At 63.3% G+C, this 56,483-nt stretch carries 57 protein-coding genes and 2 pseudogenes; 24 read left to right on the top strand and 35 right to left on the bottom strand.

The window, feature by feature from the left end:
* Positions 1-140 precede the first annotated feature (140 nt).
* Positions 141-683: a GNAT family N-acetyltransferase gene (locus AB0I14_RS30955; RefSeq protein WP_358030429.1), complete on the top strand. Its 543-nt coding sequence runs from the start codon at positions 141-143 to the stop codon at positions 681-683.
* 21 nt (positions 684-704) lie between these two features.
* Here AB0I14_RS30955 and AB0I14_RS30950 read toward each other — a convergent pair whose 3' ends face one another.
* Positions 705-1,382: a cutinase family protein gene (locus AB0I14_RS30950; RefSeq protein ID WP_358030609.1), complete on the bottom strand. Its 678-nt coding sequence runs from the start codon at positions 1,380-1,382 to the stop codon at positions 705-707.
* A 352-nt stretch (positions 1,383-1,734) separates the two neighbouring features.
* Here AB0I14_RS30950 and AB0I14_RS30945 point away from each other — a divergent pair, with 352 nt between their 5' ends.
* Both AB0I14_RS30945 and AB0I14_RS30940 read left to right on the top strand, forming a co-directional pair.
* Positions 1,735-2,505 carry an alpha/beta hydrolase gene (locus AB0I14_RS30945; RefSeq protein ID WP_358030427.1) on the top strand — a complete coding sequence of 257 codons (771 nt, stop codon included), beginning with the start codon at positions 1,735-1,737 and terminating at the stop codon, positions 2,503-2,505.
* A 95-nt stretch (positions 2,506-2,600) separates the two neighbouring features.
* Positions 2,601-3,053: an N-acetyltransferase gene (locus tag AB0I14_RS30940; protein WP_358030424.1), complete on the top strand. Its 453-nt coding sequence runs from the start codon at positions 2,601-2,603 to the stop codon at positions 3,051-3,053.
* 16 nt (positions 3,054-3,069) lie between these two features.
* Here the strand turns inward: AB0I14_RS30940 and AB0I14_RS30935 are convergent, their stop codons facing one another.
* The 3 genes from AB0I14_RS30935 to AB0I14_RS30925 all read right to left on the bottom strand — a co-directional run bounded on the left by AB0I14_RS30935 (position 3,070) and on the right by AB0I14_RS30925 (position 5,152).
* Entirely contained in the window at positions 3,070-3,936 is an 867-nt protein-coding gene (locus tag AB0I14_RS30935; protein WP_358030422.1) for a hypothetical protein, read from the bottom strand.
* 37 nt (positions 3,937-3,973) lie between these two features.
* Complete coding sequence (locus AB0I14_RS30930; protein WP_358030420.1) at positions 3,974-4,624, bottom strand: maleylpyruvate isomerase family mycothiol-dependent enzyme; 651 nt, start codon at positions 4,622-4,624, stop codon at positions 3,974-3,976.
* A gap of 72 nt (positions 4,625-4,696) precedes the next feature.
* A complete protein-coding gene (locus AB0I14_RS30925) occupies positions 4,697-5,152 on the bottom strand; it encodes a DUF1942 domain-containing protein (RefSeq protein ID WP_358030417.1) in 456 nt (151 codons plus the stop codon).
* Positions 5,153-5,288: 136 nt separating this feature from the next.
* Between AB0I14_RS30925 and AB0I14_RS30920 the strand changes: the two genes are divergently transcribed.
* Positions 5,289-5,690 carry a type II toxin-antitoxin system VapC family toxin gene (locus tag AB0I14_RS30920; protein WP_358030415.1) on the top strand — a complete coding sequence of 134 codons (402 nt, stop codon included), beginning with the start codon at positions 5,289-5,291 and terminating at the stop codon, positions 5,688-5,690.
* Between the two features lie 166 nt (positions 5,691-5,856).
* Here the strand turns inward: AB0I14_RS30920 and AB0I14_RS30915 are convergent, their stop codons facing one another.
* Positions 5,857-6,318 (bottom strand): DUF805 domain-containing protein, encoded by a 462-nt coding sequence (locus tag AB0I14_RS30915; RefSeq protein ID WP_358030413.1) that lies wholly within the window; start codon positions 6,316-6,318, stop codon positions 5,857-5,859.
* A gap of 36 nt (positions 6,319-6,354) precedes the next feature.
* Positions 6,355-7,758, bottom strand: coding sequence for a hypothetical protein (locus tag AB0I14_RS30910; protein ID WP_358030411.1), 1,404 nt, complete (start codon positions 7,756-7,758; stop codon positions 6,355-6,357).
* Between the two features lie 373 nt (positions 7,759-8,131).
* On the opposite strand from AB0I14_RS30910, the gene AB0I14_RS30905 reads away from it, so the two are divergent.
* Positions 8,132-8,560 (top strand): cellulose-binding domain-containing protein, encoded by a 429-nt coding sequence (locus AB0I14_RS30905; protein WP_358030408.1) that lies wholly within the window; start codon positions 8,132-8,134, stop codon positions 8,558-8,560.
* Between the two features lie 509 nt (positions 8,561-9,069).
* Positions 9,070-9,750, top strand: coding sequence for a hypothetical protein (locus tag AB0I14_RS30900; protein ID WP_358030405.1), 681 nt, complete (start codon positions 9,070-9,072; stop codon positions 9,748-9,750).
* 18 nt (positions 9,751-9,768) lie between these two features.
* Here AB0I14_RS30900 and AB0I14_RS30895 read toward each other — a convergent pair whose 3' ends face one another.
* The gene (locus tag AB0I14_RS30895; RefSeq protein ID WP_358030402.1) at positions 9,769-10,458 is read right to left on the bottom strand and encodes an MspA family porin; all 690 of its coding nucleotides are present in this window, start codon (positions 10,456-10,458) and stop codon (positions 9,769-9,771) included.
* Positions 10,459-10,752: 294 nt separating this feature from the next.
* On the opposite strand from AB0I14_RS30895, the gene AB0I14_RS30890 reads away from it, so the two are divergent.
* Entirely contained in the window at positions 10,753-11,361 is a 609-nt protein-coding gene (locus AB0I14_RS30890) for a hypothetical protein (protein WP_358030400.1), read from the top strand.
* 72 nt (positions 11,362-11,433) lie between these two features.
* Here the strand turns inward: AB0I14_RS30890 and AB0I14_RS30885 are convergent, their stop codons facing one another.
* Positions 11,434-12,693, bottom strand: a complete 1,260-nt coding sequence (locus AB0I14_RS30885; protein ID WP_358030398.1) for a DUF222 domain-containing protein — start codon at positions 12,691-12,693, stop codon at positions 11,434-11,436.
* A 384-nt stretch (positions 12,694-13,077) separates the two neighbouring features.
* Between AB0I14_RS30885 and AB0I14_RS30880 the strand changes: the two are divergent.
* Positions 13,078-13,596: pseudogene (locus tag AB0I14_RS30880) on the top strand (peroxiredoxin); the annotation flags it as partial.
* A 12-nt stretch (positions 13,597-13,608) separates the two neighbouring features.
* On the top strand, positions 13,609-14,064 hold the full coding sequence (locus tag AB0I14_RS30875) for a DUF742 domain-containing protein (protein WP_358030606.1): 456 nt from the start codon (positions 13,609-13,611) through the stop codon (positions 14,062-14,064).
* A 103-nt stretch (positions 14,065-14,167) separates the two neighbouring features.
* On the opposite strand, the gene AB0I14_RS30870 is transcribed toward AB0I14_RS30875, so the two are convergent.
* Together AB0I14_RS30870 and AB0I14_RS30865 are read right to left on the bottom strand one after the other, a co-directional pair.
* On the bottom strand, positions 14,168-14,545 hold the full coding sequence (locus AB0I14_RS30870) for a VOC family protein (RefSeq protein ID WP_358030396.1): 378 nt from the start codon (positions 14,543-14,545) through the stop codon (positions 14,168-14,170).
* A 138-nt stretch (positions 14,546-14,683) separates the two neighbouring features.
* Positions 14,684-15,253, bottom strand: coding sequence for an AAA family ATPase (locus tag AB0I14_RS30865; protein WP_358030393.1), 570 nt, complete (start codon positions 15,251-15,253; stop codon positions 14,684-14,686).
* A gap of 89 nt (positions 15,254-15,342) precedes the next feature.
* On the opposite strand from AB0I14_RS30865, the gene AB0I14_RS30860 reads away from it, so the two are divergent.
* Complete coding sequence (locus AB0I14_RS30860) at positions 15,343-15,978, top strand: HAD family hydrolase (protein WP_358030391.1); 636 nt, start codon at positions 15,343-15,345, stop codon at positions 15,976-15,978.
* A gap of 209 nt (positions 15,979-16,187) precedes the next feature.
* Positions 16,188-16,724: an AAA family ATPase gene (locus tag AB0I14_RS30855; protein ID WP_358030388.1), complete on the top strand. Its 537-nt coding sequence runs from the start codon at positions 16,188-16,190 to the stop codon at positions 16,722-16,724.
* Positions 16,725-16,885: 161 nt separating this feature from the next.
* On the opposite strand, the pseudogene AB0I14_RS30850 reads toward AB0I14_RS30855, so the two are convergent.
* From AB0I14_RS30850 to AB0I14_RS30820, 7 genes and pseudogenes are all read right to left on the bottom strand, one after another.
* Positions 16,886-18,570, bottom strand: a pseudogene (locus AB0I14_RS30850) (GMC oxidoreductase).
* A 123-nt stretch (positions 18,571-18,693) separates the two neighbouring features.
* Positions 18,694-19,305 (bottom strand): TetR family transcriptional regulator, encoded by a 612-nt coding sequence (locus AB0I14_RS30845; RefSeq protein ID WP_358030386.1) that lies wholly within the window; start codon positions 19,303-19,305, stop codon positions 18,694-18,696.
* A gap of 167 nt (positions 19,306-19,472) precedes the next feature.
* Positions 19,473-19,757 (bottom strand): GNAT family N-acetyltransferase, encoded by a 285-nt coding sequence (locus tag AB0I14_RS30840; RefSeq protein WP_358030383.1) that lies wholly within the window; start codon positions 19,755-19,757, stop codon positions 19,473-19,475.
* A 169-nt stretch (positions 19,758-19,926) separates the two neighbouring features.
* On the bottom strand, positions 19,927-20,736 hold the full coding sequence (locus AB0I14_RS30835) for an LLM class F420-dependent oxidoreductase (RefSeq protein WP_358030380.1): 810 nt from the start codon (positions 20,734-20,736) through the stop codon (positions 19,927-19,929).
* Positions 20,737-20,818: 82 nt separating this feature from the next.
* A complete protein-coding gene (locus AB0I14_RS30830) occupies positions 20,819-21,427 on the bottom strand; it encodes an AmiS/UreI family transporter (RefSeq protein WP_358030377.1) in 609 nt (202 codons plus the stop codon).
* Positions 21,428-21,506: 79 nt separating this feature from the next.
* A complete protein-coding gene (locus tag AB0I14_RS30825; protein ID WP_358030374.1) occupies positions 21,507-22,709 on the bottom strand; it encodes an acetamidase/formamidase family protein in 1,203 nt (400 codons plus the stop codon).
* 165 nt (positions 22,710-22,874) lie between these two features.
* The gene (locus AB0I14_RS30820; RefSeq protein WP_358030371.1) at positions 22,875-23,288 is read right to left on the bottom strand and encodes a MarR family transcriptional regulator; all 414 of its coding nucleotides are present in this window, start codon (positions 23,286-23,288) and stop codon (positions 22,875-22,877) included.
* Positions 23,289-23,422: 134 nt separating this feature from the next.
* On the opposite strand from AB0I14_RS30820, the gene AB0I14_RS30815 reads away from it, so the two are divergent.
* Positions 23,423-24,508: a substrate-binding domain-containing protein gene (locus AB0I14_RS30815; RefSeq protein ID WP_358030368.1), complete on the top strand. Its 1,086-nt coding sequence runs from the start codon at positions 23,423-23,425 to the stop codon at positions 24,506-24,508.
* Between the two features lie 53 nt (positions 24,509-24,561).
* Here AB0I14_RS30815 and AB0I14_RS30810 read toward each other — a convergent pair whose 3' ends face one another.
* The gene (locus AB0I14_RS30810) at positions 24,562-25,674 is read right to left on the bottom strand and encodes a serine hydrolase domain-containing protein (protein ID WP_358030364.1); all 1,113 of its coding nucleotides are present in this window, start codon (positions 25,672-25,674) and stop codon (positions 24,562-24,564) included.
* A 111-nt stretch (positions 25,675-25,785) separates the two neighbouring features.
* Positions 25,786-26,547 carry an IclR family transcriptional regulator gene (locus AB0I14_RS30805; RefSeq protein ID WP_358030361.1) on the bottom strand — a complete coding sequence of 254 codons (762 nt, stop codon included), beginning with the start codon at positions 26,545-26,547 and terminating at the stop codon, positions 25,786-25,788.
* A 177-nt stretch (positions 26,548-26,724) separates the two neighbouring features.
* Between AB0I14_RS30805 and AB0I14_RS30800 the strand changes: the two genes are divergently transcribed.
* On the top strand, positions 26,725-28,002 hold the full coding sequence (locus AB0I14_RS30800) for an aldolase (protein ID WP_358030358.1): 1,278 nt from the start codon (positions 26,725-26,727) through the stop codon (positions 28,000-28,002).
* Positions 27,999-28,814, top strand: coding sequence for a bifunctional allantoicase/(S)-ureidoglycine aminohydrolase (locus AB0I14_RS30795; protein ID WP_358030356.1), 816 nt, complete (start codon positions 27,999-28,001; stop codon positions 28,812-28,814). The genes AB0I14_RS30800 and AB0I14_RS30795 overlap by 4 nt, the downstream gene beginning before the upstream one ends.
* A gap of 84 nt (positions 28,815-28,898) precedes the next feature.
* Here the strand turns inward: AB0I14_RS30795 and AB0I14_RS30790 are convergent, their stop codons facing one another.
* Positions 28,899-29,621, bottom strand: coding sequence for an aspartate/glutamate racemase family protein (locus AB0I14_RS30790; protein WP_358030354.1), 723 nt, complete (start codon positions 29,619-29,621; stop codon positions 28,899-28,901).
* 12 nt (positions 29,622-29,633) lie between these two features.
* Complete coding sequence (locus tag AB0I14_RS30785) at positions 29,634-31,139, bottom strand: NCS1 family nucleobase:cation symporter-1 (protein WP_358030351.1); 1,506 nt, start codon at positions 31,137-31,139, stop codon at positions 29,634-29,636.
* Positions 31,140-31,363: 224 nt separating this feature from the next.
* Here AB0I14_RS30785 and allB point away from each other — a divergent pair, with 224 nt between their 5' ends.
* The 3 genes from allB to AB0I14_RS30770 all read left to right on the top strand — a co-directional run bounded on the left by allB (position 31,364) and on the right by AB0I14_RS30770 (position 35,057).
* Positions 31,364-32,731, top strand: coding sequence for an allantoinase AllB (gene allB, locus AB0I14_RS30780; protein ID WP_358030349.1), 1,368 nt, complete (start codon positions 31,364-31,366; stop codon positions 32,729-32,731).
* Positions 32,732-32,907: 176 nt separating this feature from the next.
* Positions 32,908-34,056, top strand: a complete 1,149-nt coding sequence (locus AB0I14_RS30775; protein WP_358030603.1) for an SGNH/GDSL hydrolase family protein — start codon at positions 32,908-32,910, stop codon at positions 34,054-34,056.
* A 197-nt stretch (positions 34,057-34,253) separates the two neighbouring features.
* On the top strand, positions 34,254-35,057 hold the full coding sequence (locus AB0I14_RS30770) for a ParA family protein (RefSeq protein WP_358030346.1): 804 nt from the start codon (positions 34,254-34,256) through the stop codon (positions 35,055-35,057).
* A gap of 169 nt (positions 35,058-35,226) precedes the next feature.
* Here AB0I14_RS30770 and AB0I14_RS30765 read toward each other — a convergent pair whose 3' ends face one another.
* Together AB0I14_RS30765 and AB0I14_RS30760 are read right to left on the bottom strand one after the other, a co-directional pair.
* The gene (locus AB0I14_RS30765) at positions 35,227-36,141 is read right to left on the bottom strand and encodes a decaprenyl-phosphate phosphoribosyltransferase (protein WP_358030343.1); all 915 of its coding nucleotides are present in this window, start codon (positions 36,139-36,141) and stop codon (positions 35,227-35,229) included.
* A 170-nt stretch (positions 36,142-36,311) separates the two neighbouring features.
* Positions 36,312-37,259 carry a WYL domain-containing protein gene (locus tag AB0I14_RS30760; RefSeq protein ID WP_358030341.1) on the bottom strand — a complete coding sequence of 316 codons (948 nt, stop codon included), beginning with the start codon at positions 37,257-37,259 and terminating at the stop codon, positions 36,312-36,314.
* 63 nt (positions 37,260-37,322) lie between these two features.
* On the opposite strand from AB0I14_RS30760, the gene AB0I14_RS30755 reads away from it, so the two are divergent.
* Entirely contained in the window at positions 37,323-37,964 is a 642-nt protein-coding gene (locus AB0I14_RS30755) for a TIGR03086 family metal-binding protein (protein ID WP_358030338.1), read from the top strand.
* 51 nt (positions 37,965-38,015) lie between these two features.
* Here AB0I14_RS30755 and AB0I14_RS30750 read toward each other — a convergent pair whose 3' ends face one another.
* Positions 38,016-38,567, bottom strand: a complete 552-nt coding sequence (locus AB0I14_RS30750) for a YaeQ family protein (protein ID WP_358030335.1) — start codon at positions 38,565-38,567, stop codon at positions 38,016-38,018.
* A gap of 741 nt (positions 38,568-39,308) precedes the next feature.
* On the opposite strand from AB0I14_RS30750, the gene AB0I14_RS30745 reads away from it, so the two are divergent.
* A complete protein-coding gene (locus AB0I14_RS30745) occupies positions 39,309-40,448 on the top strand; it encodes an LLM class flavin-dependent oxidoreductase (protein WP_358030332.1) in 1,140 nt (379 codons plus the stop codon).
* Positions 40,449-40,607: 159 nt separating this feature from the next.
* Here the strand turns inward: AB0I14_RS30745 and AB0I14_RS30740 are convergent, their stop codons facing one another.
* The 4 genes from AB0I14_RS30740 to AB0I14_RS30725 all read right to left on the bottom strand — a co-directional run bounded on the left by AB0I14_RS30740 (position 40,608) and on the right by AB0I14_RS30725 (position 43,520).
* Positions 40,608-41,177 (bottom strand): DapH/DapD/GlmU-related protein, encoded by a 570-nt coding sequence (locus AB0I14_RS30740; RefSeq protein ID WP_358030329.1) that lies wholly within the window; start codon positions 41,175-41,177, stop codon positions 40,608-40,610.
* A gap of 151 nt (positions 41,178-41,328) precedes the next feature.
* Positions 41,329-41,880, bottom strand: coding sequence for a YaeQ family protein (locus AB0I14_RS30735; protein WP_358030327.1), 552 nt, complete (start codon positions 41,878-41,880; stop codon positions 41,329-41,331).
* A gap of 254 nt (positions 41,881-42,134) precedes the next feature.
* Positions 42,135-42,707: a helix-turn-helix domain-containing protein gene (locus AB0I14_RS30730; RefSeq protein ID WP_358030325.1), complete on the bottom strand. Its 573-nt coding sequence runs from the start codon at positions 42,705-42,707 to the stop codon at positions 42,135-42,137.
* Positions 42,708-42,788: 81 nt separating this feature from the next.
* Positions 42,789-43,520: a hypothetical protein gene (locus tag AB0I14_RS30725; RefSeq protein ID WP_358030323.1), complete on the bottom strand. Its 732-nt coding sequence runs from the start codon at positions 43,518-43,520 to the stop codon at positions 42,789-42,791.
* A gap of 180 nt (positions 43,521-43,700) precedes the next feature.
* Here AB0I14_RS30725 and AB0I14_RS30720 point away from each other — a divergent pair, with 180 nt between their 5' ends.
* A complete protein-coding gene (locus AB0I14_RS30720) occupies positions 43,701-44,105 on the top strand; it encodes a DUF1761 domain-containing protein (protein WP_358030321.1) in 405 nt (134 codons plus the stop codon).
* A 304-nt stretch (positions 44,106-44,409) separates the two neighbouring features.
* Here the strand turns inward: AB0I14_RS30720 and AB0I14_RS30715 are convergent, their stop codons facing one another.
* Positions 44,410-44,625, bottom strand: a complete 216-nt coding sequence (locus AB0I14_RS30715) for a hypothetical protein (RefSeq protein ID WP_358030318.1) — start codon at positions 44,623-44,625, stop codon at positions 44,410-44,412.
* A gap of 731 nt (positions 44,626-45,356) precedes the next feature.
* Positions 45,357-46,058 (bottom strand): hypothetical protein, encoded by a 702-nt coding sequence (locus AB0I14_RS30710; protein ID WP_358030315.1) that lies wholly within the window; start codon positions 46,056-46,058, stop codon positions 45,357-45,359.
* A 428-nt stretch (positions 46,059-46,486) separates the two neighbouring features.
* Here AB0I14_RS30710 and ppk2 point away from each other — a divergent pair, with 428 nt between their 5' ends.
* Complete coding sequence (ppk2, locus tag AB0I14_RS30705; RefSeq protein WP_358030312.1) at positions 46,487-47,350, top strand: polyphosphate kinase 2; 864 nt, start codon at positions 46,487-46,489, stop codon at positions 47,348-47,350.
* A gap of 16 nt (positions 47,351-47,366) precedes the next feature.
* Here ppk2 and AB0I14_RS30700 read toward each other — a convergent pair whose 3' ends face one another.
* Positions 47,367-48,098: a GAF and ANTAR domain-containing protein gene (locus AB0I14_RS30700; RefSeq protein ID WP_358030310.1), complete on the bottom strand. Its 732-nt coding sequence runs from the start codon at positions 48,096-48,098 to the stop codon at positions 47,367-47,369.
* Between the two features lie 386 nt (positions 48,099-48,484).
* Between AB0I14_RS30700 and AB0I14_RS30695 the strand changes: the two genes are divergently transcribed.
* Positions 48,485-48,898, top strand: a complete 414-nt coding sequence (locus AB0I14_RS30695; protein WP_358030306.1) for a CBS domain-containing protein — start codon at positions 48,485-48,487, stop codon at positions 48,896-48,898.
* Positions 48,899-48,969: 71 nt separating this feature from the next.
* Here the strand turns inward: AB0I14_RS30695 and AB0I14_RS30690 are convergent, their stop codons facing one another.
* Complete coding sequence (locus AB0I14_RS30690) at positions 48,970-49,677, bottom strand: DUF5642 family protein (RefSeq protein ID WP_358030304.1); 708 nt, start codon at positions 49,675-49,677, stop codon at positions 48,970-48,972.
* A 424-nt stretch (positions 49,678-50,101) separates the two neighbouring features.
* Here AB0I14_RS30690 and AB0I14_RS30685 point away from each other — a divergent pair, with 424 nt between their 5' ends.
* The gene (locus tag AB0I14_RS30685; RefSeq protein WP_358030301.1) at positions 50,102-51,070 is read left to right on the top strand and encodes an acyl-ACP desaturase; all 969 of its coding nucleotides are present in this window, start codon (positions 50,102-50,104) and stop codon (positions 51,068-51,070) included.
* A 119-nt stretch (positions 51,071-51,189) separates the two neighbouring features.
* Here AB0I14_RS30685 and AB0I14_RS30680 read toward each other — a convergent pair whose 3' ends face one another.
* From AB0I14_RS30680 to AB0I14_RS30670, 3 genes are all read right to left on the bottom strand, one after another.
* Positions 51,190-52,860: an FAD-binding dehydrogenase gene (locus tag AB0I14_RS30680; RefSeq protein WP_358030298.1), complete on the bottom strand. Its 1,671-nt coding sequence runs from the start codon at positions 52,858-52,860 to the stop codon at positions 51,190-51,192.
* A 186-nt stretch (positions 52,861-53,046) separates the two neighbouring features.
* Positions 53,047-53,835 (bottom strand): universal stress protein, encoded by a 789-nt coding sequence (locus tag AB0I14_RS30675; RefSeq protein ID WP_358030295.1) that lies wholly within the window; start codon positions 53,833-53,835, stop codon positions 53,047-53,049.
* 129 nt (positions 53,836-53,964) lie between these two features.
* Positions 53,965-54,543 (bottom strand): hypothetical protein, encoded by a 579-nt coding sequence (locus AB0I14_RS30670; protein ID WP_358030292.1) that lies wholly within the window; start codon positions 54,541-54,543, stop codon positions 53,965-53,967.
* Positions 54,544-55,008: 465 nt separating this feature from the next.
* Between AB0I14_RS30670 and AB0I14_RS30665 the strand changes: the two genes are divergently transcribed.
* On the top strand, positions 55,009-56,483 hold a 1,475-nt coding region (locus AB0I14_RS30665; protein ID WP_358030289.1), incomplete at its 3' end, for a cbb3-type cytochrome c oxidase subunit I.

The following is a 56,483-nucleotide window of genomic DNA, read 5'->3' as shown; positions in this document are numbered from 1 at the left end:
GAAGACTTGGTTTGACCCGACCGCCCCGGCCGGGGCGTACGGGACAGGCCCGAAATCGGGAGAGGTGAGCGAGGCGTCCGATTCCGCGGGACGCGCGCGTCGTCCCCGAAGTAGCGCGCCCAGGGTGGCATTCTGGACTGGTGGTAGATGTCTTGATCGCTGAGCCGGGGGAACTGAGTCAGCACGACTTGTATACCGCCGAGACATTGGTCCGGTCGGCATTCGGGGACAGCTTTCGCGCATATGACTGGCTCCACGGCGCTGATGGGGTGCATGTGTTGGTCACCGATGATGGTCTGCTGGTGGCTCACGCGGCGGTGGTGACACGCACTCTGCGACATGATGATCGTGCCTTCGCCACCGGTTACGTCGAAGGGGTTGCGGTGCGTGGCGACCAGCGGGGCCGCGGGCTGGGACGACTCGTGATGGATCACGCGGAGTCCATCGTCCGCACGCGGCACGCCATCGGTGCGCTCAACGCCGTGGAGAGCGCGGCGCAGTTCTATGCGAGTCGCGGGTGGATGCCTTGGGATGGCCCCACTCACGCCGACACACCCGACGGAGTGGTCGATACCTATGACGCTGCCGACCGCATTTTTCTTCTTACGCCGTCGAGCACACTGTCCGACTTCGCGAAATCGACACCGTTGGTCTGTGATTGGCGCGTCGGCGATCTCTGGTAGCAGTGACGGCGGTGACCGGCGCTACAGCCGGCTGACCGCAAACTGCGCGGCCTGGTCGACCATGCCGTTGGTGATGTAGGAGTTGTGCGCGCCGCCGGGCGGCGCGGGCGCGGCACCGTTACACACACTGTCACCGGTGGCACACAGATCGATGGTCTTGGGCACATACAACGGCCCGATGGTGATCTGAGGCGCCCCAGCATCGCTGAGGAACTGGTTGGACGGTTTCCCGAACAACGCCACGGCAGCCACGTGAGAAGCGATCTCCGGAGGCATCGGAGGTGGTACGAACGCCGCCGGGACACCTGCAGGGATATCGGCCGAAGTAGTGAACGCTGCCACGGCAGCACCCTGGGAGAACCCGCCCAGCACCATCTTGGTGGCGGGGCAGTCGGCGGCCACTGCCTGGATGTGGTTGGTTGCGTCCCTGATGCCGTCGATAACTGTGAGGGCGAACTGGATGCCGTCGGTGAAGTCGGCGCTGGCCTGGTAATTCACCGGGTGCTCACCGACAGATTTCGGGCCGGCCTTGGCGCGCAGGGCATCGACGAACGCCTGTCCGATACCGCCGGCGCCTGGCGGCTCTCCGGTCCCGCGGGCGAACACCACTTCTGAGTCGGGACATGGGGCCGCGTTGGCGATGGGTGCCGGGGCGCTCACCAGTGCCGACGCGGTGAACGAGGCCGCGAGCAGGCCCATGAGCCCGTAGATTCTCCGGCGGTTGGGCGCCGCGGGAGTTTGGCTGCAATCGATTGTGTGCATAGGAGAACCTTCGCGTCGGGGTCGGACGGCCGATTGCCCGAACTCGATGATACGTAACGCCCGCAAGAGCACGTGGCGCGCTCGGTGGCACCAGGGCACGGGCGCGGAAAACCGTTGGACGGGGTCGCGGTCGACTTGATAGCGTCGCCGCGACCGTGGAAAGACGCGAGGAGGTGAGACCCATGGACGCTGTAACCCTGTGGGTGCTCCCACTCGTGTGCACGGTTGGGCGATCGCGGTAGGTGTCGCCAGGAGCGCCTGAACAATGGCACTTCCGAAAGGCACCACTATGCATTTCACCTCTGAGACGTCGTCGAACGGCGTCATCGAACGCACCTTCACCCTGGACGACATCACCGGTGTGCTCTGGTCACCGGAAACCGGTCCCGACGGCGGGCCCGTCATCCTGGCCGGACACCCCGGCGGACTGGACAAGAAGGCCCCGGGGCATGTCGGGCGGGCACATTCCTCGGTGCTCACGGACGGTTTTCACGTCGTCTCCATCGACGCGCCAGGACATGGCGAGCGGCCACGCAGTGCAGCCGATGTTCGCCTGGTCACCGCCTTCCAACAGGCTCGGGCAGACGGCAGCCCGTCGTTCGGCCGGTTCCTCGCTGACTACTGCCACGCAGTGGCCCAACGCGCTGTCCCGGAATGGCAGGCGACTATCGACGCCGTGCAGGCCCTGCCCGAGATCGGTACGTGCGCGCCGATCGGCTACTCCGGTATGACGCTGGCGAGCGCGGTCGGAATACCGCTGGCCGCGGTCGAGCCTCGGATCACCGCTGCGCTCTTCGGTGGGGTTGTCGCACACGATGCGCTGCTCGAGGCGGCGAGACAGGTAACCATCCCGATCGAGTTCCTGCTCCCGTGGGACGACAAGGAGATCCCGCGGCAATTCGGTCTCGAGTTGTTCGATGCCTTCGCCTCGGAAGACAAAGTGCTACATGCCTTCCCGGGTCGGCATCACCCGGTGCCCACAGACCGGGTCGACACTCGGTTCTTTCCCCGGCATCTCGGGCGGAGTGAGGGCGCCGCGGCGTCGGGGGAGCGGAAGTAGTTCACGTCTCACGTGAACTGCAGGGAGCGAGTAGAAGATTGGATATGTGGAGTACCCGAGTTGAGCAGCCGCAGGATGTCAGTCGCATCCACGCCGTGAACGCGGCTGCGTTTCCCACGGAGCTCGAAGCGAACCTCGTCGACGCGCTCCGAGAAGACCCGGCCGCCTGGATCGACGGATTGTCCATCGTCAGCTGCGACGTCACCGGTGAGATTGTCGGATATGCGTTGCTCACGCGATGCACAGTCGACAGTCATCCCGCCCTCGCACTCGGACCCTGCGCGGTCGTGCCCGATCTCCAGCGCAGTGGAGCTGGTTCGGCAGCTATTCGAGCAGGGCTCGAGCGAGCGCGACATCTGGGGGAAAACCTGGTTGTCGTTCTGGGGCATGCTGATTACTACCCGCGCTTCGGGTTCGGTCCGGCATCGCGTCTCGGTATCACTGCGCCATTTGCGGCACCGGATGACAACTTCTTGGCCCTCACTCTCAATCCTGATGCGGCGGTACCCAGCGGTGAGGTTGCGTATGCGAAACCCTTCGGCGTCTGACGCTTGAATCGCACCGTCACTCGCCCGTGAGTCGGGTCAGCTGCGATTCTGCCTGCGCCAGCGCCACTTCGGCAGTTCGCAACCTGCTCTGCAACTCATCGGCGGCCTGCTGCGCCAGGTCGAGCTGTGCGTCGGCCGCCTCGAGGTCGTGCTGCGCGGCCGCGAGGGTCTCGAGTACTTTCTCGTAGCGCCGGCGTGCGGTCGTGACTTTGTGCCGGCGCTCCGTCACCGTTGCGAGCGCGCCGTCGTGTGCGGCGCCCGCCTCGCTCAGTTCGGATGCGGTGGCGTCACGGTGGCGTCGGGCCTCCTCGACCGCGGCAGCGTCCGCGTGCGACTGCTCCGTCGTCGTCGACGGTGGGGTGGTCCTCGGCGCGGACCCCGTGTCGGACCGGGCCCGCGTGATCACGGCGGACGACGCGCCGAAGTCACCGAACCCCGACCACTCTTCCGCTCTGGACAGCCGGCCCAAACGTGCGGTGACCTCGGGATCGGCGATCGCCGCCTGGAGTGTGCCGGTGACGTCGTCGCGCAATGCCGCTGTCGGATCAGGCACTTCGGCGGCCGCGAATCCAGCGCGGGCCAGGTCCTGCACAAGTAACCGCTGCGCCGTGGACAGCTCGCGGATACGTTGTCCATCCATGGCCGCATGCGCGGCGCGCAGCGCTTCGTGCAAGCTGGTCAATTTCGGGAGGACTGTCGCGTCGGTCAGTGCGAGCAGGTTCACCACCCACGCAGCCGTTGTCGGCCGTCGAGCCGCAGCGATCACCTTGGCCGCCTTCATATCACCACGCTTCTTTGCCGCTGAGACGAGCTCATTGCGCCGTGTGGTGAACTCCTCGGGCCGCTGCACGTAGAGCGAGTTGAGGTCGTCGTCGACGGTCACGGCAACCTCACAGCGAGGCGACTCCGGTTTCCGGCAGTCACACGTGACCCCCGAATGCGCGTAATTCCTGCACCGTTGTGCCGGGCCCGGCCATGGCGATTTCGCCTGCTGCTCGACGTCCCGACAGCCATCGGACCAGATCTGGGGGAGAGCCACCGAGAATCACCTCTGGCCCCGACTTCGGTCCGACCGACCAGCGGTGGTGGCCGTCGCTGGTGCCGACCGTCACCCGAACGCCGGCGGGCAGCTTCTTTAGCTGATAGCGCAGCACGAGCGGAATGACCTCCACCAGTGTGGCCGGGACCGCGTGGGCTCGTGTGTCGAAACCGACGAGATCCTCGTAATGGGTCCAGTATTCGAACAGAGCCAGCGGAGCCACCGATGGCTGCAGCAATAGCCTGGGTACGGGCCGGCGCAAGCGATCGATCACCGCCGCAAAACCGTGACGTCGCTCCCGACCAAGCGTGGTGTCCACCATCTTCGGCGTGCCCGCCACCGAAACGCCACGTATTACCAGGGATCGAGCGACGAACGTAGTCACCCCGGCGTAGCGTTCTTCACCCACCAAGTGGGCCGCAAGGTCCAGTGCGGTCCACCCCCCGCACGCGGTAGGGGCCGACGGACCCAACTCGATCAACGACTCCGTCAATGCTGCTCGTTCGGCCTTGACGTCCTCTGCGATCGTCATGTCCAAAGTGTTACTGGATAACCGGCGCCGGCGCCGGTTATCTGACGACCTGCAACGGGAACGTACCTAAGATCAGCCCTTCCAGACCACCTTGTCGGTGCCTCCGGAGTCCCGATATACGACGCTGTCGGGCGCTGTGCCCCCTCGTACGTCGAAATAGACCCGGCCAGTCGTTTGGGCACCGGGCGCGAGCGGTTGGTTGGCCAGGCCGTCCGTCTGGTTTCCCTTCATATCCGCGTAGGTGGAGCTGTTGACAGCCCGCGCGTTGAAATCGGAGATGTTCGGAGTTGGGGAGCCACTCAGGGCTTGGGCCGTTACGTCGGAATACCAGATCCCGTCGTTGTGACCACTGGGTTGCAAGTTGCTCACGGTGTACTCGATGGCTCCGCCTGTACTGGGAACCTCTGCCGATTGGCCAAACTGCAGCGTTTCCGGATCCGCGAATGCCGGAGTCGCTGCCACAATTCCGGCTGCCGTGATCCCGGCAGCAACTGCCAGCGTTTTCGTTGCGATCTGTGAGAATGCCACGGTGAGCTCCCTCCGCCGTATTCCTGTTGTCTCCAGGAGTAATTGCCTTCTGTTTCACTAGTGGTGTATCCAAACGTGGGGCCCTCAAACGTGCTACCGGCTGCCCAGTGGCCGCTGCCCGTGCGAAGGTACTGACATGACAGCATTTGTCGTCGATGCTCCGGTAGCCATCAAGCTCGCCGCCGATGGAGCGACGATTCCACCGGAGCACAACCTGGTGGCGCCGACGCTGCTGCGCTCGCAGGCGCTCGCCCTGGTGTACGAATCGGTGCGGCGCGGCGAGATCGATGAACGAAGCGGCCGAAAGGTTCTCGACGGTATCCGTGGGCTGCGGATCCGACTCTTGGGTGACCGGGCGCTGCAGGACCGCGCGTGGCGAATAGCCGCCCAGCTGGACTGGCCGGACACGTACCAGGCCGAGTACATCGCACTGACCCAACTGCAGGCGGATGCGCTGGCCACTGCGGACCGGAAACTCGCTGATGCGGCGCGTGCGTTCGTCGAAACCGTTTCCCCGGCAGAGATTTTGCGGCTATAGCGGTGCGGTTCGACTTCGTCGGGCGCGATGCACTTCGTCTGCCGGTGCGTCGGCGCCTGCACGCTCAGTGGTGGGTTCAGCGCAGCCCTTCGGCCGCGTAGGTCAGCTGGTCATGCCGCGCTTGTGGCCCAAGGGCAACCGTCGCGGTCGGGATGGCGGGCGGTTCTCAACGGCGGTCGAAGCGTTCCCCAAAGTGTTTGGACGGCAGAACGCCGAAGACGACCGGCAACACGAATCCGATATAGGGCACAACAGTTAGCAGGGACAGCCAGCCGGATAGGTCGGCGTCGTGGAGCCTGCGGACCAACAGTGCCCAGCTTGGAACCACGCATACCAGCACGAATACCACCACGGGTACCAGGGACAAGCGCCCGAGTGCACTGGCATCTCCGGCTACGGCGACGAATGCCACGCAGAGAACGGCGACCACTGTGACTGCCAGCTGGACCCACCAGTACTCACTGCGCGACGCACGGCCCGAGAAGCGGGCGTAGCTGCGAAAGAACCGCGACAATGCCTGGCCGAATGTCGCTCCGTACAACGGCAGCGTGAGGTCGGCTGGATCGGTCGCACCGACCGGTTCGTACTCGGGGTGCGTATCGAAAGGGGTTCCCTCGCTGTGGATCATCGGTGCCTCTCCTCGATCAGTTGGTGGTGCACGCGGCTATTTCAAGATGATGACCACGGCGTAGCCATCATGGTCGCCGGTTGTCGTGGTGACGGTGTTGTACGAGTTGTCCATCGGGACCATGCCGCCATAGGTCGCCTGGCCGCTGGCGATGAGTCGCATCGCCAGCGCATTGCGGGCGAGGTTGGACGAGACGTACGCATGTCTGGGCAGCAGGTCGTAGATCACGAACTGTTCGGTGCTGAACGAGCCACTCCAGACATACCCGGTGCTGGTCTCCACCGGGTCAGGCCCGAAGATCCGGCCGTGATTGTTGGGGAACAGGAAGAAATTGTCCGAGAAGCCCAGCAACGGGCCAGTGGGCTGCTGCGCGTAGGTCACGTCGTCGATCGTGCCTTGGAACCCGGTGCTGTGAATGGGCTGGGCGGGATAACCGGACCAGAACATCACCGTGTTGAGCTTGCAGGCGGCCTCAGCGGCTGAGGTTGACGTTGGATCGACGATGATGACGTTGACCGGCTCCAACACCGTCCTGCCGCCATACGGCAGCCCACCGTAATCGGAGATCTGACCGTTGGACTGCAGCATCCATTTGCCGATGTCGCCGTAGACCGTGGGGACCTGATCAGCGGGGGTCGGGACCCCAGGTGCAATGGCCGGAACAGCGTTGACGCCGATCGGGGTGGAACCGGCCGCCGGCCCGAAGTGGTTGGCGCCGAGGGCGGTGCGTTCGATTTCCCGGTGTACCAACTGCAGCATTGCCTGCACCATCGGCATCGGCATCGGCACTGCCGGTGCGCCACCGGTATTCGCCGCCGACGGCGTGGCGGCAAGGGCGGACAAGACGCCCGAGACCACGGTCGCGACTGAAGTGGCGATAGCCGGTTCGTCCCGCGCTGCCGTGGCGAACGTCGCCGTGGTGATCGGGGCCGCATCGGTCGCCGAAGGCGAGTCGACGGACGGGTCCGTGGCGGGAGAGCCGGTGGGAGTCGGGTCGGCGGTCGGTGTGGCAGCCAGGCGTGGGCGGATCCGAGTGGCGTTGGGACGCACGCTCGGGGGCGAGGCCGAGGTGCCGGTCGCTCTGATCGGTGCGCCGGAGCCCAGGGGAGCAGGGTTCTTCTGCGGAATGCGCACGGACACCCCCGGTATCGACACCAGACCACCGTCGGCGCCCTGATGATCGCCGATCGGCGCCCGGCGACTGTTGGCCGGCTTGATCCGTGGAACTGGTGACAACCCGAGCTTGCGCGTCTTGGCGCCGGACGATCCGATGGAGGGCGGTCCCTTGACCGTGCCGGAACCGGTCGGTGAATCCGACGATTGTGCCGCGGGACCACCCGCGTTATTGCCCACGGGGCCTTCGGCATTGGCGATTCCGGCGCTTCCTGCCACCACCGCACCGAGGCCCAAGGTCAGCGCCAACAGACCGACGCGACCCACGTGCTTTGCTGCTCCCGGCGCGATCGGCCCGGTGGAAAGTCGATGTTGCGCTGCGATATACGAGGCACTGTGCCGACCCATGGCTGTCCCGATCGTTTCCTGGCGGATGACCACAACTTTCCGCATGTTCCCAGCCATCGTCGGCTGACGAAGTTTATACATACGGCTGCCGGCGGCGGCGAACGTTTCGAACGCGATTTTCCCGGCTGACTGGCCCCGCCCGTCGTGCCTTCTGCGGCTTGGAGGAGGGCTGGGCCGCTACAAGATCGAGGGGGCTGGAGATTTCATGACGGTTTCAGTTGAGCAAAGGTATTGCAGCTAACCCGCGATGCGAGGCGCCGACATCGCCTATTTGGCTTTACCTTTGGCCACCATGGCGGCATTGGACAAATTCGTGAAGCGCTGGCGCACAGCGCTTCACGTCACCGTGTCGGCGTTGATCGTGGCCATCCCCGGACTCGCCCTGGCCCCCGTAGCTCATGCGGCTGCGCCCGCGGCGAGGTTGTCGGTGTCATCGACATGGCAGACCGGTTTCATCGGCCACTTCACCATCACCAACCCGAGCACGGTGCCGCTATCCGATTGGAAGCTTGAATTCGACTTGCCGATGGGCGAATCCGTCTCGCACACGTGGAGTAGCAACCTCACGCGATATGGCACGCACTATGTGCTCACGCCGGCGAATTGGAATCGCATCATTGCACCCGGCGGTACCGCCACAGGCGGCCTCAGAGGCGTGTTGTCCGGCTCGTATGTACCACCGTCGAATTGCGTGCTCAACGGGCAATATTTGTGTAGCTAGCGGCGACCGCGGACGGAAGCTCGATGGCTACGACCGCCGCCCTCCGATCTATCGGCTCCGCATCCAGGCCAGTGGATTTCATCGTCTGCGCCACGACCTGCTTGTTGGCAAACGAAAGACCCATCACCAATCAGGCGTGCACCAGCCGCTGGCGACCGAGCCTGTACTTGGGTTTTGCAAGATTCCGGGTGTTCCAATACAGTTCTCGGCTAATTACTACACCTCTGTAGTGCCAGGTAAAGTGACACCAATCACACTGTGGCAATAAGGGTGGTAGTTGCCACAAATCTGACGTGTCGGCGGCGGCCAGACTCTTGCATCGCCTCGGCTGTAACGCACGCAGCAAACTCTTAGTCGCGCGCATCTGGTCGGATCCGGCGTTTGGTCGCCGCAAATCGACCGGTGCACGGTCCATCCCTGCCTTCTTGGCGCCGAGAGGCGCGGTTGGAGGGTGCGCTCGTGATTGACACGGCTCCACAAGTTCAAACCCCACAGAAGAGAGCAAGACCATGCCGAAGTTCGGCGGACCAATCGAGACGTTCGGAAAACAGAGACAAGTGAAGAGAATCATTACCAGCGTTCTCGTCGTTACGGGCCTCGGTGGTGCCACTTTGCTTTCCGGTCCCGTCCACCGGCACACAGTGGTCGCGGCTGAGCAACCGCCGGCGGGGGAGACAGTCACCAAACAGGCCGCGGTCATCCCCCCGAGACCGGTGGTCGTGACCAAAGACTCCAGCGCACCGGACATCGTCAAGGCCATCGTGAGCCAGGGCCACGCCGCCAGGCTGAGCGAAGACCAGATCAAGACCGTCATCGCCACCGCGAAAATCGAGTCCACCTTCCGCCCGACCGCGTCCGGCGGCGTGCAGGCCTATGGCGGCCCGGGGGGAGCGGCTGATGAGGTCATCGGCCTGTTCCAGGAGAAGGCCAGTTTCGGCACCGTCGCCGAGCGTCAAGACCCCAACAAGGCGATCGCCCGGTTCATCGCCCGTTTCACTGAGGCGTCCAAGAAGTACGGCATCAACGGCGACAGTGTGCTGGCGGCCACGCTCGCGCAGAACCCGCAGCTGCTCAAGTTCCGCGGCGGCGGCGTCGGAACTCACTACTACAACACGATCAAGGCTGCGATGAGCGCTGCCGCAGACTTGTACAGCCAGGCCGCCGGCTCTGTGCTGCAACCAGTCACCTAACCCTTCGCGCCCAGCCCGTCACACCGACTTGGTGATGCCGTAGTAAGCGACCACATCGTCGGTGTCGGTGGTGGAGCTGGTCAGGGTCGCGTACGAGCGCAGGAAGGACTGGCCGAGGCAGCCGTCCACCTTGATGTGGACGTCCTTCACCGTAACGCGTACGGGCGCCGCCTTGAACGACTTCTTGTTCACCGAGACGTTCGTGACGGTGCCGGGCTTGGGGTGGACCTCCACGCTGCCCGACATCGGCATGCTCACACCGGTGGGGATGATGCCGGCCAGCGTCGAGCCCGACGTGCTCAGGCCGATCGACCCGACCAACCGGACCTGACCCAGCTCGATGCCGCATCCGATCTGGTAGCCGGTGTCCAGCGTGCCGCCGGTCAGCGAGGTCGAGCCGCCGCCGGTGACCGTGCCGGTGAACGTAGCGGCCACCAGGTACTCACGCGACGACACAGCGGTGGTCAGCGGCGCGACCGGCAACTGGCTCTCGTCTTTCGCCGCGACCGTGAGCTTCCAACCGTCCGGGGTGGTGGCGACACCCGGCTCGGCGGACGCGACGAGCCCGTTGTCCGGCGGGGGCCCGGCATCAACGGCCGCCACGGCGGGGTCCGGCGGCGGTGGAGGCGGGTCGGCCGACGCGAGGGGCGCCAACGCTACCGGGGCCAACATGCAGACAGCAGCCAGCGTGGCGAAACGATTCAACATGCGTGCTAATGCGCCTCTCGTGGTCGAAATGCGGGGATCGACAGCAGCCGTGGGCGTCCACGGCCCGAGGCCGCGGACGGTCGACCGTGTCCGGTTACGGTAAGGGGAGCGAGGCGCAGCTCAGTGAGTTCTATTCGCGCAGAAGTTATCTAAGGGGCGGTTCCGCTACGCCGTCCAACGGCGGTGGCAGACCGTGATCGCCTGCGCCACTCAAGTGGTTCGGTTATAGTCCCGGCCGGACGAGGGTTCAGCTGTAACTTGACCCACACCGCAGAAAGAGGCGAGAGGAAACCCATGAGGACGAGCGCATACCGCCACACGGCCGTTGTCGGCCTGACCGCCGTCGCGCTGATCACCGCGGGCTGCAGCAATAGCAAGGGCGTCGACGCGTCGGCGCCGCCTCAGGTCGAATTGATCGTCACCTCCGCGACTGAAGCCCCTCCGCAGCCCAAGGAAGTGAAGCTGGACGGGGAGAGAGACGTCGAGGTGACGCTGACCGGCCCGATCGCTGCCAAGTACTCGTCGGCAACGGAGGAGCAGAAGGAGACTCTCGGCAAGCCGCTGACGGGTGACCGCAACGCGGGTACACGGGAGAGCGGCGTGGTGTTCCAGCAGTTCCAGGGCGGCGTGATCGTCGCCAAGAACGACAAGGTGGGCACGCCTGCCTATATCACCGGGGGCAAGATCCGGGAGGCCTGGAATGTCCCGCGCGACCCGGACGGCAAGCCCGCGATCACGGGCGATAACGGCTCGGCAGGTCCGCTGGGCGTCCCCACCAGCGACGAGAACACCGACGGCGATCTAGTCGTGTCGACGTTCGAGCACGGCAAGGTCGAGTACAACGCGAAGACCGGCGCCGTTGAGGTGACAGTCAACGACAAGGTCGTGCCGTCCGGGCTGTAGATGGTGGTGCCGAAGCAGAGCGTGAAAGATGCTGCTACACAGCACGATACGGGTGCGGTGTAGGTCGGCAGCCTAGTTGGTCGTTGGTGGTGCCTGGTGTTGGAATGGTTGGTACCACCACCAGTCGGCGCGTTCGCCGGTCGGTCCGGGGCAGGGTGCGACTGCGGGCGGAGGGTTTTTCGGTGGACGGGCCAGCGATCCGCCATGCAAGTGTTTGCCGGCAGGGTCGGTTACGACAGGGCGGCCGGCGGGTCCGCTGATGGTGATGCCGCCGCGGTGGTGCAGCCGGTGGTGATACGGGCACAGCAGCACGAGGTTGTCCAGTTCGGTGAGACCGCCGTCTTCCCAGTGTTGGAGGTGGTGGGCGTGCAGGCCGCGGGTAGCCCCGCAACCGGGCACCACACAGCAGCGGTCGCGGTGCTCGAGGGCGCGACGGAGCCGGCGGCTGATCTGTCGGGTGGTACGGCCCGCACCGATCATCTGGCCGTGCCGTTCGAACCAGGCTTCGTAGGTGCCGTCGCAGAGCAGATAGCGACGCTCGTCGTCGGTCAGCACCGGACCCAGGTGCAGTGAGGCGACCGGCTTGTCGACGTCGACGTGTACCACCACGGTGGTGTGCTGGCCGTGCGGGCGACGCGCCACCTCAGTGTCCCAGCCGGTCTCGACCACACTCATGAACGCATCGACATTGTTCGGAAACGGCGGGGTTTGATCCGAGGTCGGCGCACCTGTGTCGTCGGTGGTGTGGTCGCGTTGCCAGTCGGCGATCAGCGCATCGCGGTGCGATGCGTGGGCGGCATCGAGTTTCGCCGCCTCCACGCGGGGTAACCGGATGGTGTAGGTGGTGTACCCGTCGCGCTCGCTTCGGATGAACGACCGCTGCGGTTCCGGTTTCGGTTCAGGTTCAGGTCGCGGTTCCAATTTCACCGCGGTGCGCAATTGCGTGACGGTGGCGCTGGCCGCCAACTCCGCGTAGTGCGCATCGGATCCATCGGCGGCGTGTTCGGCGATGACCCCGACCTGATCCAGCGACAGTCGGCCCTCGCGCATGCCTTCGGCGCAGTGGGGAAATTCGTCGAGCCGACGTGCCACCGCCACCACAGTTTCGGCGTTGCGTGGTGTTGCGCCGGTCCTCCAGGCCACCAGGGCTGCGATCGAGCGGGCACCGGTGGCACCGCACAACTCGTCACGCTCCAACTCGGCGACAATCTCCACGATCCGACCATCAATGGCATTGCGTTGACCGGTCAACTCTGACAACTCTTCGAACAGCACCTCCACCCTCTGAGTTGGGCTGGCCTCTGCGGCGAAAGAGGCTGCGGTCGAAGGCATAGCGCCATCATCGCAGAGGGGTATGACATCGATGGAGGGAACTTTTCTGTTGCGGGAATTGGGATTTTGTGGCTTCGATCGTGGGCCTTTAGCGCCGGATTCATGGAGTGGAATTTTCAGTCGGCCCACGAGTTGGCGGTCGTATTGCGCGCCGGTGAAGTGTCCTCGGTGGAATTGACTGACGCGGCGATCGCTGGGATTGAGCGGGACGACAAGGCGATCAACGCCAGCCGGACGATTCGGCATCGACACGTTTGGAGTCGGTCTATACACCGGCGCACCGGTCAGTAAGGACTACCCTCCGCCCGTCGCCTATCAGGGCGCGATCGATCCGAACTCTCCGAGTCGTGTGTCGCGCAGAGCTCCCCGCGTTAGTCTTTGCCGATGATTGCGGGCGAGAGGGCGCCTGATTTCACTCTGTGTGACCACACCGGTCGGCCTCGGTCACTCTCCGCGCTCCTCTCCGAGGGGCCGGTTGTGCTGTTCTTCTTCCCACTGGCGTCCTCACCGATCTGTACTGCCCAGGCCTGTCATTTTCGGGACCTGAGCAACAAGTTCACCGAGGTGGGCGCCCAGCGGGTGGGCATCAGCACCGACACCGTCGACAAACAGGCCCATTTCGCCCAACAGCGCTCATTCGACTATCCGCTGCTCTCGGATCCGGACAGCATTGTGTGCGAGCTGTTCGGGATGCGCCGAGGCAGGCTCGCCAAGTGGCGTAGATCGGTCGTGGCGGGTGGCGAAGCCCGGCGTGGCCGGCACGCTCGGCGCCGTGGCTTGCTGGCCCGGCTGATGCCGGTCCGACGGGCCACTTTTGTCATTGATACCGACCGCACCATACTCAAAGTCATCTCCAGCGAACTGCGCGCATCGGTACACGCCGACCAGGCCTTGTCGTTCTTGGCGAACCACAAGGTGCCGTCTAGTTCAGCAGATGCTCGAGAGAAGCACACCGACACGAATCAGCCGTCGGAGGGGAAGGGTGAACCGACCGACGACTGGTTCAATGGATCGGAAGACGCTGACAGATCGACCTTGATCGGGCGAAAGACACTGACGGCAGGCCGGATCGACTCTGGTGTCGAACTGGCACTCGAGGCGCCGGTGGAAGCGCTGAATGCCACAGCGAAGCCGCCGCAGTGGCCGAAAAACGATGTGCGGGAACAGATCATGACGGGGTGTGCGCGCGGCACCACGGTCGCAGAGATCGCCGCTCATCTGTCCTTGCCGCTCGGTGCGACGCGGTTCCTGGTCGACGACTTGGTGACACAGGGTTACTTGCGGGTTCACGCCTCCCTTGGTGACCCGATGACACTCGACGAACGACGCGAACTGATAGCAAGGACCCTGCGGGGCCTACGAGCCCTCTGACGGGGAGTCCGGTGGGCGCGCCTACGTAAATCGCCGGGGGCAAATCCAAGTGCCCCGCCTGCCACCCTGCTACACAACAGAATTCGCCGCCATGATCGGTTGGTCAGCGGGACTCACTCTGGTCGGTGTCCTCGAGGTAGACCAAGCCGTTGCCGTCGGGGTCGGTGAAAGAGAACATCGCCGGTATTCCCTCCATCCGGACCAACTCCTTGTTGTGCAGGGTCACCCCGGTCGCGCGGATCTTGTCGTGGGCCTGTTGGGCATCTGGGGTGCCCATCCGGATCGCGATCGGAATCTGGCTGTCGTGCGGCAGCAGCACCAGGGCGACACTCGAGCCCGGCGGTACGACCTCAATCAGGCGCGCACCAGGCCAGACCTCCACGTCGGTGCGGAGTTCGAATCCCAGCACCTCGGTGTAGAACTTCAGCGCGGCATCCTGATCAGACACCGGAACCGACACACTCAGCACTCTCGTTGTCATCGTCATACTCAGTTGGACTCCGCCGCTCAACGAGACTCATCGCCTTGCCGGCCAGCTTGTGAGGCAGGTTGATTCGCTGTCATCAGCGATCGGCGTAGTCGGCGGTGTGAGCCTGATCTGATGAGAACGGAATCCGGCTCAGCGTGGCCGTGACGGGCGGGTAGCGGCACGGCTGACCCAGTATTCGCTGTCGCGCCGGGAGGAGAGGCGCACGACGTGCAGATGCGGGTGTAGTGCGTCGACAGCTGGCACCCGGTCACGGCACTTGTTGCGGGTTCGGATTCCCCAGCGCACGATGTGGTCGGGGTCGCTGAAGAATTTGTGCAGGGGCCCTTCGTAATTGCCATTCCACAGCTCTACCCGCCGGATCCGCCTGCGCATCGTGCGGCGCGTCAACTGATAGAGCGTCAGTGGTGTTGGAGGGTCGAGCCACAGCATCGTGTCAGCGCGCTCGGCAATCTCGTCGCGGACCGCTGCATACTGCCACTCAATGACCCACGAATCGGCAGAAATGATTCTGTGCACGTCATCGACGAATTCGTCTCGCGGCTGCCAATCGGGGCCGTGGAACAGGCTGTCAATCTCGATGTAGGGGAGTCCCAGGCGGTTGGAAACACGGTCGGCCAACGTCGTTTTGCCCGATCCCGTAACTCCAGCGATGGCGATGCGCCGCGGCTGCCAGGTGATCGGGTCGAATGCTGACAACACTTGCCCGATTCTAATCCAGACTCGCAGCGGCCGACCGGGCCGCGCGAAGCCGTGGCCAGCGGATCGATCGGGTGTGACACCCTGGGTGTGTGGGGTCGGGGTTCTTGTCGCAGATCCGGTGTGTGGTGTTCGACGTGGGTGAGACTCTGGTCGATGAAACGCGGATGTGGACTGCACTGGCGGCGCCGTTGGGTTTGACGCCGTTCACGTTGTGCGCTGTGGTGGGGGCCTTGATCGCGACGGGCAGAGATCATCACGATCTGTGGGATGTGATTGGTGTCGATCGCCCGGTGGTAGGCGTCGACCCTGCTCTAGTAGAGCTGTATCCGGATGCGCTGGGGTGTGTCGCAACGGTGCGTCGGGTCGGGTTGACTGTCGGTGTCGCGGGCAACCAGCCTGCAGTGATCGAGCAGGTGCTTTGCGCGGCCGGCTTGGATGCCGATTTTGTTGCTTCGTCAGCAGCGTGGGGAGTGGCCAAGCCAGATCCGGCGTTTTTCGTCCGTGTGATCTCGGAAGCGTGCGTTCCCGCCGAGAACATCTTGTATGTGGGCGATCGCCTCGATAATGACGTGCTGCCCGCTCGTGCGGCAGGGATGCGTACGGCGTTCGTGCGACGTGGCCCGTGGGGCTACCTTCACGCACTCAAAGATGAAGCGGGACTAGCTGATCTACGCGTGGACTCGTTGCATGAACTGACAATGCTCCTGAGTGCCAACCACAGTTGAGAGCGGCGCTCAAGCGGTCAGAAGTGACCGACGCCAACGGTTGAAAGATGGCAAGACGACTCGCCCACACCGAAGCCGCAGCAGCCAGCTAACCAACCGGGGGCCGGGCCAGATCACCTCCTCGGCCCATTCTCAATTGACAGGACCCGCCGAGCCGAAGAAAACTGACCTGCTGGCTAAGCGCGTCGGCATCGAAAGGGGCTCATCGGATGGACGGAACGGTAATCATTCTGACCGGCCCGCCTGGAGCAGGGAAGAGCACGGTCGCGGATGCGCTCGCCCGGAACTTCGAGCGGGGCGTGCACCTACATACCGACGACTTCTGGCACTACATCGTCGCCGGAGCGGTCCCACCATACGAACCAGCATCCGCCGCCCAAAACCAGACGGTCATGAACGTCATCGCCGGAGCCGCCTTCACCTATGCAGCAGGCGGATTCACCACAGTGCTCGACGGCATCGTCGGGCCGTGGATGCTCGACCACTTCCGCGGCCACACACCCGATATCGCCCTCCACTACGTAGTACTTCGGCCCGACCGAGACATCTCACTGGCGCGCGCCCAAGCGCGAACGGCCCCCGATGCGCTCGTCGACGAGCAGCCGATTGTCACGATGTGGGACCAATTCGCGTCCTTGGGTGACTACGAGCCGCACGTGCTCGACACATCGGCAGAAGACGCGCACCGCACCCTCGAACGCGTCACTGACGCCATTACGTTCAACAGGTTTCGCCTGCACCTCTAACTCAGGCAACGCCACACGTAGTTAACAGGGCCATCAGGTCCGCGACATCGCCTTTGGAGCCTAGGCTCTGAGCGTGAGGCGAGTTAGCCGCTGCAATCCGCCGCTGCTAGTAGCGACAGCCATCGGTCTCGTCCTTTGTGCGTCAGCTTGCTCAGGCCGGGTTAGCCCAGGATCGCCCGCGCAGCGCGCTCTGCAATCAGCATGACCGGTGCGTTGGTGTTGCCGGAAGTGATGGTGGGCATCGCCGAAGCATCGGCCACTCGAAGGCCGGCGACGCGGTAGACACGACAGTCGGTGTCGAGCACCGTGGCGGCTGACCGCGGAAGACCTTGTGCGTCAAAGGCGCCCATCGCACAGGTGCCCACCGGGTGGAAGATTGTTGTACCGAGTTCACTGGCAGCCTTCTGCAGGTCTTCGTCGCTTACCAGTTGCGGGCCGGGCAGCAACTCTTGCGGGCCATAGGGGGCTAGCGCTGGCGCCGCCATGATCTCGCGGGTCATCCGGAGACCCTTCACGGCGATTTGGCGATCGGCGTCAGTCGACAGGTAGTTGCAGGCGATCTTTGGGTTGGTCAACGGATCGGCACTGGCCATGCGCACGTGGCCGCGCGAGCTGGGGCGCAGGTTGCAGACTGAAGGAGTGATCGCTCCGAAACGGTGTAGCGGTTCGCCGAACTTGGGCAACGACAACGGCTGCACGTGCCACTCCAGATCGGGACTTGCCAGTGCGGGATCGCTTTTCGCGAAGGCTCCCAGCGTGGAAGGCGGCATGGTCATCGGTCCTGATCTCAGCGTCAGGTACTGAAGTCCCATGCCGCCACGGGTGATCCAATTCCGGTACAGCGTGTTGACGGTACGGGCGCCCTGGACCCGGTAGATCGTTCGAATCTGTAGGTGGTCCTGGAGGTTTTCACCCACTCCTGGCAGATCGACGGCCACCGGCACCTGATGCTGGGCAAGCAGCTCGGCCGGGCCGAGACCAGAAACCTGCATGAGATGCGGCGAGCCGATCGATCCAGCGCTCAAGATCACCTCGCGGCGGGCACGGACGTCGACGATCTGACCGTCTTTGATCAGACGCAGGCCGGTGACGCGGTGCTGAGCTGTGGTCCACGCGCCGCGCCGCTGATGGTCGTCGACCTGGTTGTCCATCAGCAGCCCCAAGGCCTGGGTCTGGGTGTAGACGGTGAGATTGGGTCGGTGGGCGATGGGATGCAGGAACGCATCGGCCATCGACCAGCGGCGGCCCCGCCGTTGGTTGACGTGAAAGTAGGCGCTGCCGGAGTTGTCGCCCCGGTTGAACTCCTCGATCGGGGCAATGCCCATCTGGGCAGCGGCGGCCTGCCAGGCGTCCAAGATCTTCCAGCGCACCCGCGGCCGCTCAACGCGGATCTCTCCACCGGTGCCGTGCCAGTCATCGGCTCCGCCGAAATAGTCTTCCAACTCCTTGTAGATCGCCAGTGTCTCGCCAGGACGGTCCGGCCCACCCCACAGCCATCGTGCGTCACCGGTGGCCTGTGCCCACAGGTCGTAATCGCTTGACTGTCCGCGCATGTGGATCATCGCGTTGATGGATGAGCAGCCGCCGATCACGCGGCCCCGGGCGTAGTGAATGCTGCGGCCGGCCAGACCTGGGTCGGCTCGGTCGTGAAGCACCAGTCGGTGCGGGGGTTGGCAATTGTGTACAGATAGCCAACCGGCACCTTGATCCAGAACCAGTCGTCTTTGCCGCCGGCTTCGATCAACAGCACCCGGTGATCAGGGTTGGCGCTGAGCCGATTGGCGAGCAGACAGCCGGCACTGCCCGCTCCTACGATGACGAAGTCGAATTCGGCGGCGGGGCTCATTCCGGCATCATTCCTCCATGGCGTCGGATGCGTGTCCTAGTGCCTTGATCTGGTTCAGGGGACGGATGGCGACCCGAAGATGTTTCTTCGCTACGCGGTCATCGTGACAGGTCGGTGAACCACTCATTGCCCCTGGCCTGGTCGGGTGGCACTCAGCAACGACGTTAGTAGCGTGATCCGGCGCTGCTCGACAACGGCGCTGTGCGACAGCACGTCTTGGAATATGGCGGCGCCGTCGAATGCGTTGATCAGCACAGTCACCATGGCCCCGAAGTCCTCTGCGTCGAGGTCATCCAGGCCGTCGGTCGGCACCGACTTCGCGGCGTCGAAAATCTTCTGCTGATACAGGTCGATTTCGTCTCGGAGCAGGCCCCGCAGCTTTTCGTCGGTCCGGGCGGCCACCAATAGCTCGTAGATGACCCCATTCGTCGGGTTATGGGTGATGTCACGCAGAATCCGCAGAACTGCTTCCGGCCCTTGCGTTTCCGCAGGGATATTTGCAATCCGGCTCGTGTACAACTCCAGTTGCCGTCGCCCGGCCTCCCGCAGGGTCGCCGCCATCAGTTCCCTCATCGTCGGAAAATGGCGGAACAGGGCGCCGTCGGACACGTGCGCGCGCTTGGCAATCAAGGCAGCCGAGGCTCGGGCATAGCCAACCTCGATAATTGTGCCGATGCACGCGTCAAGCAGCCCGGCGACCGTTTCCTCGCTACGTTGCCGCTGGGTCCTTGCCATATGCGACTCTAACTGGCTGATCACGAGCAATTCGGTGCAATCCGAGAAGCCAAACTCGCAGCATGGGTCGTTGACCGTCTATCGCGAGATCACGACTTGGCCCACCGGAGCTCGTCGAAGTCTTTCGGGCTCCCGGGGCGTGATCGCTGATTTCGACGCATACGGCGTCACGTCAGGGCTGACGTTGGGGTGTCATCTGATCTGTTTGGCCATATAGACCAGGTCGTACACACCGGCGGCTTCCGGCTGGTCTCGTGGTAACCCAGGCGGCGATACAACCTCAGGTTGCTTTCGCTGTGCTCGCCAGTGAACAACGTGATGGTCGAAACATGTTCGGGCATCATCTTTTCGGCCATGGCGGACAGGGCTGTGCCGAGACCTTCGCCTTGTCGGTCAGGGGCAACACATGTACGGCGCAGTTCGGCCTTGTCGCCGTCGATCTGCAGTCGCACTGACGCAATCAGGGCAATGGTTCGGTCAGGGGCAACGGATGCAGATATTCGGCTACCGCACAATTGGTCCCGTGCGCGCACCAGGCGAATCGGCGGGGGATCAACCGTGATTGTTCCGGTGATATTGCCTAGCCCGACCGAGCCGTGAAGCACACACGTTTGATCAGCGTCACCCGTTGTCCCGCCATGTGATCACCTGCTTGAGAGACGTGAGGTCGTAACCGTTGTCGGAGGTGAGTTCGATCTGGAACAGCGTGACGCCGGCTTCGCGGAAGGCATCGGCGCTGTCGGCGTTCTGCCATAGCGTCGAGCGTTCGATATCGGCGCCGTTGCGGCCGAACGTCACTGCCAGCTCGTCGACGCGGTCGCTGGATTTGCGGAACGCGTCGAGGTCGTGGAACGCGTGCCAGATATCGGCATGCCTGGCAACGGCGGGCAGCGAACGCTTGGGGCCAGTGCCGCCGATGAGGATCGGCAGCTTGCGCACGGGCGGCGGGATCAGTGCAGCCAGCCGGTTCTCGATGCGGATGAGGCTCTCGTCGAACAGATCGAAGCGGGAGCCGAAGGTGCCGAAGTCGTAACCGTATGTGGTGTAGTCCTTTTCGTACCATCCGGCGCCGAGGCCAAGGATGAGCCGGCCGCCGCTGATGTGGTCGACGGTGCGCGCCATGTCGGCGAGCAGGTCCGGGTTGCGGTACCCGACGCCGGTGACGAGGAGCCCGATCTCGGCGTGCGAGGTGATCTCACCCCACGACGCGAGCGCGGTCCAGCCCTCGAAGTTGGCAACGTCGGGCTGCTCGTCGAACAGGATGGGCTTGCCGTCGACGAGCGCCTGCAGCGCCGGGCGGTGGAAGTGGTCGTAGCCGAAGATCACGTCGACGCCGAGATCGTCGGCGGCCAGGACGGCGTCGCGCCACGTGCGGTAATCGGGCGTGCCGCCGGGCTGGATCTGCACGGCGACGCGAACAGGACGGGTCATGGGTGCTCCTGAGTCGGGGAAGGGCGACGCAGGAGGCAAGTGGACTGGGTGTGACTTTTATTCCGGATCGGCACGTCCCCGGTTAGGGAACCGGGGCTGTCACCGGCCGGACGTACCTGGCAGCTCTGCCGACAGCGACCATGAGCGCCGCGCCAACGCCAGCACCGACGAGTGCGACCGGCCAAGAGTCGCGAAAGGCTCCGTCCAGCGCGAACCAGGCGGGCAGTGCGGCAGTGATCGCGCCTTCGACCACTGCAACGATTCCGGTGATCGTGGTCAGGCCGGTCTTCTCCAAACCCAGCAGTAGGAAGAACAGCGTCCACAACGCTGCCCATGCAAGCCAGATGACCCCAAATACGGGGGCGTCGGCAGCGAAGCTCTGTGCCGAATAGGCGATCGCCGCCACCGCGACAAAGAGCGAGAACCAACCCAAGCCGTGCCCCGGCAGGTCCGCCAGTGCGTTGATGCCGACCCACAGATAGGTGAAGCCGAACAAATAGAGTCCGGCGGCGGCATGGATGACAGCGAGGTCACCACCGGCGGTGAGCACTAGATACGTCGGGGTGAAAACTTGCATCAGGCCGACGAAGAGGTTCAGGGGAGCGGCTCCGCGAGGGCTTATCCAGCCCAGCAGCATGACACCGTTCACGATCAGCACGGCGCCCACATAGAACAGTCCGATGTTGGCCATCAGTGATCTCGTTTCGTTTCAGGAGGTCTCGCCCGGCCGGGATTGCCGGCCGGGCGCCGTCGCGTCCGTCGGTCGACTGCTAGTGGGGGAGGATGTCCTTGTCGAAGATGTCCAGCGGGATCTTCAGGACGACTGCGGCGTTCGGAATGTCGACGACTCCACCGACGTGCATCTCACATGGGGCCACCGAAATGATGGTGTAGGCCTGCTCCGGGGTGTAACCGAACTTTCCGAGGTAGTCGATCGCCTGCTCGACGACTTGAGTCACGGCCATGGTGGTGTCGAGGTACTTCTGTTCACGGCCGCCCGCAGACAGGCCGGTGAATGAGATGTACCTGGTGCCGAACTGCGGGTCGACCGGGGAGGGCCGGAACATCGGGGTTCGCACGCCGTAGCGGGCCATCCCGTCCTTGATCACGTTGAATCGATACCAGCCGGCACCGTCCATCTCGATTGCGTTCCAGGTGATTTCGCCGTCGCCTTCGGCGAAGTGGAAGTCGCCGCTGGAGAACAGTGCTCCGTCGACGAACACCGGGAAGTAGACACGCGAACCGCGCGAGAGGTTCTTGATGTCCATGTTCCCGCCGTTCTCACGAGGCGGGATGGTTCGGGCGGCGGATTCGGCGATACGCGCCCATTCGTCCCCCTCAAGATCGCGAAGGACGGCGGTGTCCCTGGCGTCCGCGCGAGGTGCGGCCAAACCGTCTGCGATGAAGGGATCTTCGCGTTCATTCCAGGTGCGCAGCAGGTCATGCGAGGGTGCGACCCCGATGATGCCAGGGTGACTGATCGCGGGGATTTCCACACCGGGAATCTGGCGGCTGGTGGCAAACAAGCCGTGCAGATCCCAGATGGTCTTGTATCCGTCCGGAAATGATGCGGCTAGGGGGCCACCCATGCCGGGCAGGATGTTGGAGTAACCGATGCCCGAAAGTGGCTGAACGTCAAGGATATCGACTACCAACAAGTCTCCGGCCTTGACTCCATCGACCTTGACAGGGCCGGTGAGAGGGTGGGTCCGGGTCAGGTCGAACGTGTGGATGTCGGCGTCGTCGTCGACATCCTGCAGTTGGTAATCGTCGTAGCCGCCGCTCTCCAGAATCAGTTCGTCGCCGAGACCGACTTCGATCAGGGGCGGGATGTCCGGGTGCCAGCGGTTGTGCCCGAGGTGCTTCTGCTTGGCCAGCGGGACGCCGACCTCGCAGGAGAAGCGTTTGACACCGAGGTCGCGGTTGGGAAATCGGGATACGCCGGAGCGGGTGAAGTCGGTGGGTTCGGTCATGTTGCTTCCTCTGTTCGGGGACGTGACGGACCACACATTATCTCCATTTGGAAATAAAACAAGGAGCGAGCTCGACCCGGCCCGGGGTGGCCAGGCGTCACAGAGGAACAGTCAGCGGCGCGATGCGCAGCGGGTGGAGGCGGCGGAAGTGGGTGTTCGGCGCTGTTAGCTGCGTTTGGTCAGCAGGCCGGCCAGTGCCTGGTGCTCCCACGAGGCCAGATCGCGTAGCTCCGATTCGATGGCGTCGTCGACCCGGGGAGAGATGGCTTGGTAGGTCGATCGGCCGCGGTCGGTGAGGTGCACGAGCACTCGCCGGCGATCCAGCGAGTCAATGGTTCGGTGAAGCAACGCTTGGTCGACAAGTCGGTCCACGCTGCGCGTGAGGGTGGCGCCGGGCAGGCCGATGATGTCCGCCAGGCCGGTCATGGTCAGCCCGTCGGAGGCTCGATGAATCGCCCCAAGCACCAACCAGTGCGGCACCGCCAGCCCGGTCCCCGACAAGCTGGCGCCGATGGCCCGCTCGAGGCGCGCCGCGCGGTCCAGCAGCAGCGACGCCAGCTTCTCGAATTCCTTCGCCATCGAAACGATCCAAACTCCGATCCGCACCCGGTCGCCAGCCCTTGACGCGCCATCGAACACGGGGAAATATTGTCGAACACTCAGTTTCATTTGAACATAACTGCCCGGGGTCAGTCGACCAAAGAAGGTGACGTGTGGGTTGCAACACGGATGTGTTCCGCATCGGCCTCGCCATCCCGCTGCAGGGCCCGGGTGGGATATTCGGCCCATCCTGTGAGGCTGTCGCCGAATTGGCTGTCGCCCGGCTGAACAACACCGACGGCATTCTGGGCAGGCCGGTGGAGGTCGAAGTGCTGGACGCCGGGGCACCGGTGGAGGAGTTCTGCGACCACACGATGCAGCGCGTTCAGGCCGGTGCGGTACACGCGGTGGTCGGTTGGCATATCTCTACGGTTAGACAGCACATGGCCCCAGTGCTGGCGCAGCTGAATATCCCCTACGTCTATACGTCGCTGCACGAAGGTGCTGTCGGAGAGGCAGTGCTCTGCCCGGGGGAGACCCCGGCGATGCAGGTGCTCCCGGGGTTGAGATGGCTCACCGAGCACCTCGGTTTGCACCGTTGGACCATCGTGGGCTCAGACTACGTCTGGCCGCGGCGCACTTCTCGGGCCGTACGAGCGTATGCCGAAGCGTCGCACTCAAACATTGTCGGTGAACTCTATGTGCGCTACGGCTGCCGCGACTTCGCCGGTGTGCTGCGCGATCTGGAACGCAGCAGCTGCGACGCGGTGATCATGCTGTTGGTGGGACGCGACGCGGTGCTGTTCAATCGGCAGTTCGCCGCGAGCGGTATGCAAGACCGGATGGTGAGGTTCTCCCCACTCATGGAGGAGAACATGCTTCTCGCATCAGGCCATTCCGCGACCAGCAACCTGTATGTCGCCGCCGCCTACTTCAACAGTCTGTCCACCGCGTCGGCGATGGACTTCACCGGCTCTTACCTGGATCGGTTCGGTCCGCACGCACCAGCTTTGAACAACGCCGCGGAATCATGCTACGAGGGAATCCTGGCGCTGGCGGCGAGCGCAAACGCAGTGCACAGCATCGATTCTCATCAGATTCTCGCGACGATCGAACAGCGGGGAGTGACCTACAACGGCCCCCGTGGCACGGTGCACCTCGGTGTAGGCCGCTCCCGTCAGCAGGTGCACATCGCCCGTGCCGACCATTACGACTTCGACATCATCGCGACGTTGCCTGAGCCGTTGGTGCAGAGCTAGCGTCCTGAGTCGCGTGGGATGGGGCATCGCGCGCGTCAGTTTGCGTCGTGTTGTCATAGCGCGTCGTACACCGCGGCGATGAGTCGATAGGCACGGCGATCGCCGGCCAGCCAATCGCGGCGCAGATTGGGCACGAAGGCGAAAGCTACCTTGTGTTCGAGATCTGCCAGTCCCACCGCGCCACCGGCCCCCGGGTGACCAAAAGCAGTCCGTTGTGCAGCTTCTGGCACCACGAAGTTCTGCGACGGCAGCATGTAGCCGAGCCCGAATGCACTTTCCAAGCGCAGCACCCGGTCGTTGCCGCGTACGCGTTCGGTGATCGCCTCCCGCAGCGGACCGGGGGCGACCAGGGTTCCGCCGATCAGGTCGCCATAGAACTTGGCCAGATCACGAGCGGTGGTGACCAGGCCGGCCGCGGGCCAGCCGGCCGCCAATACTTCTGGATCATTGTAGGACGCAACGGGATTCGATGATGCCCGGATAAACAGTGATTCTGGATCGGACATGGCGGTCACCATCTCGGCGACGGTGTCGTCCGGTATCGGCGGCGCGTTCTCGACACTCCAGATACGCTGCTCGGGCGGGGGCGAACTGATCCGGGCAACGTCGGGCACTGCCGCACCGGATGCGCCCATGAACAGTCGATCGCCCAAGTGGCGCCGGGTGAACTCGCCGACCGTCATATCGCTGTGGCGGCGCACGAATTCGCCGACCAGCCAGCCGAAAGACAAAGCGTGATAACCATGTTCGGTCCCGGGCTGCCACAGCGGGGATTGGCCCGCCAACAGGCCGGCCATGGCCGCGGGATCCGCGGCTTGGGCCACCGAAACCTGGCACTCCAAGACGGGCAATCCGGCCTGGTGGGCCATCAGGTCGCCCAGCGTGGTCTCGTGCTTGTCGTGTTGTGCGAATTCCGGCCACCAGGCGCTCACCGGGTCGTCGACACCGTGGCCGCATTGCTGGGCGACCATGAGAGCAGCGGTCGCCGTCACACCCTTGGTGCAGGAAAAGGTCGGACAAGCGGTGTCGCGCGTCCAAGGGCGTCCGGTCCGTTTGTCGGCGATGCCTCCCCACAGATCCACCACCGCACGACCGTCGACGAACACCGCCACCGCGGCGCCGAGGTCGTCGCCGTTGGCTAAACCTGCTTCAAAGACAGCCTTCACTTCCGCAAACGCGGGGTCAGCGTGCCCCGCCGCTGAACTGGACATATCCCGAATTAGAACACGTTCTAGTATTGGCCGAGCGCGGATCGCGGAAGTGCACAGGCCGACGGTTTACTGCTCCCTCGCTCCGATCAGGGCCTCCGAGATCACCCCGGTCGCCTTCTTCAGTGCGGGAACGGCTCGAGCGATCAATTCCTCACTGATCTGAGCCGAGGGCCCGGAGATGCCGATTGCCATCGGAGTCGGAGCACCGGGCACCGCCATCGCGACGGAGCGAACCCCAATCGCGAGCTCCTCGTCGTCGATCGCATAGCCGTCGACGCGCACGCGTTCGACGTTCGCAAACATCGCGGAGAGGGTCGACGCACTGCTCTCGGTCGGTGCGGGAAGCCCAGACTGCGTGACCAGTTTCAGAATGCGCGCATCATCCAACTCGCCCAAGATCGCCTTGCCCACGCCGGAGGTGTGCAGACCGACGCGCTTGCCGACTTCACTGTTCGTCTGCGCCAGCTTCGGGGGCAGAACCTGCCCGGTGTAGATCGCCATGTCGCCGTCAAGCACCGCGAGACTCGCTGTCTCCGCCAGTTCGTCGACCAACGACTGCAGCACCGGACCGGCGACCGCGCCCAACTGGCGGTTTGCAACTTCACCAAGTCGGATCAATCTCGGCCCCAGGGCGTAGCGGCGATTGGGCAGTTGGCGCACGTAGCCGATGGTGACCAGGGTGCGCAGAAGGCGGTGAATCGTCGGCGGCGGCAAGGGGGACTCTGCCGACAACTCCGTCAGCGAGCACTCTCCGCCCGCCCGTCCGATCAATTCCATCAACTCGAAGGCCCGCTCCACCGACTGCACGCCGCCCGACTTCTCCGCCATACATTCCACTCCCGGCCGTTGATTTTCATTCCATCAAACATGTGCAGGACTATTTCCGCAATACGGAATAATGATGCTGAGAGAATGACGCACAATCTGCACCTTGGACCCTCGCGCTAAACTCCACAATGTGGAATCCTGTCTAAGCGGATACTTCCGGATAGGGAAGGGACACCTGTGATACGACGCCTCGACGATGCGGTGCTGGCCGGCGTCGACCGCCGCCTCTCGGCCGCCGACGCACAATTGGTTGGCCGATACCCCGGCGACGACGGCCGTCGGCAGCCGGTCCACACGGTCTACATCCCTGGCAACCGGTACACGGCGACGATGCCCGCCGACTGGGGATCCACCGCTCTCGCAGCTGCGAAGGACGGGGGCGGGCTCGACGCCGTGGCGGCACTCGTCGATGCGAGCAGCGGAACCGACTGTGAACCCGACACTCTCGCAGTCCTCGTCGAAAACAAGCTGACCACCGAGCCGATCGAAGACCTCCGGATCGACTTCGAGGACGGCTACGGAACCTTCGACGACGCGACCGAGGACGCCGAAGTCGCACAGGCGATCGCCGCACTGCGGATCGCGCTCGACGCAGGCACCTCGACGCCGTTCGTCGGCACCCGCTTCAAGTGCTTCGAAGCAGGCACCCGTGCGCGCGGACTGCGCACGCTCGACATGTTCGTCAGCGGACTCGTCGCCTCCGGCGGCCTCCCCGATGGCCTCACCCTGACTCTTCCCAAGGTGACGTCCGTCGACCAGGTCGAGGCGATGGTCGTGGTCGCGAGCGCACTGGAAGGAGCGAACGGACTGCCGGCCGGGCGCATCCGCTTCGAAGTGCAGGTCGAAACACCGCAGGCGATCCTCGGCGCCGACGGCCGCGCACCCGTTGCCCAGTTCATCCACGCCGGCCAGGGCCGCGTCAGCTCGCTGCACTACGGGACCTACGACTACTCGGCGTCCCTCGGTATCGCCGCCGCCTACCAGTCGATGGAGCATCCGGCGGCAGACCACGCCAAGAACGTCATACAGCTCGCCGTCGCAGGCACCGGTGTTCACATGTCCGACGGCTCGACCAACATCCTCCCGGTCGGCGACCCCGCCAACGTCGCCACGGCGTGGAAGCTGCACGCGCGCCTCGTCCGGCGCCACCTGGAACGCGGTATCTACCAGGGCTGGGATATGCACCCCGCCCAACTCGTCACCCGATACCTCGCGACCTACGCGTTCTACCGTGGTGCCTTCGCACCCGCCGCGACCCGCCTACGTAACTACGTCCACCGGCTCGACTCGACCGTCATGGACGAGCCGGCCACCGCCCGCGCGCTCGCCAACGTGATCCATCGGGGCAGCGTGTGCGGCGCCCTCACCGTCGACGAGATCGAGACAGCTACCGATCTCTCCATGTCCACCGTGCGTGACATCGCGCTCGGCCGCACAACCAGGAGCATCCAGTGACCACTGCGTCGTATTACACACCCCGTGGCGGGCTGCCCCCACAGACCGATCTGCTGACCGACCGCGCCATCGTCACCGAGGCGTACACGGTGATCCCGCGCGGCGTCCTCTCGGACATCGTCACTTCGGTGTTCCCGGAGTGGACCGATACGCGCGCGTGGATCATCAACCGCCCGGTCGCGGGTGGTGCGACGACGTACTACCAGGCGATCGTCGAGGTCAGGCCGGGCGGCGGGGCGCAGCGACCCGAACCGCAGCCCGAGGTGCAGAGCTTCCTGTTCGTCACGTCCGGTGCGCTCACCGTCGACGCGGCAGGCCAGTCGCAGACACTCACCGAGGGGGGCTTCGCCTACCTTCCGGCGGGCACCGACTGGTCGGCCCACAACAACGGTGACGTCGACGCGACGTTCGTGTGGATCCGCAAGCGCTATGAGGCCATCGAGGGTCACACGGCGTCGGTCAAGTTCGGCAACGAGCAGGACATCACTCCGTCAGCCATGCCGGGGACCGACGGCAAATGGCGCACGACACGCATGCTCGACCCGCAGGACCTCGCGTACGACATGCACGTCAACGTCGTCACATTCGAGCCCGGGGCGACCATTCCGTTCGCCGAGACCCACGTGATGGAACACGGCCTCCTGATGCTCGAAGGCAAGGCCGTCTATCACCTCAACGGAGACTGGGTGGAAGTTCAGGAAGGCGACTTCCTCTCGCTCCGCGCCTTCTGCCCGCAGGCGTGCTACGCCGGCGGGCCGTCGAACTTCCGTTACCTGCTGTACAAGGACGTCAACCGCCAGATCATGCTCTGACGGGTCCAGTCGAGACCCCGGAGACGAAGAGACCGGGCGCCTGGCGGGGCGCCCGGTCTCTTCTATTTCTTCTATGGCATTGGCCTACAACTGGAATGGCCAGCCGATGACCTTCTTCTCGCGGGGAGTCGCGTAGGTACGCACCTTCGATGTGGACAGACCCATCCGGACCAGCCCTTCGGCGATGGTGACCGCCGAGCGAACTCCGTCGACGATCGGGACACCGGTCGCTGCCCTCACCTTCGCTTCGAGTTCGGCCATACCGCCGCAGCCGAGACAGATCACTTCGGCGTGATCGTTCTCGACTGCCTCTCGCGACTGGCGGACGATCGCCTCGACCGCACGATCCGGATCTGATTCGAGTTCGAGCACGCCGAGGCCTGACGCCCGCACCGACGCGCATCGTGCGTCGAGTCCCGCGAGCTTGAGACGGTCTGCGATGAGCGGGACGGTGCGGTCGAGTGTGGTGACGACCGAGTACTTATGTCCCAGATACATCGCTGTCGACGCCGCCGCCTCGGTGATGTCGACCACCGGGACGTCGAGCAACTCCTGCAGGCCTTCCCGACCGTGCTCGCCGTAGCCGGCCTGAATCACCGCGTCGAACGGCTCGGGGTACGACGTGATCGCGTCCATGACCGCGATGGCGGCGAGATAGCTCTCGAAGTTTCCTTCGCACGAGTCCGCGCCGAAGCGCGGTGTGATGCCGACGATCTCGGTACCCGGCGACGCGACACCGCGCGCTGACTCGGCGATCGCGTCGGTCATCGAGGCCGTCGTGTTGACGTTGGCTACGAGGATTCTCATGGCGGTTCCTGTCTAGTGCGTGCTCGCCACGGCGATGGGTTCGCCGGAGACATCGTGGAACGGTCCTCGGCGGTCTGCGACTGCCAAGTACACGATCGCACCGAGTCCCGCGCCGATGAACCAAGAGAACTCCGAGACAACTCTGAACGCCGGAACGAATGCGAGCAGGAGTGCCACGACCGCGGTGATGACGAGGGCGACCACGGCACGCACGTTGATGCCCTTCGCGTAGTGGTATTCACCCAGCGCATCGGTGGAGAACAGAGCGGGAACGTTGATCTTGGAACGGCGCACCAGCCAGTAGTCGGCCATGATGATGCCGAACAGCGGCCCGAGGATGGCGCCGAGGCCGCCGAGGAAGTAGTTGATGACGGCAGGGGAGTTGTACAGGTTCCACGGCAGGATCACCAGGCCGATGACGGCCGAGATGAGTGCTGCGCGACGGAAGTTCAGGTGCTTCGGGAACAGGTTGTTGAGCGCATAGATCGGGGCGACGAAGTTCGCCATCAGGTTCACGGCGATGGTCAGGATCAGCAGCGCGAGTGCGGCGAGCACCAGCAGCAGGGTGTTCGGCACTTCCTTGACGATGTCGGCGGGCGATTCGATGATGCGTCCGTCGATGCGGAACTGAGCGCCGGCCAGCGTGACGACGATGCTGCCGAACACCAGCATGTTCAGCGGGATGCCCCAGAAGTTGCCTTTCACGATGGCGCGCTTCGACTTTGCGTTACGGGTGAAGTCGCAGAAGTTGAGGACGAAGGTGCCGTAGATCGCGACCCACAGGCTGGCGCCGCCGACGATCTTCAGCCACATGTCGACGCCGGTCAGCGAGTCGGGCGTGGTCCACGCGATCGACCAGTCGGCGCTGCTGAGCATCCAGATCGCGAGCGCGACCATCGTGATGAGAATGACCGGACCGGCGACCGCCTCGTATTTGCGGATCATCTCCATGCCGTAGCTGACGATGACCACCTGGATCACCCACAACCCGAGGAACGAGATCCATCCGAGAGTCGACAACCCCAGGAAGCTGTTCGAGTCGAGGGTCGCCGCCGACGGTGCGAGCGCGACGATCAAGATGCGCAGCACCACAGACGCGAGGTACGTCTGGATGCCAAACCATGCGATCGCGACCGCGCCACGGATGACGGCGGGGATCTGCGCGCCGCGGGTGCCGAATGAGATGCGGCTCATCACCGGGAACGGGACGCCGGTCTTTTCCCCCATGAACCCGGACAGGCTGAGCAGCAGGAAGAGGAAGGCGCCACCGAGTCCGAGCACCAGCAGGATCTGCCACCCACCGAGGCCAAGGGCGAACAGGCCGATGGCGAACGAATAGTTGCCCAGGCTGTGTACGTCGTTCGCCCACAACGTGAAGATGTTGTACGCGCTCCACCGTCGGCCTTCGCGCTTGGTGGGCGCGAGATCGGCGTTGTACAGATGCGGGCTCACGTCGGCGAACGGGGCAGCATCGGTACGACTGGAGTCGCCGATGAGCCCGGTGGACTCTGTGGTCATGGATACGCCTGTCACGGTCGGAGCGACGACGCTCGACGCCGCCGCAAACATTCCACTATGTGGAAGTAATATTCCACATGTGCAGTAAGTAACTCGTATCCAGACACTGCCTGTCAAGCTTTTGGCGCGATTGACTGTGTCGGTGCTCACATTTAGAGTTGGCCGAACGGTGGAGTGTCATTTCCACGATGAGGAATTATGCTGCTAGCCATGGAGAGCTGCCGATGACCGCCGACGCGCCCGAGACGCCGAACCACCCTGAATTCGACCTGGTGGTCCGCGGCGAACGCACGCTGACGACGGCGGGAATCGTCGCTCGCGAGATCGGTATCCGCGACGGTCGCGTCGTCGCGATCGAGCCGCTGGGGAGTGGCCTCACCGGCGCGGAGATTGTCGAACTCACCGACGAGCAGGTGATGATCCCCGGATTGGTGGATACGCACGTGCACGTCAACGAGCCGGGCCGCACTGAGTGGGAGGGGTTCGACTCCGCCACCCGCGCCGCAGCGGCGGGCGGTGTGACCACGCTGATCGACATGCCGCTCAACTCGATTCCGCCGACGGTCAATGTCGAAGCACTCAACGCCAAGCGTGCGGCCGCAGCGGGCAAGACGCACATCGACGTCGGTTTCTGGGGCGGCGCGATCCCCGGCAACACCGATGATCTGCGCGGTCTGCACGACGATGGCGTGTTCGGCTTCAAATGCTTCCTGTTGCACTCCGGCGTCGATGAGTTCCCGCATCTCGACGCGGACGAGATGGAGAAGGACATGGCCGTGCTGGCCGGCTTCGACTCCATGATGATCGTGCACGCCGAGGACTCCCGCGCCATCGACCATGCCCCCTCGGCTGAGGGGGATCGGTACGAACGCTTCCTCGCGTCGCGACCGCGCGGCGCCGAGAACGTGGCGATCGCCGAGGTCATCGAGCGCGCCCGGTGGACCGGTGCCCGCGCGCACATCCTGCACCTGTCGTCGTCGGACGCACTGCCGATGCTCGCGACCGCCAAACGCGATGGCGTCAGGATCTCCGTCGAGACATGCCCGCACTATCTGACGCTGCTCGCCGAAGAAATCCCCAACGGGGCCACCGCATTCAAGTGCTGTCCGCCGATCCGCGAGGCGTCGAATCGGGAACTGCTGTGGCAGGGCCTGCTCGACGGCACAATCGACTGCATCGTCTCCGACCACTCACCGTCGACGGTCGACCTGAAGGACGTCGAGAACGGTGACTTCGGCGTTGCCTGGGGCGGCGTCGCGTCCCTTCAGCTCGGCCTGTCGTTGATCTGGACCGAGGCCAAGCGTCGCGGGATCAAGCTCACGCAGGTGCTCGAGTGGATGGCGGCCAAACCCGCCGTGCTCGCCGGACTGAACACCAAGGGCAAGATCGCCCTCGGCTACGACGCCGACTTCGCGATCTTCGAGCCCGACTCCGCACAGGTCGTCGACGTGCACAAGCTGCACCACAAGAATCCGATCAGCCCTTATGACGGACGCGCACTCGCCGGTGTCGTGAGGAGTACCTGGTTGCGCGGCAAGAAGATTGACTTCCAGACGGCACAAGGTCGGATGCTGCGCCGCGGTGGCGTCTAGCGCACGGCGACGTGGTCTGCTCCAATTGAACTGGGCAGAATTGCGAGGCCGCAGCGGAGGCCGGGATGCGAGTGCTCACCTTGCCGGCGATCACACAGCGCGGCTGGAAGCCATATTTGCGGCGCGTTTAGTTGGGAGCTCGGGTAGCGTGGGGCACGACCTCGAGGAGCTTCGTCATAATCTCGCACCCCATAACCATCGAGTTATTCCGTGGACTTGCAGAGCTCGAAGATACTGGCCGCGGCCAACTTCCACACCGCTTGCCGCGCACCGCACGTGCGCGATGCGACGACCCGCAACTGTTGAGCGCTGAAGCGCAGCCCTCGGGTGTGCGCGTCGCGGTGCGCACGACCGCGACACTGGTCGAGCTCGATCTGCTGCGGACACGCGTTGTGCTGACCGGCGTGCCGCCACGTGCCGACGGTGCCGTGGATCTGCTGGTCGATGGTCGGCGGGTTCAGCATGCGTCGGTGTATGGCGGTGATCTGGTGCGCATCGACCCGGCAACGGGTGCGACGGAGATAGAGCAAGGCGAGGCGGCGACCCTTCGCTTCGACGGGCTTGCGCCACAGGACAAGACGATCGAGCTCTGGCTGCCGCATTACGAGCGAGTCGAATTGATGGCCTTGCGTACGGATGCACCGATCGCAGCCGCTCCGGCTGGCCGACCCATCTGGGTGCACCAGGGCAGCTCGATCAGCCAGGGATCCAACGCCGCCACTCCCAGCACCATATGGCCCGCGTTGGCGGCCGCTCATGCGAACCTCGACCTGGTGAATCTGGGCTTTTCGGGTAGTGCAATGCTGGATCCGTTCGTCGCCAGGGCGATTCGTGACCGCCCCGCCGACCTGATCAGCGTGAAGATCGGTATCAACCTGGTGAATTCGGACCTGATGCGCCAACGCGCGTTCGGTCCCGCTGTGCACGGGTTCCTCGACACCATCCGTGACGGGCATCCAACAACGCCAATCATGGTCATCGGCCCACTGCATTGTCCGATTCACGAATCTACGCCAGGGCCGGGAAGTTTCGATGAGGAAGCGCTGTCGGCAGGAACGATTCGCTTTATTGCGCTGGGCGACCCGGCCGACGCGAAGGTTCCGAGCCCGGGGCTACGGCGGCTCACCCTCCAGAGCATCCGCGAGCAGCTCACTCAGATCGTGGCGCAGCGCCAGACCGAGGATCCGCATCTGTCCTATGTCGATGGTCTCGACCTGTACGGACCTCGCGACGAGGCGGCACATCCGCTACCCGACAATCTGCACCCGGACGCCGACACCCATCGGCTCATCGCAGAACGGTTCGTCGCATTGGCATTGATGTAGATGCGACACCGACCTCCTGGTAAAGCCCACATACTGACCAGTGGACCTTTCGGGTGGCGAAACCGTTCCCGTCCGGCCGAGTGACGAAGGATATCCGCTGCTCGGCATATACGGTGAGAACGCACGGTGTCTGGCAACAGCGCGAACACGATGGAGGAATGCAGCGAGGTGAGTCAGGCTTTGCATAGAGGCTCGCAATGGTAGCTGTTTCGGTGCTGGTGCTTTCCGGTAAGGGCGGAACAGCGAAAACGCTATGGCAGATGATGCTGGCGGGGGAGGCCTCGCGGGCTGGGATCTCCGCGTTGCTAGTCGACGTAGACCCAGAGCGAAATCTGTCTAATCACTTTGGAGTGTCGCAGCATTCGACCGGCTTGGGTTCAGTGCTTGAGGATGCCGATATCAGTTTTTGGGGGAATCCCGACAAGGGTGCGAAGCGAATCGATGAGGAGATCATTGAAACTAGATGGCCCGGCATCGATTTGCTACCTGCAGGTGCTTCCTTAGGCCGTGTTGCAGGCTTCGGCGTACCGGACACCGGATTGTTGCGGGCGATCTTTGACGCTGCCGGCATCTTTGCCCGTTATGAGGTTATCTTGATCGACACCGGCGGCCGCACTGGCTCACTGGAAGCCTTGGCAATGCATCTAGGTGATGTTGCGTACGCGCCGATCACTCCGACTCTTGATGCGGTACGCAAAGCACGCGAGGCCCGTGACAGAGTTGAGCGTATCCAACGAACACATCGACTCAGGTGGTGTGGTGTAGTTCTATCCGGTTTCGACCGTCGAAACGGCATCGACCAGTCGATCAGGGAACGGGTACAGACGGAATTTGGCGACGAGGTCCGTGCTGAGCTGCCACGTCGGGCCGTTGTTAACGAGGCCTTTCAACTCGGAAACCGACTCGGTGATTGCTCCGACCCAATCGCGACGAATCTCGCGCGAATCTTCCGAGATTTCCTGGAGCGCGACCTGCTGGGCCGAAATACGAGCGACCGGTGATTCCAGCGAAATATAGTAGGGGGAAACGGGATAACGAGTGTCAGCGCAGTCACATGTCATGTGCGAGATCGCAACAAGTTGTTGCCGGTTGCCGATGATCGGACGTCTGGTTGCCGGCGGAGTGCCCGTAGCGTAGGGGAACCGTCCGGGACGTGCACCTACCGCCGACTCAAGCTAAAGCGATTGCCGCACACATGATCACAATCCATGTGAGGCCGAGTATCTGCAGCACGCGGTCTTTGAGAACGATGTCTTCCGGCTCACCGGCAATGCCACCGTCGACGTCGACGGCGTAGCGCAGGATTGCGACCGTGATCGGGATCATTGACACGGCGAACCACGACGCGGAATTCCCATCGCGCTCGAACGCCCACAGTCCGTAGCACACAACAACGGCTGTGGCGGACATCGTCCACACAAACCGCAGGTACGTGCTGGTGTAGCTCTCCAGCGACTTCCGGATCTTCGCACCGGTCCGCTCAGCGAGTTGCAGTTCGGCATAGCGCTTTCCAGCGACCATGAACAGCGATGCGAACGCCATCACCAACAAGAACCACTGTGACAGCGGGATTCCAGTCGCCGCGCCACCAGCAATCGCTCTCATGAGGTAGGCCGAGGAGACAATGCAGATATCAAGTACGGCTTGGTGTTTGAGGCCGAAGCAGTAGCCGAGCTGGATCGCCAGATACACCACGATCACGAGCGCAAGGGGTGGTGCAACCGCAGCCGAGATCGCCAGTGTGGTCGCGGCGAGTGCGATCGCCAACGAATAGGCAAGGGCGGGGGAGACCACCCCGGCGGCGATCGGCCGGAAGCGTTTGGTGGGATGCTGGCGGTCAGCATCCACATCACGGGCGTCGTTGACGAGATAGATCGAGGATGCAGCCAAACTGAACGCCACAAACGCGACACCGACCTTGAGGAAGAGATCGCGGTAGTCGTAGTCGACGTCGCCGCCGAGAGTCGCCAAAGGCGCAGCCACCACCAGGACGTTCTTGATCCATTGCCGAGGTCGTAGCGCCTTGATGATGCCGACGGCCAGGTTGGGAGGCGGCCCGACGCGGGTCGACACTTCTTCGCTCACAAGTCGTGATTATCGACTAGCGCTTTCAGTGCACGTCGTACCGGCGCGCCCGAGAATTACGCGGAGTTGACGCTGATTGGCTCGGTCTGACGGCCTTACGAACCTTCCTGGCCAGGACAGTAGGGAAAGAACTCGGCGACCGTGCTCGCGCCGATCGGGTGGCGACCGACTCAGGTGTACCGCGCTACAAGCGCGGTGCCGATCGCGGCGAGGTGGTCGCGCACGCCCTGCGGGCCGGTGACTTCGAGCAATTCGGTGAGCCACGCAAGTTCGCCTGCGAGGACGTACTCGTTGTGGCCGCGGACCACGATCTCGATCCGGCCGTCGGGCGTGGAACCGCCAACTTCGAGGCGGCTCCCGAGCATCATCCGGAGCAGGCCGAGCCCGTCAGGATCGCACATGGCCTGCGCCTCGACGGGGGTGCGCCTTCGGTCGACCTCGTCGGCGATCTCGCGCCAGCTCTCGGCAAGGTCGAATCCCAGGGGCCGTTGGACGGGATCGTCCGTCAACTCGACCGACGAGACACGGTCGATCCGGAAGGTCCGTCGACCGGCCTCCGTATTGGAGATCAGGTACCACGTCGGGCCCTTGGCGACGATGCCCAGTGGGTGGACGGTCCGCTGGGTCTCCGAGCCGTTGCGGTCGACGTAGCCGAGCCGTGCTTGGACGCCACGGACTACCGCTTCTTGAAGTTCGTCGAGGAACCGGGGTGGTCGGGGCTCGAGCTGGCTGGATCCCCAGCCTCGTGGGTCTACGACGACCGATGTCGCGGCTGCCTCGGCCTGCTCTCGAAAGGGTTCGGGCAGCGCGCGTACGAGCTTGCGCAGAGCAGCCTTCACGGCCGGGGTTGCCGTCGAGGCGGGTCCGGCTACCAGAAACAAGGCGCGAGCCTCGCTCGCGGTCAGCCCTGAGAGATCGGTGCGAGCGCGACCCAAGAGGCGCCACCCGCCGCCTCGGCCGGGCATCGAGTACACGGGCACCCCGGCGACGCTCAACGCTTCGAGGTCGCGGCGGGCGGTGCGCTCGGACACCTCCAACTCCAGGGCGATCTCCGATGCTGTGACCTGCTCGCGCCGTTGCAGCAGAAGGAGGATGGCTACTAGCCGGTCGGCTCGCACCCGATCACACTCTCACATCAAACCGGTCAGTAGGTGACCAGTTTGGGTCGGCACACTGGCGCCATGATCACACCGACCAGTTCCATCACGGACCATCTCAACGATCCCCGGCCAATCCTCGACCGTGCCATCGCCACCGGCGGGGTCGTCATCGCCGGCGTCCGACCGGAGCGACTCACGGACCCGACGCCATGCGCAGACATGAACGTGCGAGCACTGCTCGCACACCTGATCGGCGTGCTTGACCGAGTTGCTGCGCTCGGCAACGGTGAAGATCCCTTCGCAGTCACCGAGATTCCTGTCCCCGAGGATCGCTGGTCCGATGCGTGGAGGGAGTCGGGGAGACGAGCCGCCGATGCCTGGAGCGATGACGTCGTGCTCGAACGACCCATGGCACTGCCGTGGATCGAAGGCAGCGGCGCCGAAGTACTGGCGTCCTACCTCTCCGAGCTGACCGTCCACACTTGGGATCTTGCGACGGCGACCGGTCAGCGGCCCGACTGGGACGACACGGTGGTCGCCGTGGCGCTCGAGGCGGCACGCCAGATCCTTCCTGCCGAGAACCGCCGAGCTCTGTACGAGGAGATCTCCGCCGCGAGGGGCCTCGACGAGGTCGCCGTCCCGTTCGCCGAGGCGGTTCCGATCGACGACGACGCGCCCGTCATCGACCGTCTCGTCGCCTGGAACGGCCGGGATCCGAGCTAGGAGCTTACGAGCCAGGTGTCAGGACAACTCACCAACGTGGGGCTCAGACGTTCACTCCAATGGCTCGGGCGTGAAGGTGACGTCGACTCCGCCTACGGTCATCGTCACCTGACCTTCGATCACCATGACCTGCGCCGAGACCCGTCGGTCGACGGTCTGGGCCAGTTGCTGCACTGGTTCGTGTGGTATCTGCACGACCGACAGGTTCGGCAGCCCCGCCACTTTGGGGCCGACGGTGCGCCACCAGGTGGCCACGCCGGCGGCGAACGGGAAGAGCAGCACCTGGTCGGCCTGGCTGGCCGCCTTGCCCAAGGCGCGTTCGTCGGGCTGGCCGACGTTGATCCACTCCAGGATCCGGCCGGTGTAGTCGGCGAGCCGCAAGTCCGGTACGCCAGGGGTGGACAGGCCCGCTCCGAACGCCAACTCACCGTCGACGTCGCTGAGTCGGTGTGCGCGCAGCCCAAACGCCAACAACCGCACCACTATCCGCTCATCGGTCTCACTGGGATGACGGGCCACGGTCAGCGTGTGATCGGCGTAGTAACCGTGATCGACATCGGAGACGCCAAGTTCGACTTTGAACACTGTTGCAGAAAGGGCCACGTCATAGTGTCCACCCAGGTGGTGCCCACCGAGTAGTCGGGCCGCTTTGAGTGGTCAGGCCGCCCTAATCGTGGACGGGCCGTCAGTACCGTGCGACGTTTGAGTGGGGGGCTTTCGCATCGAAACGGGGGCGCACGAGCCTGACTCATCCGATGAGAACAGAGACTTCTACTGGTACCCCTCCGTATTCGTTTCTGCCGTATTCCGGCGTTTGTCGGATATTGATGTGACCGATGCTGGGGGAGCAGTCCTGGCGGTGGCTCGGTCGTCATCACCGGGCGGGCCGGCCCGCCCGGTGGCTGTCCGCCAGTTTTCTGATGGCTTCGGTCAATGGCGACTCGGCGTTCATTCCCGGAATCGGGTCTCGGTCGATTACCTGCGCTGACGCATACTCATCAATCATGGGCGGACCCAGTGAGCGGATCGTTGAACAGCGTGTGCGTAACCGCATCATGGAAGCAGTGAAGATCCTCGCTGATGGCGACGATTGATTTTGATTGCGGATTCGGGAGTCGTTTGCTCACGAATTCGGGAGTCGTTTGGGGGTACTTGATCGGCGTGGATTGCTCACAAAGTTGGGAGTCATTCGGGGGGTAGCGGGCGTCCGGTCGTATGTGGACCGACTGCCTCGGCTCCTCGAACTTCCCGAGTTCGTTCACTGTGCTGTCTCTAGGCGGCGATACTTATGTTCTTCGACTCAGCGAGGGACGGGGAAGCCAGATGGGGCGACGGTCGAATTCGGTGAGCCGGTTCGGGGTGGGTGTGTTCGATCAGATCGTCAATGCGCATCCATGGCCGACGGTGCCGTTGCGCGCTAATTACCTTGGCGCTGTGGTCGCCGGTGCAAACTCGTTTTGGGTGGGCGATCATCTGAACTCGTTGTTCCCGCGGTCGATCGCGAGCCGCCGCTACGTCGGTGCAGCGCGTGTGGTGCCGAACGTGGACGCGATCCTCGAACCGTGGACGATTCTGGGCCATCTGGCGGCGCGCAACCGGATCGGGCGGCTGCGTCTGGGTGTCAGCGTCACTGATGCTGGTCGACGCAACCCCGCGGTTACCGCCCAAGCCGCTGCCACGCTGCACCTGCTCACTGGCGGGCGGGCGGTCCTGGGCATCGGCACTGGTGAGCGCGAGGGCAACGAACCCTACGGGGTGGATTGGGCTAAACCGGTCACACGGCTGGAAGAAGCTCTGGCCACCATCCGCGCCCTGTGGAACTCCCGCGGCGAGCTGATCTCGCGTGACTCGCCGTACTTCCCGCTGCACGATGCCGCCTTCGAGTTACCGCCCGTCAAAGGGAAATGGCCCGAGATCTGGGTCGCTTCACACGGCCCGCGCATGCTCAGAATCACCGGCCGCTACGCCGACGCCTGGGTACCAGCGCTGATCGCCCCCACCGATTACGCCGCCGGATTGGACGCAGTTCGAAGCGCCGCCTCCGACGCCGGCCGCGATCCCATGTCGATCAAAGGGGCCTGGCAAGGATTCGCTGTCGTCGGCCGCAACCGCGACGACGTCGACGCGGCGCTAAGCAGCGACGCCATCAAGTCCACTGCACTGCTCGCCCCAGCAGCTTGGTGGGAGCGCCACGGCGTTTCACATCCGCTCGGCCTTGCCGGTGGAGCAACCGACATCATGCCCCAACTGATCGATGAACAGACCGCACTGTCTTACACCCGGCAGGTTCCGCAATCCTTGCTCAAGGAGGGGTTGCTGACCGGCACCCCCGACGACATCATCGAACAGGCCGCCGAATGGCGAAACCAGGGCGTGCGCCACATCACGCTGGGCAACATCAGCACGCTGCAGCCGAGCTTGCGCAAGGGGCTTGAGTCGAATTTGCCTTTCCTGCAAGTGATCCGCGGAATGCGACGACTCTAAGGGCCAAGGTTATCCATCGGGAGATTCATGGTCACGACCCGAGCCGGTGGTCCAGGGCCAGGGCTGATTCATCTGATGAAAACGGAGACTTCTGCTGGTAATTCTGCATATTCGATTCGTGCATATTCCTCGAGACTGACGATTGCTCAGGGTCTGGCCCTACACGTTATGGGTGGCATCGCCAAGATCGCGTCGGTGTACATGACCAGCGCTGCTAACGAGTGAGTTTGGCGGAACATCCGTTGCCACGACCGCGCCCGCGGCAACGACCGACCCTGAACCGATCGTGACACCAGGAGCGATAGTCGCGTTGGCCCCGATCCACACATTCGTACCGACATTGATTGGGGAGACAGTGATGCCGTCGAACCGCGCCGCCGGTTCTACGGGATGGCCCGCAGTACACAGCGTGACGCCCGGCCCGATCATTGTGCGGTCGCCGATTGTGATGCCCCCAAGGTCATAGAACGAGCAATTCTGGTTGACGAAAATGCGGGCGCCCAGATGTAGGTTTAGCCCGTAGTCGCAATAAAACGGCGGGTAGATTGTGGTGGTCTCAGGCAGCGACTGTCCCAGGATTTCTTTCAGCAACGAGTTGCGACTATCCACATCCGAGTGCCGTAGGGCGTTCAGCTGCGACGTCAGGTCCATGACAACCTGGACCCGTTCAACCACATGGCGCGATTCGTCAGTACCTCTGGGGATCAGCCGTGCCGCGTACTTCTTCATATCTCGATCCTGTCACCGGCCACGAACATCTCGTATGGCGACTCACCTCACCGCGAAACTTGGCAACCACGTTCAGTGGCGGTGGACGGAAAGAGCTACACGACAACCAAAAACACGGCTGGCGGCCAATCGGCACCTCGGGCTCAGACGTTCATTCCAATGGCTCGGGCGTGAAGGTGACGTCGACTTCGCCTACGGTCATCGTCACCTGACCTTCGATCACCATGACCTGCGCCGAGACCCGTCGGTCGACGGTCTGGGCCAGTTGCTGCACTGGTTCGTGTGGTATCTGCACGACCGACAGGTTCGGCAGCCCCGCCACTTTGGGGCCGACGGTGCGCCACCAGGTGGCCACGCCGGCGGCGAACGGGAAGAGCAGCACCTGGTCGGCCTGGCTGGCCGCCTTGCCCAAGGCGCGTTCGTCGGGCTGGCCGACGTTGATCCACTCCAGGATCCGGCCGGTGTAGTCGGCGAGCCGCAAGTCCGGTACGCCAGGGGTGGACAGGCCCGCTCCGAACGCCAACTCACCGTCGACGTCGCTGAGTCGGTGTGCGCGCAGCCCAAACGCCAACAACCGCACCACTATCCGCTCATCGGTCTCACTGGGATGACGGGCCACGGTCAGCGTGTGATCGGCGTAGTAACCGTGATCGACATCGGAGACGCCAAGTTCGACTTTGAACACTGTTGCAGAAAGGGCCACGTCATAGTGTCCACCCAGGTGGTGTTCCCCGGGCAGTCGGGCCGCTTGAGTGGTCAGGCCGCCGCGCTAGCCGTCGGATCGAGTCGCCACCGATAGGCCCCCTAACCGGCGTCCCGTGTCCCTCACGAGCTAATCGTGGATCTCCTGAGGTTTGGCAAGGGGAGAGAGCCTGACCGCGGGGCAATGCGGCGGCTATGCCGTTGACCATCATCGCGGCGCTGCGAACGGTCCAGTTGTTTGCTGGCGATGTCGCGTCAGTGAGGGTCGAATACCGCGGCGAGGTCGTGTTGGTCACCGGTGAGGTTTCCCGCAGCGATTGCCTGCTGGACTGTGAGCATGCCGGCGGCTAGGCCAAGTATCACTAAGGGTTCGGCGCGGAGCACGGTAGTGGGTTGTTCATCGACCGCTAGTCCAACGTGCGTGCCGACTTTGTCTATGCGCACAATCAGGGTTGTGCCGTCGACCTCGATAGCGGCCGTTGCAGGAACCTTGGTCCGATTGCTGCCCAGCAGCGACTCCAGCGCCACCATCAGCCAATGGGGTTGGAAGCTGTCGTTTTGCGGGCCGGAAACCATGAGGGGTTTACTCCAACTCACCAGCGCGGCAACGGTACTTCGGAGTTCGTGCCCCCAGGCCGTGAGTGCGTAGGCGACGCTGTTGCTATCACTGTCTAGCTGGCGATGAACAACTCCAGCGTCTTCCAGTTCACGCAGGCGATCAGTCAGCAGGTTAGTCGAAATCCCGGGAAGCCCGGCCTGGAGTTGCCCGTAGCGCGCTGGGCCGGAGAGCAATTCGCGCACGACGAGCAGGCTCCACCGATTGCCCACGACGTCGAGTGCACGTGCTAAGCCGCAGTACTGCCCGTATGACCGCATGGGTAGCGCCTCCTTCTTTGCTTTGCGCCAAGCTCAATATTCGATCTCGATCTCGTCGAAGTCGAGCGCCAGCAATGTGGGCTGAGGCAGGACACTGGCTCGGGGACCCCGCGGAAATACGCGCCGCCGGGTGGGAAAAACAATCCCATCGATGCAGCGATACTGGCTGCAGTAGAGCGCGGCATTGGCCCAGGCGCCGACGGGTTCGGCGAGGAAGTCGTGGCGACCGATCAGGCCGTCGGAGTCCACATAAAATGTCTGCTGCCGGCAGTGGGTGTTGATGTCACCAGGTAACGTGGCCAGGAGCCGCCGCCATTGACGACCTGACTTCTGACAGGGGCCGCCGTCTGTCACGGTGACGCCGTCGAGGGTAAGCAGGTGCGGCAAGGTGAGGTAGTTCCAGAAGGCGTATCCAGCAAAGTAGGTCGTGTCGAGGGGATCCCAACGGAGGTTACGGCGGATTCCGCTCAGTCCAAAGAAGGCTGAACGAGGGTCGGTTCGGACATCGATTACCTCACCGCCACGGCTTTCTAGCCGCGTCTCGCCGTGGTCGAACACGCCGCGCTGGCCGGCCTGCGGGAAGTCTTGAAGGACGGTGCGCCGCTCGGCGAGTCTGACCTCGACAGCGAAGTTCGACAACTTGCTGCCGGGAAAACGCCGGGGCAGCAAGCCACCCAAGCGCCCCCGAGCGGTAATCGTCGCAATAGACCTCCAACGTTCAGCGCCGCCATAGGCGTCAAGAACCTCGTTGAGTAGCCCGGTCATCCCACCGCCTCGAGTCGCACTTCACTTTTGATTGTGCGCTTGTATATTACATGTGCATTGCGTCACCATGGACGGAAGGGGAAACCGACATATGCGGATCGCACGAAACGGCGGCATCACGCATCACGTAGACCAGGGCTCGATGCCGCGCCTGCTCACAATCAGCCCAGGAGCCTTGCTATGCATATGAATTGGCTCGGCATTGTAGTCGCCACCGCCGTGGGAATGGCGGTAGCCGGCGTATGGTACGGAAAGCTTTTCGCCACCGCGTGGTGGAACCTGACTGGCATCACTCCAGAGCAATCGAAAGCGGCAAGCCGACGAAACATGGCTCAGTTGCTGCTCGCCAATGCGGTGACTGCGACAGGTCTGGGGGCTGCGGTCGAGGTCACTTTCACGGCCACCGGCGGCCACTCGGTGTGGCTCGCCATTGTCGTCGGCTTCGCGGCGTGGCTGGCCTTCTCGGTCACAACGCTGGTTCAACACAACGCATTCGAACTGAAGCCGCCCCGACTGACCATCATCAACAGTGCCTACCAACTCACGCTGTTCCTCACGATGGCTCTCGTGATCGGGCTGTTCTAGCAACTCGAAGGCCGTTTGGCGATCAACGCTGGCCCTGGCGACGCCAGTGCCGATCCGGCCGATCGGGTTGAAAACGATTCACCTGATGAAAACGGGGGCTTTTTACTGGTAGCCCTCCGTGTTCGATCCCGCCGTATTCCCGGCGTTGCTAAGCGGCGAATCAGGTGGAGTGTGACAGGGGAGAGGTGCTGACTGCTGGCCAGCTCGCTAGCGGCGGCCGGACGGGCGAGGTCGTCGATGGCAAGTTCCGGGAGTGTTGACGCCGCCAACCATCCGGTGTTCACGCTCACCGCGTTGTGAGGGTTCATGCGACGCTGCTGACAATCGCCATAATCAGCCCGCCCAGGGTCAGCACCCCAACCATCACTGCGGCGGCGATCGCCCGGCGTCGTCGGTGTCGGCGGGCGCCGTCGATCGCCACCGCGATGCAGGCGAGGATCAACGCTGAATAGGCCGCCAGCGCCACCGTCAGCGTCAGCGTCGCCGTTGCCGCGGTGCTGGCCAGAGTCACGTTGTGCATGCCGTGAGCCTACGGCGCGAACGGAAGCACTCATACTCGACGTGATTGTCGACGACCTCTTCCTTGCAGTTGCTCAGAGTCGCTGCGACAGCACCTCCGTCACGGGTGGAAAAGGTTGAGCGGCAGCCCAAATGGGGTGCGCGACCGGGACTCGCAATAGCGCGTACTACTGGCAAACCTGCATATTCGATTCCTGCATATTCGTTCGACCGAGTCAGCGACTGACCAATGGGGCGACCAGGCTGGAGATGATTCATCAGATGAAAACGGAGTAGTTTACTTGACATAATGTAGCTTATCGGTACATCTCCAACCTGGCGATAACCCGCGGGCCGGCGGCGTGCAATCAATCTCTTCGCCTTACCGCGGTTCTCGTGTCAATCGTCATCCGTCTCGCTCGTGGCGCCGCTGTGCGATGCGTAAGCCGCACAAACGTCGTGACGATGGCCTGGCTTGCCAAGGATCCGTGGCAAGCTGCCGGCGTCTGGCTACGTGCGACCGCTACGCGCACCGGTCAACCGCTCGCGGCGACTCATGTTGACCCAACCCCCGTCACGGCTCACCTCGACCAATTCGTCACAGTGACGATTCGTAGTTTGGTGCCTGGACGCGGATGCCACTGCTCTGCAGGCACTTTCGGCGGATTGGTGGCCGGAGACGCCCGCTGCCGCCTCGGTGGGCTTCCGCAGCGCGGCGTCCCGGCCCGTTGCGCGTGGCCGTGACATGTCGAATCAGACGATCGCGGCGCTGTCGACTTCACGAATGCCAAGGATTTGGAATCCGTGCCAAATCTGAATGAGCGGCAAGACGCACCAGAATGAGTTCATGTAGATGTACTTGACGACGATCTCGTAGACATTGCTAGTGATGCTCGGATTGCCGGCCAGTGCTTCCACAAGGTAGTACAGAACGACCAGCACGAATTGCGTGAGGCCAATGACTATCTCGTATGCCGCGGCTCTGCGCCGTTCCGCGGCACGAATTGCCTTGAACGCAAGAAGCGCAAGCACGCCTGTGGCCACCATCGACGATTCCATGCCGACAACAAACGGGTCCGCTTCGATCCAGCGTCTGTCTGCCGTCCCGTACAGCCACCACAGCCACGCCCACCGATCGACCTCCGTTACACCATCGAGCGCTCGATGCAACACCAGCCACGGAAGTTCCCAAAAGAACTGAGCGACTGCTGAAATAATGGTCCATACAAAAACCAGTTCTGAAATTCTTCGGCGAGTCGACAACCCACGGCTCTCTACGCAGATCAATGGCGTCGCCAGAACACCAGTAATGCCGAGGCAGGTGGTCAATGCTGCAATATTTCCAGTCAACCTGGGATCGGCTGCGCCCGCCAAGACCAGTACGTATCCGAAGGCGATCGGAACGGTTGATAGCGCCGCGAAGATCGTTAGCAGCGTTCGTCTTTCGTGCAGCATTGCATCCCTTACTCGACTGGTTCTCAAGTTGCCACACACCGGTTCCCCTTGAGCAGGGCCAAAAGTCCTTGTTCGGCCAACTTTCGGACGACTTGCCTGCCATTGCGGCGGCAACGCGGCGGGTGCCAGTCGGAGCGGCACCTGACCCTCCGGCGGCACTCCCCCAACAATTCCCGGCGCCGAGGCGCCGGAGGAAATGCACATCTGGATACCGCAGCTCAAACCGCTTGGGCAGGTTCCGTGCACCAGGCAACCAGCGACGGAGACCTATTCATTCCGGCGTTCGGGCGCTTTCCACCAATGCTTCCCTCGTAGAACAGTGCGGCCTCGCTTGCCCACAGCCGCAGGTACCGCGATGTGAGCCTTTCGCATCCCTCTCTGCCGGGAGTGCCCGGGTATGCGCAGGTGCGCGGTCTTAGGATCTATGTATGGGTGCAGCATCCAACGAAGGACCGTCGGCGAAGAAGAAGTTGTCACTCAGCGGTCAGAAGAAGCTCTCGAACAAGGTGTATGAGGCCGAGTTGTTCCGGCTGCAAACTGAATTCGTGAAGTTGCAGGAGTGGGTCAGGCATACCGGTGCGCGTGTCGTGGTGGTATTCGAGGGCCGCGACGCCGCAGGTAAAGGCGGCACCATCAAGCGGATCACCGAGTACCTCAGCCCGCGGGTCGCCAGGGTGGCCGCACTGCCGGCACCAACCGAACGCGAACGGGGTGAGTGGTATTTCCAGCGATACATCGCGCACCTCCCCGCAAAGGGCGAGATCGTGCTGTTCGACCGTTCTTGGTACAACCGAGCAGGGGTCGAACAGGTCATGGGCTTCTGCACGCCACAAGAGCATCAACTATTCCTGCGCCAGACGCCGATCTTTGAGCAGATGCTGGTCGAAGACGGGATTCTGTTGCGCAAGTATTGGTTCTCGGTATCCAACGAAGAACAATTGCGTCGGTTCAGGTCAAGGCTGAATGACCCTGTCCGGCAGTGGAAGCTCTCACCGATGGATCTGGAATCGGTCTACCGTTGGGAGGACTATTCGCGGGCCAAGGACCAGATGATGGTTCATACCGATACACCTCAATGCCCCTGGTACATCGTCGAATCCGACGTCAAGAAGCATGCGCGGCTCAATATGATGGCGCATCTGCTATCCAGCATCGATCACGATAATGTGGAACGGCCAAAAGTCACGCTCCCGACACAGCCAGTGCAAGCAGATGACTATCGACGCCCGTCGCGCGACTTGTCCCGATACGTTGACGATCACGTGGCGACCCTGATCGGCGACCGCGAGTAGCAGAGGGAAACTACCGTCACCTACTTCTCGCGTCGCCCGGTTCGATCCGACCGGGAAAGATCCTCGAACGCTGCTGAACCACAGCCCGGGCGGCATCAGCCAGAGTGAGTTCGCTGCCGAATGCGTATGCACGCAAGCGCACCAAGGCATCGACGACGGTGATGCCCAACTGATTCGCAACCATGTCGATCGCTTGATGGACTTCCGAACGCCACAGAGCCGGCTCCTCGCCAGGATCGATTCCCACACCCAGCGGTGGAGTAATCCCGCTGCGGGCATCGATCGCCAGCGCTAGGGCTGTGTCGGCGTACAGCAAGGCATCGAGCAACTGGTTGTGACCCAGTTCGCCGGGGGTGTCGTGGACGAGGTCAAACACCCCCAGCGGGACGGCACCCAAAGCCAGCGGCAGGCTGAACATGGCATGCACTCCCCGACTGACCGCCTGGGCGGCAAAAACTGGCCATCGGCTCCTGCTTCTGATGGAGGTCAAGTCCTCGGCGAGAATTGGCCAGCCCGATTCCAGCGCATCAATGCCAGGCCCCTCGCCGGCCGTCGCTTGCAACTCTTCTAGCTCACGAACTCGCTGACTTGTGGTAGACGCCAGCTCAAGCCTGGACAGGCCCGTCGTGAGCAGCAGGCTGACTCCGCTGATACCGAGTTCCTCGGCGCAGGCCGAACACGCCAGATGCGGCGACAGCGGGCCAGCCTCATCTCGGACACGACTGGTCAGCGACGACCAAATCCGCACGGCGTTAACTTTATGCATCGCAACCCATTCCGATTTCGACTGCGGCCCTCAATGGATACCCCGGCCAGAGACCAGGCGGTCCCAAAGCGGCCGAGGCGATTATTGACGCTCCCACATTGGGAGTGGCGGCGATGTCGATTACGAAGGCGAGAGGACTTTAGTCCCCGTCGAAAGATTCAAACGTCCCCACGGGGCGCCGGGCACGGCGGCGGACCGCAGTGGCGAGTATGGAGGATCTGCCCCTGTTCAGGTGCGCTCGCCACGGTGAAAGATCCACTGCTGCACTCACGCTGATCTTGGCGTCGTGCACCCTGCGGCACAGGGAATGGCCGACGAGACGACTTAAGTCCCTATTGGCAGCCGATACGAAATGCCACGATCGTGCCATGATCAACGTTCTCTCAGCGGGTTCGATCTCCGTCGCAGATCTCATCGGTGATGCAGTAATTCGGGTGCCCTGCGATGCGACGGTCGCAATGGCGGCGGAGGCCATGGCCGAGGCCGGGATCGGCGCGGTGGTGGTTGGCGACGAGGACCGCCCAGTAGCACTGGTGAGTGAACGTGACCTCATACGTGTCATCGCCGCCCATCGGGATCCAACTGCCCTCCGCGCCGTCGATGTGGCGAGCACGAATCTGGTCTGGTGCGAGGCTTCCGATACCGTCGAACAAGTGGCCGTTCGGATGACCGACCGCCACATCCGGCACATCCTGGTAGAGCGCGCTGGTGTTTTGGTGGGCATCGTCTCGGCCCGTGACCTGCTCGGTGTCTATGCCGCTGACGCCGACCCCGCGGTGTGAGCTCCTCGGCCGATTGTCGCGTCGGCGCGCGGCGGTGGATCTGACACGGCCACAATGCGGTTCGAAGACGGTCACGCTGTATGCAGTGTTGCCAGTGCTTGGGTGAACAGTTGGTTGGCCGGAGTCGGGTCGAGGTCACGTAGTGGCCCGGAGTTGATCTGGCCGGTGTAAGTCACGGTGACCGTGTGCAGGTCGTCGAGCAGTGCGCGGTAGACGTAGCGGACGGTATCGATGGTGGGTCCGGTGCCGTCTGTGATGGTGGAGCTGACCCGCACGGCCTGGCTCGATTTCACCGCCACCCCGTCGGGGATCGGGGGCAGCACGACCGAGCCCGTGAAGCCCTGGATGAGGCCGGCCTTGTAGAACACCACCGCGTCGCAGTGCGGGGGCACATCTTGGACCGGTATCGGCTGGGGGGACACCAAAGCGGTTACTTGCAGCAGGCGGCCCTGGCTTACTCCGGTAAGGCTGTCGAGGATGGCCCCCACGGGTGGCGATGTGCCGCCGTTCCGTTCGGCCGGGTTGGCGCAGTTTGCCGGGATGACGGTGGCCCCCTGCGTCATGTCCTCCTGCTTAGGAAGAGACTGTTCCGTCACATCAGTGGCATCGGCAAATGTCAGGTGGAACCCAGAGGGGAACTGGGCAGCCAGATCTACCATCTTGATCAGCCACTGCTTGTCAGCTGCCGTGGAAGTACTGCTGTTGTTGATATGGCTGTTCAGCTCCCAGCCCCCTGCACCTGCGAGCGAGGCCACGACGATCGTCGCGGCGGCGAGCAAGACCCAACCTCGCCGCGACAAACGTGGCCGTTGCTGAGAGTCGGTCTCGCCGCCGCTGTCTGAACGCGGGGCGGAGTCGGAATCGTCTGTGTCAGACACGGTTTGTTCAGCCTCCAGTGGATACAGCGAAGGGCCTGAGGGCGTAGTTCAGCGGCAACTCACCAGATTTGACCCCCGATCATTCGCTCGTCGGCAGAGCACGTTTCAGAGGATTCCTCGGCGCGCCGTGCTGTGCATGCCTCCTGACTACTCCTTAGAGCGAAGCCGCGCCAGGGCCGAAAGTCCTGATCTAGCAAACATGCTCGCGTAGCCGCCGATTTGCCGGCGGCCCACAACAGCGAGCGATGACAAAAGTCCCTACCCGCGCTCCAACGCGACCCGTTGAATGAGACTGCAAGTAACAGGTACAGGCTCAGGAGGGACTTTGCCGAAGGACTCGAACGATCTGCGATTGCTGCATGAGTTGGAACCGATGGCAGAGCGCCTGCTCAACAGGCATCTGTCGATGACGAAGGACTGGAATCCTCACGACTACATTCCGTGGTCGGACGGCAAGAACTATTACGCCCTGGGCGGCCAGGATTGGCACCCCGAGCAGTCTCAGTTGTCGGAGGTCGCCAGGCTCGCCATGGTGGTCAACCTGCTCACCGAAGACAACCTGCCTTCCTATCACCGTGAGATTGCGATGAACGTGGGCATGGACGGTGCGTGGGGTCAGTGGGTCAAGCGCTGGACCGCTGAAGAAAACCGGCACAGCCTGGCGCTGCGCGACTATCTTGTGGTGACGCGTGCCTGCGACCCGATCGAACTCGAAGAACTGCGCGTCGAGCAGATCACCCGCGGGTTCTCCCCTGGGCAGAATCAGCAGGGTGACCTGTTCGCCGATAGCCCCCTCGACTCCGTCCTATACGTGAGCTTCCAGGAACTGGCGACGCGGGTGTCTCACCGCAACACCGGTAAGGCATGCAACGATCCAATCGCCGATCAACTGCTGCAACGAGTTTCATCCGACGAGAACCTGCATATGCTTTTCTACCGCGACATCTCCGCGGCAGGCTTCGAACTCGCGCCGAATCAGGCCATGGCTTCGGTGTACCGGATTCTCAGCAACTTCACGATGCCCGGATACACCATCCCAGCGTTTCGCCGCAAGGCGGTCACCATTGCCGTCGGCGGCATTTACGATCCGCGCGTCCACCTGGAGGAAATCGTGATGCCTCAGCTCAGGAAGTGGCGCATCTTCGAACGCGAGGATTTCACCGGTGACGGAGCGCGCGCGAGAGACGATCTGGGTGTCCTGATCGAGAAGCTGGAAGAATCCTGCGTCAAGTTCGACGCGGCCAAGGAGCGCCGGCTCAGCCGCGCAGCCCGCAATGCCGAGAGACTTGCTTGAGCGACAGGAGCGGGACAAGCACTGTGCAGGTTGGAATGTGGGCCGGACTACCGGCAATGGATCACTAGGGTCGGGCCACGACAGGGAACCGTGCGACCGCGGTTCCCTGTGGCCGGATCTCAGAGTGAGTCTGCTGCGGCACGCCCAGCCGTGCGACCGGTGAACAGGCAGCCACCGAGGAACGTCCCCTCCAGCGCGTTGTAACCGTGCAGCCCTCCACCCCCGAAGCCGGCGACTTCACCGGCGGCGTAGAGACCATCAATGGGTTGTCCGTCCAGCCCGAGCGCGCGTGAGCGAAGGTCTGTTTGGATGCCGCCCAGTGTCTTTCGAGTCATGACGTGTAGTTGGACGCCGATCAGCGGCCCTGCCTTGGGGTCCAAAATGCGGTGCGGAACGGCGGTGCGGGTCAAGCGATCTCCGGCGTAACGCCGCGAATTGCGGATGCCTTGGACTTGTGCGTCCTTGCTGAAGGGGTTGGCCATCTGTAGATCACGCGCCTCGATTTGTGCCCGTACCAGGGCCGCATCGAGCAGAGGCTCATCGGTCATTCGGTTCATCGCCCCTACGAGTTGACCGAGTGTCCTGGCCACCACGAAGTCTGCGCCATGCCGCTTGAAAGCTTCGACAGCCGTGGGTGCCTTGGTGTTGAGCAGGCGGTCTCGGACAATCGCCCGGACGCTCTTGTTGGTGATGTCGAGGTTCTGTTCGGAACCCGACAGGGCGAACTCTTTCTCGATGATCTTCTGGTTGAGGATGAACCACGAATGGTCGTAGGCCGCGATATCGGGGTCAGTGCGTAGGTAGCGCAGAGTGCCCAGGGTGTCGTAGCCGGGCAGATACGGTTCGGGCAGTCGTCGGCCCAGGGCATCGAACCACATGGACGACGGACCGGGGAGAATGCGGATTGCGTGGTGGGGCCAGATCGGACTCCAATCGCGTACACCTTCGGTGTAGTGCCACATGCGGTCGCGGTTGACCAATCGCGCTCCGGAGTCAGCAGCAATGTTGAGCATGCGACCGTCGACGTGGGCAGGAACACCGGTGATCATGTTCTTCGGCGGGCTTCCAAGGGTTTTTGGCCAGAACTGACGTACTATCTCCTGGCTCCCGCCGATACCGCCGGCCGCCACGATCACCGCCGCAGCGGTGAGTTCGAACTCACCGCACGGATCCCGATTGGTGGAGACGCCTCGGGGGGATGTGTCGGGCGCGAGCACCGTGCCACGCACGCCGACAACCGCACCCGACTTGACGAGTAGCTGATCGACACGGTGCCGGTGGTAGAACCGTACGTGTCCGTCGAGCTCGGCCAGCTTGGCCAAGTTGACGAACGGTGCCACCAAACCGGCGCCAGCTCCCCAAGTGATGTGAAATCGAGGCACCGAGTTGCCATGTCCGTCGGCGCGCAGGTCGCCGCGCTCTGCCCACCCTACGGTGGGCAGGAATCTCACGCCGTGACTCGCCAGCCACGGCCGCAACTCTCCTGCGGCGAATTCCACATAGGCGCGAGCCCATTTCTTCGCCCAAAGGTCTTGGTCGTCAAGACGATCGAACTGGGCACTCCCCTGCCAGTCCTCCCAGGCAAGCGCAACCGTGTCCCTCACTCTGAGGCGCCGTTGCTCGGGACTGTTGACCAAGAAGATTCCACCGAGCGACCAGAAGGCCTGACCGCCCAAGTTGGCGGGGCCTTCCTGGTCGACCAGGGCAACCTTCTTGCCCCGCCTCGCCAGTTCGTGGACAGCGGCCAGACCCGCTATGCCGGCGCCGATGACGATAACGTCTGCATCCATGGGACGTACCTTCCAGATATCAATGGCGCACCTTGGCCAGAAGGTGTTGCGCCGGTCCTATTTTCGATCCAGTCGGGTCCGCTGGCCATTGTCACTGCTTTCCGCAGAGATACCTGTCGGGGCGGCCTGTGTGGCAGCAACGCCCGACCGCACGCCTTGGACGCCATACAGGGTCATGTCTGTTCATCAGCAGGGAATTACCAACATCGGGCAACTTCCCTGACGTAACACCCAAGTGATCACTGGCAGAGCACGATTCCACACCGCACCGTTGGGAGACCTGGCCAGAACCAGGAGTCGAGTTGCCGGGTCCTGCCCATTCAGAGGCTTGTTGAGGTCGTTTGATTTGATGACGCTGATTGGGATATCGCTAAATGTCTTGCGTAGGAGATTGACTCGACGTTGCAAAGCGTCCTCGTGCATCTGGATTCCGTCTGTTCCGTGGCCGGCCAACAGGAGAACCTTGGCATGGCGAAGGCGCGCTTCTGCGACCGCTTCGCAGATTGCGCGGTCGATTGCTGCCGAACCGCTGATCGGCACCAGCACCCAGTTCACGGCAATCGCCGTCGTATTGGCTGATCCCTGGATGACCGCAAGTGGACAGCGTGAGTTCGCTATCAGCATGGCGGCGGTGCATTTGTCGGCTGCTCCTACACAGATGAGTGACGCATCCGATGACAACCGAGCGAGTTCGTCGGCTAGTAACCCGACTTCGCGCACCTCGGGGACGGTCCCTAGCGCTGGGGTAACCTTCGCAGCAGCTTCCTCGACGGCGTCACGGCCAACGCGATCGCATAGCGCATCTTGCGGCGTGGTGTAAATCATTTGCAGGGGTGCACTTCTGCCGACAGCTTCGTCAACCGCCCACTCAGCAGCGCGTAGTGACGCACGAGAACCGTCAATTCCGACCAACACGGGCCGGCCTTCGCGACCATCCGGCGCATCGCCTGCAAGAACCTCGGGTGCCGACGCCACGCCGAAAAAGTAGCGGCTATCTCTCATTCGAAACTAGAGTCCAAAGACCCGAATCAGCTCTCGCGTCGGTTGGAACAACCGAAACACCCAACGACCTCAGCGAAAATTGTGTGTTCACAACCCGATTGATCACGATGCACCGCTATCGCTTTTCAGCAAGCGCAACTCATCGTCCCACTTTCGATAACGCCGACGCATCAACCACTGCTGCGCCACGGACGCCGCCAGGCCTATCACGCCAATAGACACCAACCAAACGGCAACCCCAATGGACACTGCGTCGACGCCGGCTTGCCATCGAGGGGGTGGTGGCGGCACTTGCCGGCCGCTGGAATCGACGAATATGTCGACCTGATCGTCCGCTTCAGCCGAGTGGCTGAGAAAGACTGAACCGGACCGCTCTCCGAGAGGGGTAGGCCAGCGAGCCGGTGCTTCGAACTGTCTTTCCGTACTCCCGAAAGGCACTCTGCTTCGGGCCATCACGCGGGCCTGCACGGTGTGGCGAGTCGCTGCCAGTTGGGCGTATTGATGAGATCGGCTGTCATGGACGGTGGTGGTGATCGCAGCAGCGATTGCCGTAGCGGTCAAGAGCAGAGTGACAACCAGGACGGCTGCGACTGCCTCCGCCCGGTCGCTGAGCCGAATAATGGGATTGGCTCCCAGCGCCCGCACGATCCAACAACGTCCGGCGCCGAAGGTGAAGTGCATCAACAGAAACCTCCTTGTGTCGAATCCCGGGGTCTCCATCGTGTGGAGGCACGCCGCACCAGGGCAAGAGGATAAAGACCGCTCGATGCTCTGACTCTTGAGGACCTTTGCCGTCAAATCGACGACGAAATGCCCTTTGCCGCATGGGTTTCTGCCACGGTGCCCGCCATCCCGCTGATATCTCACGAGTGCCACTGGCCTCTGCACAAACAGCGAAGGGCCGAAAGTCCCTGATTTTCAAGGCGATGGACCCTATACGGCGATTGCATTGCGACCGTGATTTGCGGCGGGAAGATGTCCTCTCTCGATAGGGACTTATGGCCCTTCCGCGTGGGGACCGAGCGAGAAACAGTGGTAGCCAACTGGACACCTTGTGGGAATCGCCGCCAACTGCCTGATAGTCAGAACCGCCGAGTCAGCCCTTGATCGGTGCGTGGGTGAGGGTGTTAGAGAGGAGATTTGTTTGTGACTGCCGAAGCCCCTCCAATCGGAGAACTCGAGGCACGTCGTCCGCTTCCGGAACGGACAGGCCCTAAGGGCAACCTGATCTACAAGCTCATCACCACGACCGATCACAAGCTGATCGGCATCATGTACTGCGTCACCTGCTTCACGTTCTTCGGGATCGGCGGTGTGATGGCACTTTTGATGCGCACCGAACTGACCGAACCCGGGATGCAGTTCTTGTCCAATGAGCAGTTCAACCAGCTGTTCACCATGCACGGCACGGTGATGCTGCTGTTCTACGCCACCCCGATCGTGTTCGGGTTCGCCAACCTGGTGCTCCCGCTGCAGATCGGCGCACCCGACGTGGCGTTCCCGCGGCTGAACGCGCTGTCGTTCTGGCTGTTCCTGTTCGGTGCGCTGATCGCCCTCGGCGGCTTCATCACCCCCGGAGGCGCCGCGGACTTCGGCTGGACCGCCTACACGCCGCTGAGCGACGCCATCCACTCCCCCGGAGTCGGCGCGGACCTGTGGATCCTGGGCATCGCCGTTGGCGGTCTGGGCACCATCCTCGGCGCGGTCAACATGATCACGACCGTGGTCTGCATGCGCGCACCGGGTATGACGATGTTCCGGATGCCCATCTTCACCTGGAACATCCTGATCACCTCCATGCTCGTGGTGATCGTGTTCCCTCTGCTGACCGCCGCGATGTTCGGCCTGGCCGCTGACCGCCGACTCGGCGCCCACATCTACGACCCGGCCAACGGTGGCCTGATGCTGTTCCAGCACCTGTTCTGGTTCTTCGGCCACCCCGAGGTATATGTACTGGCCCTGCCGTTCTTCGGTGTCGTATCCGAAATCATTCCGGTGTTCAGCCGCAAGCCGATCTTCGGTTACACCACCCTGGTCTACGCGACCATCAGCATCGCGGCCCTGTCGGTCGCCGTGTGGGCGCACCACATGTATGCCACCGGCGCGGTCCTGCTGCCGTTCTTCTCCTTCATGACGTTCCTGATCGCCGTCCCGACCGGCATCAAGTTCTTCAACTGGATCGGCACGATGTGGAAGGGCCAGCTGACATTCGAGACGCCGATGCTGTTCTCGGTCGGCTTCCTGGTCACCTTCCTGCTGGGCGGTCTTTCGGGCGTGCTGCTGGCCAGCCCGCCGATCGACTTCCACGTCACCGAGAGCTATTTCGTCGTCGCGCACTTCCACTACACCCTGTTCGGCACCATCGTGTTCGCCACCTACGCCGGTGTGTACTTCTGGTTCCCGAAGATGACCGGACGTCTGCTCGACGAACGCCTGGGCAAGCTGCACTTCTGGCTGACCTTCATCGGTTTCCACCTCACCTTCCTGGTGCAGCACTGGGTCGGTGACGAGGGCATGCCGCGTCGTTACGCCGACTACCTGCCGTCGGACGGCTTCACCACGCTCAACGTGATCTCCACGATCGGTGCCTTCATCCTGGGCATCTCGACGTTGCCGTTCGT

The organism is Mycobacterium sp. NPDC050441 (assembly GCF_040655355.1).
Classification (GTDB): Bacteria; Actinomycetota; Actinomycetes; order Mycobacteriales; family Mycobacteriaceae; genus Mycobacterium.
This window is presented reverse-complemented; position numbering and strand designations above follow the sequence as displayed.

Coding starts and splice junctions, on each gene's coding strand:
- AB0I14_RS30835 (WP_358030380.1), bottom strand. CDS start 20,736: ATGACCCGTCCTGTTCGCGTCGCCGTGCAGATCCAGCCCGGCGGCACG.
- AB0I14_RS30695 (WP_358030306.1), top strand. CDS start 48,485: ATGATCAACGTTCTCTCAGCGGGTTCGATCTCCGTCGCAGATCTCATC.
- AB0I14_RS30755 (WP_358030338.1), top strand. CDS start 37,323: ATGATCACACCGACCAGTTCCATCACGGACCATCTCAACGATCCCCGG.
- AB0I14_RS30770 (WP_358030346.1), top strand. CDS start 34,254: ATGGTAGCTGTTTCGGTGCTGGTGCTTTCCGGTAAGGGCGGAACAGCG.
- AB0I14_RS30790 (WP_358030354.1), bottom strand. CDS start 29,621: ATGAGAATCCTCGTAGCCAACGTCAACACGACGGCCTCGATGACCGAC.
- AB0I14_RS30785 (WP_358030351.1), bottom strand. CDS start 31,139: ATGACCACAGAGTCCACCGGGCTCATCGGCGACTCCAGTCGTACCGAT.
- AB0I14_RS30890 (WP_358030400.1), top strand. CDS start 10,753: ATGAGGACGAGCGCATACCGCCACACGGCCGTTGTCGGCCTGACCGCC.
- AB0I14_RS30915 (WP_358030413.1), bottom strand. CDS start 6,318: ATGATCCACAGCGAGGGAACCCCTTTCGATACGCACCCCGAGTACGAA.
- AB0I14_RS30895 (WP_358030402.1), bottom strand. CDS start 10,458: ATGTTGAATCGTTTCGCCACGCTGGCTGCTGTCTGCATGTTGGCCCCG.
- ppk2 (WP_358030312.1), top strand. CDS start 46,487: ATGGGTGCAGCATCCAACGAAGGACCGTCGGCGAAGAAGAAGTTGTCA.
- AB0I14_RS30845 (WP_358030386.1), bottom strand. CDS start 19,305: ATGGCAAGGACCCAGCGGCAACGTAGCGAGGAAACGGTCGCCGGGCTG.
- AB0I14_RS30715 (WP_358030318.1), bottom strand. CDS start 44,625: ATGCACAACGTGACTCTGGCCAGCACCGCGGCAACGGCGACGCTGACG.
- AB0I14_RS30720 (WP_358030321.1), top strand. CDS start 43,701: ATGCATATGAATTGGCTCGGCATTGTAGTCGCCACCGCCGTGGGAATG.
- AB0I14_RS30725 (WP_358030323.1), bottom strand. CDS start 43,520: ATGACCGGGCTACTCAACGAGGTTCTTGACGCCTATGGCGGCGCTGAA.
- AB0I14_RS30945 (WP_358030427.1), top strand. CDS start 1,735: ATGCATTTCACCTCTGAGACGTCGTCGAACGGCGTCATCGAACGCACC.
- AB0I14_RS30805 (WP_358030361.1), bottom strand. CDS start 26,547: ATGGCGGAGAAGTCGGGCGGCGTGCAGTCGGTGGAGCGGGCCTTCGAG.
- AB0I14_RS30820 (WP_358030371.1), bottom strand. CDS start 23,288: ATGGCGAAGGAATTCGAGAAGCTGGCGTCGCTGCTGCTGGACCGCGCG.
- AB0I14_RS30680 (WP_358030298.1), bottom strand. CDS start 52,860: ATGGATGCAGACGTTATCGTCATCGGCGCCGGCATAGCGGGTCTGGCC.
- AB0I14_RS30740 (WP_358030329.1), bottom strand. CDS start 41,177: ATGAAGAAGTACGCGGCACGGCTGATCCCCAGAGGTACTGACGAATCG.
- allB (WP_358030349.1), top strand. CDS start 31,364: ATGACCGCCGACGCGCCCGAGACGCCGAACCACCCTGAATTCGACCTG.
- AB0I14_RS30905 (WP_358030408.1), top strand. CDS start 8,132: ATGGCGGCATTGGACAAATTCGTGAAGCGCTGGCGCACAGCGCTTCAC.
- AB0I14_RS30885 (WP_358030398.1), bottom strand. CDS start 12,693: ATGCCTTCGACCGCAGCCTCTTTCGCCGCAGAGGCCAGCCCAACTCAG.
- AB0I14_RS30855 (WP_358030388.1), top strand. CDS start 16,188: ATGGACGGAACGGTAATCATTCTGACCGGCCCGCCTGGAGCAGGGAAG.
- AB0I14_RS30930 (WP_358030420.1), bottom strand. CDS start 4,624: ATGACGATCGCAGAGGACGTCAAGGCCGAACGAGCAGCATTGACGGAG.
- AB0I14_RS30900 (WP_358030405.1), top strand. CDS start 9,070: ATGCCGAAGTTCGGCGGACCAATCGAGACGTTCGGAAAACAGAGACAA.
- AB0I14_RS30870 (WP_358030396.1), bottom strand. CDS start 14,545: ATGACAACGAGAGTGCTGAGTGTGTCGGTTCCGGTGTCTGATCAGGAT.
- AB0I14_RS30920 (WP_358030415.1), top strand. CDS start 5,289: ATGACAGCATTTGTCGTCGATGCTCCGGTAGCCATCAAGCTCGCCGCC.
- AB0I14_RS30825 (WP_358030374.1), bottom strand. CDS start 22,709: ATGACCGAACCCACCGACTTCACCCGCTCCGGCGTATCCCGATTTCCC.
- AB0I14_RS30670 (WP_358030292.1), bottom strand. CDS start 54,543: ATGCACTTCACCTTCGGCGCCGGACGTTGTTGGATCGTGCGGGCGCTG.
- AB0I14_RS30710 (WP_358030315.1), bottom strand. CDS start 46,058: ATGCTGCACGAAAGACGAACGCTGCTAACGATCTTCGCGGCGCTATCA.
- AB0I14_RS30950 (WP_358030609.1), bottom strand. CDS start 1,382: ATGGGCCTGCTCGCGGCCTCGTTCACCGCGTCGGCACTGGTGAGCGCC.
- AB0I14_RS30830 (WP_358030377.1), bottom strand. CDS start 21,427: ATGGCCAACATCGGACTGTTCTATGTGGGCGCCGTGCTGATCGTGAAC.